43 protein-coding genes and 3 pseudogenes (1 of these 46 cut by a window edge) are annotated in these 57,507 nt (G+C 72.3%); 29 read left to right on the forward strand and 17 right to left on the reverse strand.

Features of this window, described 5'->3' with window-relative positions; genetic code table 11:
• Positions 1–179, forward strand: a pseudogene (locus MOTC310_RS01590) (FkbM family methyltransferase); its annotated part reaches 121 nt to the left of the window's first position; the annotation flags it as partial.
• Here MOTC310_RS01590 and MOTC310_RS01595 read toward each other — a convergent pair.
• Both MOTC310_RS01595 and MOTC310_RS01600 read right to left on the reverse strand, forming a co-directional pair.
• Positions 176–3,676: a PAS domain S-box protein gene (locus tag MOTC310_RS01595; RefSeq protein ID WP_331300563.1), complete on the reverse strand. Its 3,501-nt coding sequence runs from the start codon at positions 3,674–3,676 to the stop codon at positions 176–178. The pseudogene MOTC310_RS01590 and the gene MOTC310_RS01595 overlap by 4 nt on opposite strands.
• Positions 3,677–3,930: 254 nt before the next feature.
• Positions 3,931–4,476 (reverse strand): TetR/AcrR family transcriptional regulator, encoded by a 546-nt coding sequence (locus tag MOTC310_RS01600; protein WP_331300564.1) that lies wholly within the window; start codon positions 4,474–4,476, stop codon positions 3,931–3,933.
• A gap of 157 nt (positions 4,477–4,633) precedes the next feature.
• Here MOTC310_RS01600 and MOTC310_RS01605 point away from each other — a divergent pair, with 157 nt between their 5' ends.
• Entirely contained in the window at positions 4,634–5,197 is a 564-nt protein-coding gene (locus MOTC310_RS01605; protein ID WP_331294268.1) for a sugar O-acetyltransferase, read from the forward strand.
• Between the two features lie 215 nt (positions 5,198–5,412).
• Here the strand turns inward: MOTC310_RS01605 and MOTC310_RS01610 are convergent, their stop codons facing one another.
• Complete coding sequence (locus MOTC310_RS01610; protein ID WP_331300565.1) at positions 5,413–7,152, reverse strand: outer membrane beta-barrel protein; 1,740 nt, start codon at positions 7,150–7,152, stop codon at positions 5,413–5,415.
• Positions 7,153–7,725: 573 nt separating this feature from the next.
• On the opposite strand from MOTC310_RS01610, the gene MOTC310_RS01615 reads away from it, so the two are divergent.
• Positions 7,726–7,992 carry a hypothetical protein gene (locus MOTC310_RS01615; protein ID WP_331294266.1) on the forward strand — a complete coding sequence of 89 codons (267 nt, stop codon included), beginning with the start codon at positions 7,726–7,728 and terminating at the stop codon, positions 7,990–7,992.
• A 170-nt stretch (positions 7,993–8,162) separates the two neighbouring features.
• Positions 8,163–8,480, forward strand: coding sequence for a hypothetical protein (locus MOTC310_RS01620; RefSeq protein ID WP_331294265.1), 318 nt, complete (start codon positions 8,163–8,165; stop codon positions 8,478–8,480).
• A gap of 34 nt (positions 8,481–8,514) precedes the next feature.
• On the opposite strand, the gene MOTC310_RS01625 is transcribed toward MOTC310_RS01620, so the two are convergent.
• Positions 8,515–11,220: an MGH1-like glycoside hydrolase domain-containing protein gene (locus MOTC310_RS01625; protein ID WP_331300566.1), complete on the reverse strand. Its 2,706-nt coding sequence runs from the start codon at positions 11,218–11,220 to the stop codon at positions 8,515–8,517.
• A gap of 311 nt (positions 11,221–11,531) precedes the next feature.
• Between MOTC310_RS01625 and MOTC310_RS01630 the strand changes: the two genes are divergently transcribed.
• The 6 genes from MOTC310_RS01630 to MOTC310_RS01655 all read left to right on the forward strand — a co-directional run bounded on the left by MOTC310_RS01630 (position 11,532) and on the right by MOTC310_RS01655 (position 18,406).
• Positions 11,532–12,665 carry a branched-chain amino acid ABC transporter substrate-binding protein gene (locus MOTC310_RS01630; protein WP_331300567.1) on the forward strand — a complete coding sequence of 378 codons (1,134 nt, stop codon included), beginning with the start codon at positions 11,532–11,534 and terminating at the stop codon, positions 12,663–12,665.
• Positions 12,666–12,786: 121 nt separating this feature from the next.
• Complete coding sequence (locus tag MOTC310_RS01635) at positions 12,787–13,695, forward strand: LysR family transcriptional regulator (RefSeq protein WP_331300568.1); 909 nt, start codon at positions 12,787–12,789, stop codon at positions 13,693–13,695.
• A gap of 110 nt (positions 13,696–13,805) precedes the next feature.
• Positions 13,806–14,570 carry an HpcH/HpaI aldolase family protein gene (locus tag MOTC310_RS01640; protein ID WP_331300569.1) on the forward strand — a complete coding sequence of 255 codons (765 nt, stop codon included), beginning with the start codon at positions 13,806–13,808 and terminating at the stop codon, positions 14,568–14,570.
• A 22-nt stretch (positions 14,571–14,592) separates the two neighbouring features.
• Positions 14,593–15,480, forward strand: coding sequence for a 2-hydroxy-3-oxopropionate reductase (locus MOTC310_RS01645; protein WP_331294260.1), 888 nt, complete (start codon positions 14,593–14,595; stop codon positions 15,478–15,480).
• A gap of 44 nt (positions 15,481–15,524) precedes the next feature.
• Positions 15,525–17,114 (forward strand): galactarate dehydratase, encoded by a 1,590-nt coding sequence (garD, locus tag MOTC310_RS01650; RefSeq protein WP_331300570.1) that lies wholly within the window; start codon positions 15,525–15,527, stop codon positions 17,112–17,114.
• An 89-nt stretch (positions 17,115–17,203) separates the two neighbouring features.
• Entirely contained in the window at positions 17,204–18,406 is a 1,203-nt protein-coding gene (locus tag MOTC310_RS01655; protein WP_331300571.1) for a PepSY-associated TM helix domain-containing protein, read from the forward strand.
• A 195-nt stretch (positions 18,407–18,601) separates the two neighbouring features.
• Here MOTC310_RS01655 and MOTC310_RS01660 read toward each other — a convergent pair whose 3' ends face one another.
• The 6 genes from MOTC310_RS01660 to MOTC310_RS01685 all read right to left on the reverse strand — a co-directional run bounded on the left by MOTC310_RS01660 (position 18,602) and on the right by MOTC310_RS01685 (position 27,029).
• Positions 18,602–20,782, reverse strand: coding sequence for a TonB-dependent siderophore receptor (locus MOTC310_RS01660; RefSeq protein WP_331300572.1), 2,181 nt, complete (start codon positions 20,780–20,782; stop codon positions 18,602–18,604).
• 425 nt (positions 20,783–21,207) lie between these two features.
• Positions 21,208–21,846 carry a TetR/AcrR family transcriptional regulator gene (locus MOTC310_RS01665; protein ID WP_331300573.1) on the reverse strand — a complete coding sequence of 213 codons (639 nt, stop codon included), beginning with the start codon at positions 21,844–21,846 and terminating at the stop codon, positions 21,208–21,210.
• The gene (locus tag MOTC310_RS01670) at positions 21,843–22,142 is read right to left on the reverse strand and encodes a hypothetical protein (RefSeq protein WP_331300574.1); all 300 of its coding nucleotides are present in this window, start codon (positions 22,140–22,142) and stop codon (positions 21,843–21,845) included. The genes MOTC310_RS01665 and MOTC310_RS01670 overlap by 4 nt, the downstream gene beginning before the upstream one ends.
• A gap of 389 nt (positions 22,143–22,531) precedes the next feature.
• Complete coding sequence (locus MOTC310_RS01675) at positions 22,532–24,370, reverse strand: NADPH-dependent assimilatory sulfite reductase hemoprotein subunit (protein WP_331300575.1); 1,839 nt, start codon at positions 24,368–24,370, stop codon at positions 22,532–22,534.
• A gap of 262 nt (positions 24,371–24,632) precedes the next feature.
• Positions 24,633–26,402: a diflavin oxidoreductase gene (locus tag MOTC310_RS01680; protein ID WP_331300576.1), complete on the reverse strand. Its 1,770-nt coding sequence runs from the start codon at positions 26,400–26,402 to the stop codon at positions 24,633–24,635.
• 111 nt (positions 26,403–26,513) lie between these two features.
• On the reverse strand, positions 26,514–27,029 hold the full coding sequence (locus tag MOTC310_RS01685; protein ID WP_010686224.1) for an Lrp/AsnC family transcriptional regulator: 516 nt from the start codon (positions 27,027–27,029) through the stop codon (positions 26,514–26,516).
• Between the two features lie 265 nt (positions 27,030–27,294).
• Between MOTC310_RS01685 and MOTC310_RS01690 the strand changes: the two genes are divergently transcribed.
• Genes MOTC310_RS01690 through cysN form a run of 3 tightly spaced genes read left to right on the forward strand, consistent with a single transcriptional unit; the run spans position 27,295 to position 30,499 of the window.
• Entirely contained in the window at positions 27,295–28,134 is an 840-nt protein-coding gene (locus MOTC310_RS01690; RefSeq protein ID WP_331300577.1) for a phosphoadenylyl-sulfate reductase, read from the forward strand.
• Entirely contained in the window at positions 28,131–29,093 is a 963-nt protein-coding gene (gene cysD, locus MOTC310_RS01695; RefSeq protein WP_331294252.1) for a sulfate adenylyltransferase subunit CysD, read from the forward strand. The genes MOTC310_RS01690 and cysD overlap by 4 nt, the downstream gene beginning before the upstream one ends.
• Positions 29,093–30,499: a sulfate adenylyltransferase subunit CysN gene (cysN, locus tag MOTC310_RS01700; RefSeq protein WP_331300578.1), complete on the forward strand. Its 1,407-nt coding sequence runs from the start codon at positions 29,093–29,095 to the stop codon at positions 30,497–30,499. Before cysD ends, cysN begins: the two co-directional genes overlap by 1 nt.
• Before the next feature lie 168 nt (positions 30,500–30,667).
• On the opposite strand, the gene MOTC310_RS01705 is transcribed toward cysN, so the two are convergent.
• Complete coding sequence (locus tag MOTC310_RS01705; RefSeq protein WP_331300579.1) at positions 30,668–31,609, reverse strand: fumarylacetoacetate hydrolase family protein; 942 nt, start codon at positions 31,607–31,609, stop codon at positions 30,668–30,670.
• Positions 31,610–31,721: 112 nt separating this feature from the next.
• Positions 31,722–32,747 carry an LLM class flavin-dependent oxidoreductase gene (locus MOTC310_RS01710; RefSeq protein WP_331300580.1) on the reverse strand — a complete coding sequence of 342 codons (1,026 nt, stop codon included), beginning with the start codon at positions 32,745–32,747 and terminating at the stop codon, positions 31,722–31,724.
• Positions 32,748–32,936: 189 nt separating this feature from the next.
• Between MOTC310_RS01710 and MOTC310_RS01715 the strand changes: the two genes are divergently transcribed.
• Positions 32,937–34,139: a pyridoxal phosphate-dependent aminotransferase gene (locus tag MOTC310_RS01715; protein WP_331300581.1), complete on the forward strand. Its 1,203-nt coding sequence runs from the start codon at positions 32,937–32,939 to the stop codon at positions 34,137–34,139.
• Between the two features lie 945 nt (positions 34,140–35,084).
• Here MOTC310_RS01715 and MOTC310_RS01725 read toward each other — a convergent pair.
• Positions 35,085–35,237, reverse strand: a pseudogene (locus tag MOTC310_RS01725) (helix-turn-helix domain-containing protein); the annotation flags it as partial.
• Here MOTC310_RS01725 and MOTC310_RS01730 point away from each other — a divergent pair.
• Together MOTC310_RS01730 and MOTC310_RS01735 are read left to right on the forward strand one after the other, a co-directional pair.
• Positions 35,222–35,350 (forward strand): hypothetical protein, encoded by a 129-nt coding sequence (locus MOTC310_RS01730; protein ID WP_331300582.1) that lies wholly within the window; start codon positions 35,222–35,224, stop codon positions 35,348–35,350. The pseudogene MOTC310_RS01725 and the gene MOTC310_RS01730 overlap by 16 nt on opposite strands.
• Positions 35,351–35,464: 114 nt before the next feature.
• Positions 35,465–36,418: a DMT family transporter gene (locus tag MOTC310_RS01735; protein WP_331300583.1), complete on the forward strand. Its 954-nt coding sequence runs from the start codon at positions 35,465–35,467 to the stop codon at positions 36,416–36,418.
• Between the two features lie 19 nt (positions 36,419–36,437).
• Here MOTC310_RS01735 and MOTC310_RS01740 read toward each other — a convergent pair whose 3' ends face one another.
• Together MOTC310_RS01740 and MOTC310_RS01745 are read right to left on the reverse strand one after the other, a co-directional pair.
• The gene (locus tag MOTC310_RS01740; protein ID WP_331301488.1) at positions 36,438–36,581 is read right to left on the reverse strand and encodes a hypothetical protein; all 144 of its coding nucleotides are present in this window, start codon (positions 36,579–36,581) and stop codon (positions 36,438–36,440) included.
• 98 nt (positions 36,582–36,679) lie between these two features.
• Positions 36,680–36,847, reverse strand: a complete 168-nt coding sequence (locus MOTC310_RS01745) for a hypothetical protein (RefSeq protein WP_331300584.1) — start codon at positions 36,845–36,847, stop codon at positions 36,680–36,682.
• A 333-nt stretch (positions 36,848–37,180) separates the two neighbouring features.
• Here MOTC310_RS01745 and ileS point away from each other — a divergent pair, with 333 nt between their 5' ends.
• The 7 genes from ileS (at position 37,181) to MOTC310_RS01780 (ending at position 47,019) form a co-directional block, all read left to right on the forward strand.
• On the forward strand, positions 37,181–40,147 hold the full coding sequence (ileS, locus tag MOTC310_RS01750; protein WP_331300585.1) for an isoleucine--tRNA ligase: 2,967 nt from the start codon (positions 37,181–37,183) through the stop codon (positions 40,145–40,147).
• Between the two features lie 85 nt (positions 40,148–40,232).
• Positions 40,233–40,748, forward strand: coding sequence for a signal peptidase II (gene lspA / locus MOTC310_RS01755; protein WP_331300586.1), 516 nt, complete (start codon positions 40,233–40,235; stop codon positions 40,746–40,748).
• A gap of 160 nt (positions 40,749–40,908) precedes the next feature.
• A complete protein-coding gene (locus MOTC310_RS01760; RefSeq protein ID WP_331300587.1) occupies positions 40,909–41,571 on the forward strand; it encodes a hypothetical protein in 663 nt (220 codons plus the stop codon).
• A 159-nt stretch (positions 41,572–41,730) separates the two neighbouring features.
• A complete protein-coding gene (locus MOTC310_RS01765; protein WP_331300588.1) occupies positions 41,731–43,140 on the forward strand; it encodes a M16 family metallopeptidase in 1,410 nt (469 codons plus the stop codon).
• A gap of 105 nt (positions 43,141–43,245) precedes the next feature.
• Positions 43,246–44,541 (forward strand): M16 family metallopeptidase, encoded by a 1,296-nt coding sequence (locus MOTC310_RS01770; RefSeq protein WP_331300589.1) that lies wholly within the window; start codon positions 43,246–43,248, stop codon positions 44,539–44,541.
• A 441-nt stretch (positions 44,542–44,982) separates the two neighbouring features.
• Positions 44,983–45,933, forward strand: a complete 951-nt coding sequence (locus tag MOTC310_RS01775; RefSeq protein ID WP_331300590.1) for a ring-cleaving dioxygenase — start codon at positions 44,983–44,985, stop codon at positions 45,931–45,933.
• A gap of 312 nt (positions 45,934–46,245) precedes the next feature.
• Positions 46,246–47,019 carry a ferredoxin--NADP reductase gene (locus MOTC310_RS01780; protein ID WP_331294240.1) on the forward strand — a complete coding sequence of 258 codons (774 nt, stop codon included), beginning with the start codon at positions 46,246–46,248 and terminating at the stop codon, positions 47,017–47,019.
• A 383-nt stretch (positions 47,020–47,402) separates the two neighbouring features.
• Here MOTC310_RS01780 and MOTC310_RS01785 read toward each other — a convergent pair whose 3' ends face one another.
• A complete protein-coding gene (locus MOTC310_RS01785; RefSeq protein WP_419539841.1) occupies positions 47,403–50,852 on the reverse strand; it encodes a hypothetical protein in 3,450 nt (1,149 codons plus the stop codon).
• 183 nt (positions 50,853–51,035) lie between these two features.
• Between MOTC310_RS01785 and MOTC310_RS01790 the strand changes: the two genes are divergently transcribed.
• From MOTC310_RS01790 to MOTC310_RS01815, 6 genes and pseudogenes are all read left to right on the forward strand, one after another.
• On the forward strand, positions 51,036–51,503 hold the full coding sequence (locus tag MOTC310_RS01790; RefSeq protein WP_331300592.1) for a peroxiredoxin: 468 nt from the start codon (positions 51,036–51,038) through the stop codon (positions 51,501–51,503).
• Positions 51,504–51,939: 436 nt separating this feature from the next.
• Positions 51,940–52,491, forward strand: a complete 552-nt coding sequence (locus tag MOTC310_RS01795) for a M23 family metallopeptidase (protein ID WP_331300593.1) — start codon at positions 51,940–51,942, stop codon at positions 52,489–52,491.
• A gap of 191 nt (positions 52,492–52,682) precedes the next feature.
• A complete protein-coding gene (locus tag MOTC310_RS01800; protein WP_331300594.1) occupies positions 52,683–53,063 on the forward strand; it encodes a Uma2 family endonuclease in 381 nt (126 codons plus the stop codon).
• Between the two features lie 48 nt (positions 53,064–53,111).
• Positions 53,112–53,453 carry a hypothetical protein gene (locus tag MOTC310_RS01805; RefSeq protein WP_012318792.1) on the forward strand — a complete coding sequence of 114 codons (342 nt, stop codon included), beginning with the start codon at positions 53,112–53,114 and terminating at the stop codon, positions 53,451–53,453.
• Between the two features lie 132 nt (positions 53,454–53,585).
• Complete coding sequence (locus MOTC310_RS01810; RefSeq protein ID WP_331294045.1) at positions 53,586–54,437, forward strand: DUF1206 domain-containing protein; 852 nt, start codon at positions 53,586–53,588, stop codon at positions 54,435–54,437.
• A gap of 91 nt (positions 54,438–54,528) precedes the next feature.
• Positions 54,529–56,346 (forward strand): annotated as a pseudogene (locus MOTC310_RS01815) (SDR family NAD(P)-dependent oxidoreductase); the annotation flags it as partial.
• Positions 56,347–56,376: 30 nt separating this feature from the next.
• On the opposite strand, the gene MOTC310_RS01820 reads toward MOTC310_RS01815, so the two are convergent.
• The gene (locus MOTC310_RS01820) at positions 56,377–57,471 is read right to left on the reverse strand and encodes a cyclase family protein (protein ID WP_331301446.1); all 1,095 of its coding nucleotides are present in this window, start codon (positions 57,469–57,471) and stop codon (positions 56,377–56,379) included.
• Between the last annotated feature and the right edge of the window lie 36 nt (positions 57,472–57,507).

A 57,507-nucleotide genomic window follows, 5' to 3' on the forward strand; every position in this document is an offset into this window, starting at 1 on the left:
CCGGAATGGATGAATTCGCAGCAGGCGATTTTCATTCTCAGTTCCGCCAAGATAAACGACAATACCCAGTCCAAACGATCTCGCTCGACCGTTTTCTCTCCGAGGCACGGGCGCCGAAGCGGATCGACTATATGAGTATCGATGTGGAGGGCGGCGAATTCGACGTCCTGAAGAGCTAGGCCGCCCGCAGCACCGCGATCTCGGCGATCGTGGCGGCCGCCTGGGCCCGGAGCGTCGACAGCAGCGCGGCGACGTCCTCGCCCGCGCGGCAGGCCGTCTCGAAGGCCCGGCAGGTCGCGGCCAGATCCACGAAGCCGATCATGCTGGCCGCCGACACCATGGCGTGCGCGTCCCCCATCAGCCGCGCCCGGTCGCCGTCGGGCGCCGCCGGACCGAACCGCTCGGCGAGTTCCTTCGCCAGCATCGCCAGGAGATCGCCCATCCGCGCGTGGCCGACCATCGCGGTCATCTCGTCCAGGGTGGCGCGGTCGATCGTGCCGGCGCGGCGCGGCGGCTCCGCGCCGGGGGCCGCCCAGCGGTCGATCGCGGCGAGCAGCGCGTCCGCGCGGAACGGCTTGCCGATATGGTCGTCGAGCCCGGCGGCGCGCAGCTCGGCCACCTGCTGCGGCAGGACGTTCGCCGTCATCGCGAGGATCGGCAGGCGGCCGGCGCCGCCCAGGGCGCGGATCCGCCGGGTCGCCGCGATGCCGTCCATCACGGGCATCTGCACGTCCATCAGCACGAGGTCGTAGGATCGCGCCTGGACGGCCGCGACCGCCGCGACCCCGTCGGCCACCACGTCCACGGCGTGCCCGGCGCGCTCCAGGATCATCCGGGCGAGGTCCTGGTTGAGCGGCACGTCCTCGGCCAGGAGGAGGCGGCGGCCGGTCGCGCGGGCGGTCGCCGAGGCCGGCGCGGCCTCTCGGGCGGGCGGGCGGGCGTCGGGCAGGTCTGCCTCGAACCAGAAGGTCGAGCCGTGTCCGACCGTGCTCGCGACGCCGATCGTGCCGCCCATGAGCGTGATCAGGGACTTCGAGATGGCGAGCCCCAGCCCGGTGCCGCCGTACTCGCGGCTGATCGAGCCGTCGACCTGCGAGAAGCGCCGGAACAGCCGGCCGCACTTGTCGGCCGGGATGCCGATGCCGGTGTCGCGGACCGCGAAGCGCAGCCGCGTCCCGCCCGCCGCGCGGCCGGCATCCGGGCTGGCGGCATCTGTGCCGGCGGCATCGGGGCCGGCTCGGACCGACAGGTCGATGCCGCCCGACGCGGTGAACTTCACCGCGTTGTTGAGCAGGTTGAGCAGGATCTGCCGGAGCCGGTCCTCGTCGCCCTCGACCCAGTCGGGCAGCCCCGGGCCGCGGGCGACCGTGAGGGCGAGTCCCTTGCGCTCCGCGGAGGGGCGCACGATCGACACCGCGTTGTCGATCAGCGCCTCCAGGGCGAAGGGCCGCGGCACGATCTCGACCTGGCCGGCCTCGACCTTCGAGAAGTCGAGGACGTCGTCGACCACCGTCAGGAGCGCGGCCCCGGCGGTGCGGATGCGGTCGGCGTTCCGGCGCGCCGCTGGGCCGAGATCCGTCCCGTCGAGGAGCAGGTCGGCGTAGCCGATCACCCCGTTGAGCGGCGTGCGGATCTCGTGGCTCATGGCGGCGAGGAACTCGCTCTTGGCCGCGCTCGCCCGCTCCGCCGCCAGGCACGCGGCATCCGCCGCGGCCTTGGCGGCGAGCAGCGCCGACTCGGCGGCCTTGCGGGCGGTGACGTCGATGTTGAGGCCGATCATCCGCCGCGCCTGCCCGGGCGCGCCGCGGCCGACGCCGTTGATCCAGCGCACGCCCCCGTCCGGGGTGGGGACCCGGAACTCGATCGAGAAGGTCTCCCCCGCGGCCGCGGCCGCCGCGGCGATCTGCATCGCCCGCTCCCCGTCCCCGCGATCGATCAGGGCGAGCCAGTCCTGGGTGTCGAGGGCGTGGTTCCGGTCGGTCTCGATGCCGTGGAGCCGCGCGCTCTCGGGGGACCACTCGATCCGGCCGCTGTCGAGGTCGAGGTGCCAGGTCCCGGCATGGGCGGCCTGCTGGGCGAGGTGCAGCAGGCTGCTGGCAGCCTCCACCTCGCGCCGCGCGGTCACGATCTCGTCGATGTCGAGGGCGGTGCCGAGCATGCCCACCATGGTCTCGCCCTGCCAGATCGGCAGCAGCACGATCTTGTGCCAGCGGTAGTGGCCGTCGTGCCGCTGCAGGCGGCCCTCGACCTCGTAGGGCGCGCGGCGGGTGGGGGCCTCCGACCACAGCCGCTCCATCCGCTCCGCGTCGTCGGGATGGGTCCGGGCGATCCGCGCGGCGCGCGTCGGGCCGATCGGGCCGTAGTAATCCTCGAAGCGCCGGTTGACGTAGGAGGCGTCGCCGGTCTCGATGCTGGCGATCCAGACGAGCTGCGGCAGCGCGTCCGCCAGGGCACGGTAGCGGGCCTCGCTCAGGCGCAGGGCGTCCTCCGCGGCCTTGCGGGCGCTCACGTCGCGCAGGGTCGCGACGTAGCCGTCCGGGACGCCGGTCGCCCGGTCTTGGGTCAGGCTGAACGAGATCTCCAGCCAGACCCAGTGACCGTCCCGGTGCCGGTAGCGCTGGGAGGTCAGGGCGCGGGACGCGCGGCCGCCGGTGAGGTCGTCGAGGACGCGGCGGTACGCGTCGACCTCGTCGGGGTGGGCGAAGTCGAGGGGGTGGGTGCCGATCAGGTCCTGCGGGTCGTAGCCCAGGACGGCGCGCACCGCCGGCGAGACGTAGCGGCGGCGGGCGGTCAGGTCGGACCAGATGATGATGTCGGTGGCGTTCTCGGCCAGCAGCCGGTAGCGGCGCTCGCTCTCCTCCAGGGCCCGCTCGGCGATCCGGTTCTGCGTCACGTCGCCGAAGGTCAGGACCGTGCCGCCGTCCGGCAGGGCCGAGCACCGGACCTCCAGGATCGGGCCGCCGGGCAGGCGCCAGTCGAACAGCGGCGGCAGCGGGCCCCGCGCGCGCCCGGCGGTTCCGAAGCCCGGATCGGACCCGGCCTCCGCGAAGTCGCCGCGGGCGCGCTGGTAGGCGTGGATGTCCGGCAGGGCGACGCCCGCCCGAAGGATGTCGGCCGGCAGGTCGAGGAGGTCCGCGGCGCTGCGGTTGAACGCGCGCACCCGCTGGTCTGCATCGAGGACGACGAGGCCCTGGTCCATGCTGTCCAGCGTGCCGCGCAGGATCATGTCGGTCTCGCGCGCGCGCCGCTCCGACTGGACGAGGTCGGTCACGTCGAGGATGAGGCCGTGCAGGGCGACGAGCGCGCCGTCGGGACCGAACTCGGGCAGCCCCTGGATGATCGCGTCGAGCGCGGTCCCGTCCGGGCGGACGATGCGGGCCCGCGCCTGATAGGGGACCGCCGGCCGGCTTCCCTCCAGGATCCCGTCGATCCGCGCGATCAGGGCCGCGCGGTCGTCCGGGTGGTAGCAGGCGAGGTGCTCGGCGACCGGCAGGTCGCACGCGCCCGGCAATCCGAGCAACCGCGCGAGATTCGCCGACCGGGTTACCCGGCGGGTGCGCGGATCGAGACGCCACTGCCCGAAGCCGGGGGGCCCGTCCCAGGGTGCGGGCGCGCCAGCGGCCTGGGGCGCAACGGGATCCGGCGGCGCGGCCGGGCGGGTCGCGTCAGTCTGCATCGGCGCTTGCGGATCCCTGCCACCGGCGCGGACCGCGCCCAGGCGCGCCGTTGGCGCGCATTGGGTCCAACCTGCTCGCGCGATGGTTGCGGATTCCTTGCCGGCACCGTGCGGCATTCGGCGCCTGTCATCCCCGCGACGACGACCGCTCGCGGGGCCGGCGCGACGGCCGCTCCCGAATACGGTGGACGGGCACCCTGCCGCCGCCAGCCCCGGCGCGCCGGGAGCGTCTCGCGACGCGGACGGGAGCAGCCCTACCGCACCAGCCGCGCGACGATCGCCCGCACCTCCGCCCGGCCCGCCGGATGCGGGTCGACCGAGCGGTGGATCGTCAGGCCCTCGATCATCGCGTCGAGGGCCCTGGCGGTCTCCGGCGCGAAGTGCTGCCCCAGGGCGGCGCGGCTCTTGGCCATCCAGCCCTGCATGACCCGGCGCAGCGGCGGGTTCCGGGCCGCGAAGGCGTAGAGTTCGTAGCTCAGCAGCATCGTGCGCGGACTCGCCCAGATGTCGCTCACGATCAGGTCGACCACGGCCTCGCAGGCCGCGTCGACGGTCGCGGCCGCGGCGAGCCGGTCGGCGAACCGCGCCGAGACCGTGTCGGCGAGCCCGGTGAACGCCTCCGTCAGCAGCGCGTCGAGGCTGTCGAAATGGTAGGTCATGGAGCCGAGCGGCACGTCGGCCGCCGCCGCGACCCGGCGGTGGGTGGTGCCGGCGACGCCGTGCTCGGCGACGACGTCGAGGGTCGCCTGGATGATGCGCGCCCGGCGATCCGGGTCGAAACGGCGCTGAGCGGCGGGCAAGGGGTCCTCCTCGGATCCGGTTCAGGGCAGCCGGGCCGTGGCGCGCCCTTGATATGTACATATGTACGCATAGTTAGGGCGCGCGGTGCCGGTACTGACCGCCCGCGCGGCGGGGCCGGGCCGGGTCGGAGGCGGCCCGGCGCGAGAGGGCCTCACCATGAAGACAGAGATCATGAAGACCCAGAAGCAGAAGATGCTGGCCGGCGAGCTGTACTGCGCCGACGACCCGGAACTGGCCGCCGACAACCGGCGCATCTCGGAATGGATGGACCGGTATAACGCCACGCAGACACGGAGCCAGCCCGAGCGGCAGGCTCTGCTGGAGGAGGCCTTCGCCCGCGTCGGCGCGGGCTGCAACATCCGTCCGCCCTTCCACTGCGATTACGGCTACAACATCCGCCTGGGCAGCGGCGTGTTCCTGAATTTCGGGTGCAGCATCCTCGACGTGGTGTCGGTCACGATCGGCGACATGACGCAGATCGGCACGGCCGTGCAGATCCTGACCCCCGATCATCCGCGCGACCCGGCTCAGCGCCGGCAGATGCTGGAATTCGGCCGGCCGGTGGTGATCGGCGCCAATGTCTGGATCGGGAGCGGCGCCGTCATCCTCCCCGGGGTGACGATCGGCGACGACGCGATCGTCGGGGCCGGCAGCGTGGTGACGCGCGACGTCCCGGCCGGCGCGACCGTGGTGGGGAACCCGGCCCGGCCGCGGCCGTGAGCGGATGAGCGCGCGGGGGTCGGGTGCCGCGCGAGGAGCGGTCCGGCGCGGCCGCCCCAACGGGCAGGCCGGTCTCCCGTCCGGGTCGGATCTGCCAGGGGCGGCCGACGACCCNGATGCCGGGATCGAGGCCCGGGGATCGACCGGTCGGCGCGGCCCGGCGCTTGGCCCGCCGCGCCGGAACGGCCGCGTTCGGGCGCGGGGCGGAGGCCGGGTCAGTCCTTGCGGACCAGGGCCGCCGGAGCGCCTGTCTCGCCGAAGCCGAAATCCGCGAGCCGGTAGGAGAGCTGCGCGAAGCCGCCGTAGCGACCGGTCTCGAACTTCATCGGGCTGGGCGACGAGAACGGGAAGGCCGTCGTGTGCGCCTTGTCGGCCTGGAGCTGCCAGTAGCGGCCGCCGACGCCGACGCTGACGGACGGCGTCAGGTCGTACGCGATGATCCCCTCCAGGAAGTAGCCGTCGCCGTGGCCGCCCTCCGGCCCCGGATTGATGTCGGGCCGCAGCCAGTGCCGGTCGACGCCGCTCAGGCTCACGACCGGCAGGTAGGCGCCTTCCAGGCTCAGCCGGACCCGGTCGAACCGCGCCTCGCCGATCACGCCGACGCGCAGCGCGTTCCACTGCATGCTCTCGCCCAGCGTCTTCATGCCGGTCGGATACGGCCTGGCGCAGGGAGCCCCGCCCGCCACCTGACGGCAGCCGTAGCCGTTATACAGTTCGGACGCGAACTGGTATCCCAAGAAGCCGCCGAGCTTGTACCCGTCCCGGCGCAGCACGTCGTAGCCGAAATCGATCACGCCGTAGCCGATGTCGCCGTCCTTGATCGGCGACAGCGTCTTCGAATAGCGCCGCAGGGCGGGCGGGAAGTCCTCGTCGGCGAGGCGGCCGCCCGTGACGCCGCCCGTCCCGAGGAAGCCCTTGGCGAACAGGCCCGTGGGATTGTGCTCGAGCCGGGCGAAGCTCTCGCCGGCATGCGCCTGGGCGTTGGTGTAGGTCAGGCGGGAATTGAGCTGGCCGGGCGCGTCGGGGTCACCGAGCTTCTCGCGCGGGGTCCCGGCGCTGACGAAGTAGCGGAGGCCGCCCTCGAAATCCCAGGTCGCCGCGCCGCCCGCCGCGCCGCCCGCCGCACCGGCCACCGCGACCGGCGGCAGGACGGGCAGCCCGGCTCCGAACCGATAGTTGAGGCCGACACGGGCCAGGAAGCCGTCCGTCGCGACGCGCGAGCCGGCGTGGTAGCCGGTCAGCACGGGATAGGACGGGGCCGGGAGAACCGCCCGGGAGCCGAGATCATAGTAGAGACCCTCGACCTTGGCGGAGAGGTGCTCGCTGAACGCGTGCTCGACGCCGGCGCCGGCCACGTAGCCCAGGCGTGCCCCGCCCTGACGCCCGTCGAACAGCGGGAGGCCCGACAGCGACAGGTTGTTGTCGGTTCGGATATTGCCCACCGCGAGGCCGCCCGTGGCGTAGACGAGGGTGCGGTCGATGGCGAAGCCGAGCCGGCCGCGGACGGTGGTGAGGTCGTCCAGCCTCTGGCCGGAATGGGCGACGCCGCGGCGATAGAAACCGCCGCCCGCGGCCGGGAAGGCGCCCTCCCGGCGATCGTAGCCCCACAGCCGGGTGAACTGGTGATCCGCCGCGGCGCCGGCGACGAAGCCGGAGTTCAGCTGCCAATCGTAGCCGATCTCGGCGCCGCCGACGAAGCTGGCGTCCGAGGCCCGCTTCGCGGGAACGACCGGGCAGTTCCGCGCGCCGGGCTGTCCGCCCGGACCCGTGCACACGAACTGCGTGGCGCGATCCAGGGCGCCGTAGCCGGCGAACAGGCCGGCATGCGCGCCGGTCCAGGAGAAGACCGGCGGCGCGGCCGGCGCAGCCGGAAGGGGCCGTCGCGGAAGGTCCGCCGCCATCGCGGTCTGCGACAGGAGGCAGAGGAGAAGTCCGGAACTCGAGATCCGATACATGAAATTCCCCGTCGTGCGTAATCGATGGCGCCGACGTTAGTTTCTCTTTGTCGCCGATGGTGCGATTTCTGAAATGAAACGCCAGTCGAGTGCGCGCAGTCATTGCGACGCACTGCTTTTGCTAAGCCACATCTGACTGATTCTGAAGATCGAGAACTTTCTGTCCCGCTTCATGGCTGCGTCAATAAATCGAAAAGATTTAAGCACGGAATGATTGTCGATCAATGATCCGTCGTTTATCGCAATCATTCGGATTAATAATGGATTGTTGCGCGCTTCAATATTGTTTCGGTTGTGACCTAACGTTCGCGTGGATCACTCCGATTTTTCCGGCGGATGATGCGTTGATGCATCACCGGGGCCGGCTCACCGGCCGCCGACGCGGCTCGGTGGCGCTCCGGCGGCGCGGCAGGGCCCGCGACAGGGCCCGCGACCGGGGGCCGCGACCGGGGCCTCATTCGGGAACCATCCGGGAGGCCCGTGCCTTCCTGGGCGGGACTGCGGGCGGATCGGATCCGGCCGCCAGCCCTTCGGAAACGCCCGTCTCCCGGGCGGCGAGAGAGGAAATATCCCGTGCGTTCAACGATCATCACCGCCGCCCTGCTGGCGGTCCTCGGCTCCGCCGTCGCGATCCCGGCCTCGGCCGCGCCGATCGGTCCCGGCACCGGCGTGTCGGCGCCCGCCGACATGGTTTCGACGGTCCAGATGGATCCGATGGAGCGCCACATGATGCGCCGTCGCATGGAGCGCCGGATGATGCGCCACCGGATGGAGCGCCACATGATGCGCCGCGAGATGCGCCACCGCATGATGCGCCGCGAGATGATGCGCCGCATGTGACGATCATCCGCGCCGGGGCGATCGCCCCGGCGCGGACCGTGAAGGATCCGCGCTGCGGGCGGCCCGCGACGCGGGACGGAGCGCGGGCTGGCCGACGCTGCCACGTTCGAGGTGGTCGAACCATCCGCGCCCCGACGCGTTTGATGCCACCGAAAGGGAGGATTGGTACGATGAAGGCGATTCTGGCAGCGGCCGCGGTGAGCCTCGGCATCCTGGGCGTGGTCGGCCCGGTCTCCGCGCAGCCGCGCCCCGACTACGACGATTACGGCGGCCGCGGCTACCGCGATCGCGGCGACTACGAGTACCGGGACCGCGGCTACCGCGACCGGGACGATTACCGGGGCCGCGCCAATTACGGGTTCGACGAGCGTGAGTACCTGCGCTGCAACCCGGATGTCCGCCGCGCCGTGGCCAACGGCCAGATGGAATCGGGCGCCGCCCATTACCGGGTGTTCGGGCGCCGCGAGGGCCGGCGGCTGAGCTGCTGACCGGACCGGCCTGGTCCCGACCGGCCGGGCCCGCCTATCGGCCTCGCGCCCGGTCGCGCAGCAGGTTGATGATCAGGGCCGTCCAGCCGGTCTGGTGCGCGGCGCCGAGCCCGCGGCCGGTATCGCCGTCGAAGAACTCGTGGAACAGCAGAGGCTCCTCGGCGCCGGGCGCCGGGGCGATCGGCGGGCGGGTCCCGAAGGCCGGCCGGCGGCCGGTCCCGTCCTTGGCGAACAGGGCGATCAGGCGGTCCTCGAGGGCGTCCGCGACGGCGCTGAGCGTCAGCATCGCGCCCGAGCCCGTCGGATACTCCACCCGGAAATCGTCGCCGTAATAGGTGTGGAAGCGCCGCAGCGCCTCGACGATGAGGAAGTTCATCGGCATCCAGACCGGGCCGCGCCAGTTCGAGTTGCCGCCGAACATGTTCGACGTGGAATCGGCCGGGTCGTACTGGACCGTGAAGGAGGCGCCGAGCTCGTTGAGCAGGTAGGGTGCGTCGCGGTGCACCTTCGACAGGGAGCGCACGCCGTAGGGCGAGAGGAACTCGGCCTCGTCGAGCATGCGGCGCAGCAGGGCCTTCATCCGGTGGCCGCGCAGCAGCGACAGCAGCTTGCGGTCCTTCACGCCGCCCTCGGTCCAGCGGGATACCAGCCGGGCGAGGTGAGGCCGGTTCTCCAGAACCCAGTTGAGGCGCCGGGCGAAGTCCGGAAGCCGGTGGAGCACGGAGGGCTCGATCACCTCGACGGCGAAGAGCGGGACCAGCCCGACCATCGAGCGGACCCGCAGCGGCAGCATCCCGCCGCCGGGGATGTCGACCTCGTCATAGTAGAACTCGTCGATCTCGTCCCACAGGCCGAAGCCCTGCCCGTCCCCGCCTGACCCGCCCATGTCGGTCATCGCCTCGGCGATGAGCAGGAAGTGCTCGAAGAACTTCGAGGCCGTGCTCTCGTAGACGTCGTTGTGGAGGGCGAGCTCCAGGGCGATGCGCATCATGTTGAGCGCGTACATCGCCATCCAGGCGGTGGCGTCGGCCTGATGCACCACCCCGAAGCCCGGGGGCGGGCGCGAGCGGTCGAACACGCCGACATTGTCGAGCCCCAGGAAGCCCCCCTGGAACACGTTGCGCCCCTGCGCGTCCTTGCGGTTCACCCACCAGGAGAAATTGATCAGGAGCTTGTGGAACACGCCTTCCAGGAAGGCGAGGTCGCCGCGCCCGCCGCGCCGGTCCCGGTCGATCTCGAACACCCGGTAGGTGGCCCAGGCATGGACCGGCGGGTTGGCGTCGCCGAACTCCCACTCGTAGGCCGGGAGCTGGCCGTTCGGGTGCATGTACCATTCGCGGGTCAGCAGCAGGAGCTGCTTCTTGGCGAAGTCCGGGTCCAGCAGGGCCAGCGGCAGGCAGTGGAAGGCGAGGTCCCAGGCGGCGAACCAGGGATATTCCCAGGTGTCGGGCATCGACAGCACGTCGGCCGCCGCGAAGTGGCGCCACTGGCCGTTGCGGCCGCCCGCGCGCTCCCGGGGCGGTGCGGGCTGGAGCGGGTCCCCTTCCAGCCAGCGCCGCACGTCGTAGCGGTAGAGCTGCTTCGACCAGATCAGGCCGGCGGCGGCCTGCCGGAAGATGGCGCGGGCGTCCGGGCCCGCGATGCCGTCCTGCAATTCCTCGTAGAACGCGTCCGCCTCGGCCACCCGGCGGCGGACCAGGGACCCGTCGTCGACGGCCCGGGCGCGCATCCCCGCCGACAGCCGTAGGCGGATCCGGGCGGTCTCTCCGGGCGCCAGCCGCAGCGCGTAGTGCAGGCCGAGCTTGGTGCCCGCGTCCCGCCGCACCGCCGAACGGTCGCGGCCGACGATCGCCGCGTGGAGCCCGTCCTTGAACGGCCCGGGAGCGTCCGGCTGGCCGCCGTGCAGCCGCAGATTGGTGTCGTTCTCGCAGAACAGGAGGTCGGGATCGCCGTCGAAGGCGAGCCGGTACGGCCCGAGCCGGTCGTCCGTGCAGACCGCGCCCCCGTCGGGCGCGCGGGCGATCCGCGGACGTGCCTGCCCGGCCTCCCAGGACCACGTGTTGCGGAACCAGAGCTGCGGGACGACGTGCAGGTCGGCGGGCTCGGGCCCCCGGTTCAGCGCGGTGATCACCGCGTGGACGTCGTCGGCGTCGGCCTTGGCGTATTCCACCGTGACGTCGAAGAACCGGTCCCCGTCGAAGAGGCCCGTCTCCTCGATCTCGTACTCGGGCTGCTCCCGCCCGCGCCGCATGTTCTCGTCGACGAGGTCCGCGTAGGGAAAGGCCGCCTGCGGATAGCGGTACAGCATCTTCAGGTAGGCGTGGCTCGGGACCGCGTCGAGGTAGTGGTAGACCTCCTTCACGTCCTCGCCGTGGTTGCCCTCCTGGTTGGTCAGGCCGAACAGCCGCTCCTTGAGGATGCGGTCGCGCCCGTTCCAGAGGGCGAGGGCCAGGCAGAGGCCGCCGCGCTCGTCGCAGATCCCCGCCAGCCCGTCCTCGCCCCAGCGATAGGCGCGCGAGCGGGCCTCCTCGTGCGTCAGGGCGGCCCAGGCGTTGCCGCAGGGGCTGTAATCCTCCCGCACGGTCCCCCATTGCCGCTCGCTGAGATAGGGCCCCCAGAGCGACCACGCCCGGTCGCCCCGGCCCTGCTCGGCGATCCGGCGGCGCTCGGCCCAGTCCACCGACGCGTCCCGCACCCCGTCACGATCCGCGTCACGATCCTCGTTCCCGCGCGGACCCATCAGCCGCGACCCGGACGCGGGCTCGGACGGCGGGCAGAGGGGGCGCGGCGGGGACAGGAGGCGGCCATCGGTCACGGCGGGTTGCTGCGGATGCGCCGGCCCGATGCATCATTGACGCCAGCCCGCCGGCCGGGCGGCGCACCCGTGCCCAGGCCCGGGCCCATCCGGGCCCGCCGCGGAAACCTTGACCCAGGTGAAGGTGAGCGACAGGATCCCCGGGCTGATCTGTGACTCGGCGCGCGGCGATGCGCGTTGATCTGTCCGAACTCAGCGTTCGTCGGCGATCTGACCGGCCGCATCTTGGGGGAAAGATGACGCGATTACTGATGGCCGGCCTGGCCGGGCTGCTGTTCATGACCGCGGCGCAAGGTCAGGAGGGCGGCGCGCCGGTGAAGATCGGCGTCGCCGCGCCCATGACCGGGCCGAACGCGGCCTTCGGCGCCCAGATCCGGAACGGCGTGAGCCAGGCGGTCGAGGACCTGAACAAGGCCGGGACGCTGAAGGGCAGGACGCTGACCGTCACGGTCGGCGACGACGCCTCCGACCCGAAGCAGGGCGTCTCGGTCGCCAACAAGTTCGCCAGCGACGGCGTCAAGATGGTCGTCGGCGACTACAATTCCGGCGTCACGATCCCGGCCTCCGACGTCTACCTCGACGCCGGCATCATCCAGGTCACGCCGGCCTCCACGAGCGTGAAGTTCACCGAGCGCGGCATGTGGAACACGTTCCGCACCTGCAGCCGGGACGACCAGCAGGGCGCGGTGGCGGGCAGCTACCTGGCCGATCACTTCCCGGGCAAGAAGATCGCCTTCGTCCACGACAAGACCCCCTACGGCAAGGGTCTGGCCGACGAGACCCTGAAGGCGTTCAGGGCCAAGGGCGGCAAGGAGGTGCTGTTCGAGGGCATCAACCCGGGCGAGAAGGACTACGTGGCCCTCGTCTCCAAGATGAAGTCGGCCAACGTCGACCTCGTCTATTTCGGCGGCGTGCACACCGAGGCCGGGCTGATCATCCGGCAGATGCGCGATCAGGGCCTGGCCGCCCGCATGATGAGCGGCGACGCCATCCCCGACAAGGAATTCGTCCAGATCGCCGGCCCGGGCGCGGCGGGGACCCTGATGACCTTCGCGCCCGACGCCCGCAAGAACCCGAGCGCCAAGGGCGTGGTGGCGGCGTTCAACGCCCGGGGCATCGATCCCGAGGCCTACACGCTCTACGCCTACGCGGCCGTGCAGGTCCTGGCGAAGGCGATGGCCGAGACCGGCTCCAGCGACGGCAGGAAACTCGCGGACTGGCTGCACCAGGGCAGGCCGGTGGACACGGTGGTCGGGCCGATCGCCTACGACAGGAAGGGCGACCTCACCCGGCCCGACTACGTCATCTACGAGTGGACCAAGGGGCCGGACGGCCGGATCGACTATGCCGGGCACGAGGTAACCCCGTAGGCCGGCCGGGCCCGGAGGCCGCCGCCTCAGCTAATTGGATGAGGGCGGCTGCCTGAACGTGGCGGCCGCGAAGGCCTTATGCTTCCTCCCGACTGCGTCGCCATCCGCAGAGGGAGCCGTCATGTTCGATTTCAGCCAGCTCCGGTGCTTCGCCGCCGTGGCGGAGGAGCTGCATTTCGGGCGTGCGGCCGCCCGGCTGAACATGACGCAGCCGCCCCTGTCGCGGCAGATCCAGGTCCTGGAGCGCGTCCTCGACGTGCAGCTCCTGGAGCGCACCAGCCGCACCGTCCGGCTGACCGCCGCCGGCCGCAGCTTCCTGCCCGAGGCCCAGCGCATCCTGCGGCTCGCCGAGACCGCGACCCACGTCACCCGGCAGGTCGCGGCGGGCCGCGCGGGCGTCCTCAAGTGCGGCTTCACGGCGGCCTCGGCCTACGACTTCCTGCCGCGGCTCGTCACGGCGTTCCGGCGGGCGCTGCCGGACGTGACGCTCGCGCTGCGCGAGATGGTCAGCAAGGACCAGATCGAGGAGCTGCTCGCCGGCCGGATCGACGCCGCGCTGGTCCGCCCGCCGGTGACGCATCCGGACCTGATCGCCGTCCGGGCGCTGGCTGAACCCCTCGTCGTGGCCCTGCCGGCCGGCAACCCCCTGGCCCTGCGCGACGCGCTCACCCTCGCCGATCTGGGGCGCGAGCCGTTCGTCGGCTACGCGCCGAACGAGGCGCGCTACTTCCACGACCTCGTCCTCGGCCTGATCGCCGAGGCCGAGATCCGGCCGGCGATGGTCCAGCAGCTCACGCAGATCCACTCGATCCTGGCCCTCGTCCGGGCGGCGCTCGGCATCGCCCTGGTGCCGGCCGCCGCCGAGCGCCTGCGCTTCGAGGGCGTGGTGTTCCGGCCCCTCGCCCTGCCCGCGCCGCGGCCGGTGGAACTGCTCCTCGCCTGGCGCCGCGACGCGGACGACCCGCTGATCGCCCAGCTGGTCTCGATCCTCGCCGAGATGCCGCCCGCCCGAGCGTATGCGGTCGATTGATGCTCGATCCGCATCGATTGATCCAGTGTTTGGCTTTGACCTCGCGGCGGAAGGCTGCGCGTGATGGGGCGGACGGCGCGCAGACGCCGCGACGCCCAGGGAGGATCGTGATGGACAGCCTCACCAACCGCTTCAAGGCGGCCCTCGCCGAGGGGCGCCAGCAGATCGGCCTGTGGTGCAGCCTCGCGAGCCCCATCTCCACCGAGGTGGTCGCCGGGGCCGGGTTCGACTGGCTGCTCCTCGACATGGAGCACTCGGCCAACGACCTCCGGGACATCTACGCCCAGCTCCAGGCGATGATGGAGGGCGACACGCACCCGATGGTGCGGGTGCCGAGCGACGATCCCATCACCATCAAGCGCATCCTCGACGCCGGCGCGCAGTCGCTGATGATCCCCAACATCGACGATGCCGAGCAGGCCGCCCGCGTGGTCGCGGCGACGCGCTACGCGCCCCGCGGCATCCGCGGCTTCTCGCAGGCGCCCCGCGCCGCCCGGTTTGGCCGGATCAAGGACTACCACACCCGCTGCGAGGCCGAGATCTTCGTGGCGGTGCAGGTCGAGTCCCGCCGCGCCCTCGACAATCTGGACGCGATCGCCGCCGTGGAGGGCGTGGACGGCGTGTTCATCGGGCCCGGCGACCTCTCCACCAGCCTCGGCTATCTCGGCCAGCAGGGCCACCCGGAGGTGGTCGCCACCATCGAGGCGGCGGTCGCCCGGATCGTCCGGGCCGGCAAGCAGGCCGGCATCCTCACGCCGAGCGAGGAGCTGGCCCGCCGCTACATCGCGGCCGGCACCCGCTTCACCGCGGTGGGCTCCGACATGGGGCTGCTCGCCCGCAACGCCGAGGCGCTGGCCGCCCGCTTCCGCGCCTGACCCGCAACCGGGATCGATCCCCATGAACATCGGATTCATCGGCCTCGGTATCATGGGCGCGCCCATGGCGGGTCACCTGATCGCGGCGGGCCACAGCCTGTTCCTCAAGAGCCGGCGCAGCGTCCCAAACGCGCTGCTGGCCGCGGGCGGCACCGCCTGCGCCACCGCCGCCGAGGTCGCGAAGCGGTCCGACACGATCGTCCTGATGCTGCCCGACACGCCGGACGTCGAGCAGGTCCTGTTCGGTCCCGGGGGCGTCGCCGAGGGCCTGTCGCCGGGCAAGACCGTGATCGACATGAGCTCGATCGCGCCGCTCGCCACCAAGGATTTCGCCGTCCGGGTCGCCGCGCGGGGTGGCGCCTATCTCGACGCGCCGGTCTCGGGCGGCGAGGTCGGGGCCAAGAACGCCGCGCTGTCGATCATGGTCGGCGGTGAGCCGGAGGTTTTCGAGCGCGCCAAGCCCCTGTTCGAGGCGATGGGCAAGACGGTCACGCATGTCGGCCCGGTCGGGTCCGGACAGGTGGCCAAGGTCGCCAACCAGATCATCGTCGCCCTGACCATCGAGGCGGTGGCCGAGGGGCTGCTCTTCGCCTCGAAGGCCGGCGCCGACCCCGCCAAGGTGCGGCAGGCGATCACCGGAGGCCTCGCCACCTCGCGGATCCTGGAGCTGCACGGCGCGCGGATGATCGAGCGGACCTTCGACCCGGGCTTCCGCATCGGCCTGCACCAGAAGGACCTGAACCTCGCCCTGGACAACGCCCGGACGCTGGGCCTCAGCCTGCCCGCCACGGCGCTGGCGCAGCAGCTGTTCTCGGCCTGCGTGGCCCAGGGCGGCGCGGCCTGGGACCACTCCGCCATGGTGAAGGCCCTGGAGGCCCTGGCGAACCACGCGGTCGGCGACGCCGCCTGATCCCGACGGAAGCCCGGACGGGCGCGTCACGGAAGGAGCACCCGATGCAGGCCGAGATCGAAGCCCCGACCCGCCCGCGCCCGGCCGCCGCGGGAGCCGGAGGGGGCGGAGACGTGCCGCGCACGATCCGCCTGAGCGACAGCGACAACGTCGCGATCGTGGTCAACGCCTTCGGGCTGCCGGCCGGCACGGTGTTCCCGGACGGGCTGGAACTCGTCGAGTTCGTGCCGCAGGGCCACAAGGTGGCGCTCACCGACATCCCGGAGGGCGGGGAGGTCCGCCGCTACGGCGAGGTGGTGGGCATCGCCACGCAACCGATCCCGCGGGGCGCCTGGGTGGAGGAATCCCGCGTCGCGACGCCGGTCGCCCCCGCCCTCGACGCGCTGGACATGGCCACCCGCGTGCCGGCTCCCCTGCCCCCGCTCGCGGGCTACACCTTCGCGGGCTACCGCAACCCGGACGGGTCGGTGGGCACCAAGAACATCCTGGCGATCTCGATCAGCGTGCAGTGCGTCGCCGGCACCCTCGACGTGGCGATCCGGCGGATCAAGCAGGAGCTGCTGCCGCGCTTCCCCAACGTCGACGACGTGGTCGGCCTGACCCACGCCTACGGCTGCGGCGTCGCCATCAACGCCCCTGAGGCGGTGGTGCCGATCCGGACCCTCCAGAGCCTCGCGCAGAACCCGAATTTCGGCGGCGAGGTCATGGTCGTCGGCCTCGGCTGCGAGAAGCTCGTCTCGGAGCGGCTCCTGCCCGACAACGGCGCGGCCGGCGACGGGGTGGTGCGGCTCCAGGACGAGCGCCATCACGGCTTCTCGGCGATGATCGAGAGCATCCTGACGATGGCGGAGGCCCGCCTGGAGGTGCTGAACCGCCGGACCCGCGAGACCTGCCCGGCCTCGGACCTCGTGGTCGGCCTGCAATGCGGCGGCAGCGACGCCTTCTCGGGGGTGACCGCCAACCCGGCGCTCGGCTTCGCCGCCGACCTGCTGGTCCGCTGCGGCGCCACCGTGATGTTCTCGGAGGTGACCGAGGTGCGCGACGCGATCCACCTCCTGACCCCGCGCGCCAAGACTCCGGAGGTCGCCGAGGCGCTGGTCCGCGAGATGGCGTGGTACGACGCCTACCTCGCCAAGGGCGAGGCCGACCGACGGGCCAACCCGTCGCCGGGCAACAAGAAGGGCGGCCTCAACAACATCGTCGAGAAGGCTCTGGGCTCGGTCGCCAAGTCGGGCACGAGCGCGATCTCCGGGGTCCTGGCGCCGGGCGAGCGCGTCCGCGAGAAGGGCCTGATCTTCGCCGCGACCCCGGCGAGCGACTTCGTCTGCGGCACGCTGCAGCTCGCCTCGGGCATCACCCTGCAGGTGTTCTCCACCGGCCGCGGCACGCCGTACGGTCTCGCACAGGCGCCGGTGATCAAGGTCGCGACCCGCACGGAGCTGGCCGAGCGCTGGTCCGACCTGATCGACCTGGATGCCGGCCGCATCGCCACCGGCGCGGCCACGATCGAGGAGGTCGGCTGGGAGCTGTTCCACCTGATCCTCGACGTGGCGAGCGGGCGCAAGCGCCCCTGGTCCGACCGGTGGGGGCTGTTCAACGACCTGACCCTGTTCAACCCCGCGCCGATCACCTGAGGCCGGCGGGACGGCCGGACAGGCGGGCGGGGCATGCGTCCCGCCGCGTCGTCAGCGTGGCCGGACTCTGCTAGGCAGCCGGCACTGCCATGACGCTGCCGATTCCCGCCCTCCGGACCCTGCTCTTCCGCCTGCACTGGGCGCTGGGCCTCACCGCCGGCCTCGTCCTCGCCCTGATGGGCCTGACCGGGGCGCTGATGAGCTACGAGGAGGCGGTGACCGCCTTCGCCAACCGCGACCGGCTCGAGGTCGCGCCCGCCGGGCGGACGGCGCTGCCCCCCGCGGCGCTGGCGGCGCGGATCGACGCGCAGGCGGGCGGCCGCGTCGCCAACGTGCTGACCCTGTCGGACGATCCGCGCGCGAGCGTCCATGTCCGCTTCGCCCGCGATCCCGAGACCCGCGCGCGGCCGCCCGCCGCCTACGCCGACCCCTACGACGGCAGCCTGCTCGGCCCCGTGCGGCTGGAGGGGGCCTTCACCACGGTGCGGGACCTGCACCGCTGGCTGCTGCTCCCCGGCGGGTCCAAGGGCTGGGGCCGCACGATCACGGGCGCCTGCACCCTGGCGCTGCTGGCTTTCCTGGCGACGGGTCTCTACCTGCGCTGGCCGCGGATCCATCGCTGGCGGATCTGGCTGAAGCCGGCCCTGTCGCGCCCCGGCCGGCCGCGCTGGTGGTCGCTGCACGCCGTGGTCGGGACGTGGCTGCTGCCGGTCTACCTAGTGATCGCGCTCAGCGGCCTGACATGGTCCTACCCGTCGTTCAAGGACGGCGCCACGCGGCTGCTCGCGAGCGCTCCGGACGCGGGGAAGCCTGCGCGCCCGGCCGGGGGCAAGGCTGCCGGACGCCCGGTCGATGCCGGGGCCGATGGCGGCGCGGCCATCGACCGCGCCTGGGCGGATTTCCGCGCGCGGACCGGTGACGCCGCTGGCACCGCGGTCCTGACCTTGCCGGGGGCCGACACGAAGGCGATCCGGATCCGCTGGCTGCACAAGGGCGTCGATGCGCCGAGCGCCCGCAACGAGGAGCGCTACGATGCCCTCACGGGCGCCCTGCTGGCCTCCGAGCGCGCCACCGATGCGCCGCTGGGCCGGCGTCTCTTGGACAACATCCTGGAGGTGCATCGCGGCCGCTTCTTCGGCGATCTCGTCGCTCTGCTGTTCTGTCTCGCGGCCCTGGCCATGCCGGGTTTCGCGGCCACCGGCCTGACCCTCTACGTCCTGCGACGCCGCGCCGGTGCCCGGCGCAGGGCCGTCGAGCCGAAAGCGTCGGCAGGGGTCGTCCGCGCGGTGTGAGACCCCGCGCCCGTGTGGCCTCCGACCGCTCCAGCCCGCTCGCCGTCGCGAGCGCCGCGAAGGCGCTTGGGGCGTCATGACGCCGGTCCGTGGAGCGCCGCCCGGGCGTGCATCGCTCCGTGCGGGGCCGGCAGCGCTGCGCGCGCCCGGTGACGCGACGAGACGAGGCCGCCTCCGCGAGGCCGCCCGCCCGGTTCAGAGCCGGGCGGTGATCGTCGCCAGCACCGTGAACGGCGCGCCGGGGGTGTTGTTGGTCGCGCTGGTCGGCGCCTCGATGTAGCGCACGTTCGTCAGGTTGCGCATGTTCACCGACAGGCGCCAGTGGGCGTCGAAATCGTAGTACACGAGCGCGTCGAGACGGTTGTAGGCGCCCACGGTGAAGCTGTTGTCGAGGTCGCCGTAGCGCCGGCCGACATGGGTGACGCCGAAGCCGAGCCCGAGCCCGCGCAGCGGGCCCTGCTGGACATCGTAGGTCGTCCACAGGCTGCCGCTGAACACCGGCACGCCGGTGAGCCGGTTGCCGACCGCGAAGGTCGTGTCCTTGGTGATCCGGGCGTCGATCAGGCCGACGCTGCCGATGATGTTCCAGCCGGGCAGGATCTCGCCGGCCAGATCGGCCTCGACACCCCGCGACCGCTGCTGGCCGGTGATGACCGAGAAGGTGGGATTGCGCGGGTCGGTGGCCGCGACGTTGTCCCGGACGATCTGGAAGGCGGCCGCGCTCAGGGTCAGGCCGGGCGTGAGATCGAGCCGGGTGCCGGCCTCGACCTGCTCGCCCGTGCTGGGCGGGGGGCTCGCCACGTTCAGCACGCTGGCGGTCTGCGGCAGGAACGACGTGGCGTAGCTCGCGTAGAAGGTCAGCGGCTCGAACGGCCGGTAGATCAGCCCGACCCGCGGCGAGGCGCCGAACAGGGTCTGCTCGGGCGGCTGGGTCCGCGAGGCCGGCTGGCGGTTGAAATAGTACTGGCTGCCGAGATCGAACCGTGCCCCGACGACGAGCTGCAAGCCCGGCGCCAGCACGATCTGGTCCTGGGCGTAGAGCCCGAACACCTCCAGCTTCTGCTTCAGGTCGGCCTGGAACTGGAGCGGCTGGAAAGCCGCGCCGAACATCGGGTTGAGGAAGCTGACCGGGGCGAGGTTGCCCTGCTGGGAGAAGGCGTGGCGGAAGCCGTTCGAGTACTCGAATCCGAGGAGCGCCGTATGGGCGAAGCCGAAGGTGTCGAACTTCATCACGGCCTCGGTCTGGCTGTCGACCGCGGCGAAGCGCGAGTTGACCGTGGCTTCGCGCCGGGTCAGCAGCGTGCCGGCATTGTTGACCGATAGGGCACGGGCGGCGAACACGTCGAACGTGCCCCATTGCCCGGCGATGACCTGCCGGAGCGTCAGGTTCTCGTTGACGTCGTGCTCGGCCCGCAGGGTGATCGTGTTGAACGCGCCGAAGTAGCGCGAGGACGGCTCACCGTAGAACCGGCCGATGTTGTCGAGCGGGACGCGGCCGCGAAAGGCCACCAGCCCCTCGTCGTACTGGGTGTGCTGGTTGGTGAATTCCGAGTTCACGTAGACCCGGGTGTCGGCGCTCGGCGTCCAGCTGAAGGCCGGCGCCACGAAGACGCGCCGGTTGGTGTCGCCACCGTAGTTGCGGAAGGTCGGATCCTCCTGGGCGGCGAAGCTGAGACGCGCCGCGAGGCCCTCGACGGCGGGCAGGGCGCTCGACACGGAACCCTGGAAGCGCCGGAAGCCGAAGCTCCCGCCCTGGACGCTCGCGTCGGCCGTGGGCTCGAATGTCGGCCGGCGGGTGACGATGTTGATGACGCCGCCGGGATCGCCCCGGCCGAACAGCACGGAGGCCGGCCCCTTGATCACCTCGACGCGCTCGGCATCCACGAGGTCGCGCGTCACCGGGTAGAAGTTGATGGCCGGATCGACCAGCATGCCGTCGACGGCGAAGACCTGGGTGGAGAAGCCGCGGATCAGGTAGTTCTGCGACCGTCCCTGCACCGTGCTGCCGAGGACCACGTTGCTGACGTTGGTCACGGCATCGGTCAGCCGCAGGTCCTGCTGATCGGTGATCACCGAACGGGGCACGACGTTGATCGATTGCGGCGAGTCGCGCACCGGCGTGTCGGTGCGCGTGGCGGTCGCCGAGCGCGTCGCCCGGTAGCCGACGACGGGACCGTCGGCCCGCTCGCTGGCCGGGCCCGTGCCCGCAACACTGAGTTCGGAGAGAACGACCTCGTCGGCGGCCGGCTCGGATTGCGCGCGGATCTCTGTCGGCGCGAGCAGAAGGAGCGACGTCGCGAGTCCGGTGCTGCAGAAATTCAGGCGCGACCGGCAGTATTTGATTTGATCGAAGGTGTCGATCTGGACAAAAGGCATGATTTAAAATCGTTCTTAAGAGCGGCGTATCCGCGCGGTGCGGTATTTCTAGAGTGCAAACACCGCCTGCTCTCAATGCCGATCGGAAAAGAAGCGGGTCACGCGCGCGTCCTCTGCCGGGATGTGGCGCGGAAAGCACGCTTTGAGGAGCAATACTTTGAAGTCATTCAAAGATGTCAACTTGAGCGTGTGATTTGTCGCGATTATGCAACCCGACGCATCCGGGGCCGGGGCAGGAGTGGCCCGACTCACGGCCTCGGGCTCCGCGATGGCGCGCAGCATTGCCCGGAACGGCCAGCCGGCCCGCGTGAGGGGGGATCGTGGACCGGCCAGCCCACCGCGCGCCGGAACCGGCGCGCGATCGCGGATGGCGGCCGTGCGGGCTCGTCGCCGGTGCGGCCCGGAGAAGCGCCGCGTCGCCGGGATCAGCGGGCCGCGGGCCGATCCGGGGGCACCGAGGACGGCAGGCGGCCGTCGAGCCCGGCGTCGAGCAGCGCGTGGAGCTGGGCGATCGCCGCGGCGACGTCGTAATCGGGCAGCGCGGCGCGGCCCACGACGATCCCCTTCATCAACGGCGCCAGCAGCGCGTAGAGCCCTGCCGGGTCGCAGTCGGGCGCGGTGGCGAGTTCGGACAGGGTCGTCACGAACCAGTCGCGGCTCTCGGCCTCGGTTCGCGCCGTCATGGCGGCGATATCGGGGTTGCGGGTCGATTCCGACCAGATCTCCACCCGCAGGGTCGCGGCCTCGCGGGTGATCGACGCGAAATAGCGGGCAATGATGCCCAGCAACGTCCCGCGCGGGTCGCCGCTGCCCTCCATCTCGGCGACCAGGAGCGTTCCGCGCTCGCGCTCGCGCTCCACCAGTCCGAGGACCAAGGCCTCCTTGGATTCGAAGTAGCGGTAGAAGTTGCCCGGACTCATCGCGGCCTCGCGGGCGAGGTCCTGCATGGTGGTGCGATGGAAGCCGTTGCGGGCGAAACAGGCTTCGGCGGCGTCGAGGATATGCGCGCGCCGGGCGGACGGGCCGCCGCGGGCCTCCGCGGCCCTGTCCGCTGCGCCGGTCACTGTCCGGGCTGCGCGGTGACCGCGACCGGCGCGACGCGGCTCTGGTCCTTGCCCAGGCTGGCGATGGCGCAGGATTGCGGTCCCTGATGCAGGTCGGCGCAGATCCGGGCCTGCCAGCCGTCCGGTCCGGCCCCGGTCCAGCCGATGAGCGCCAGCCAGGCGAGGGCCAGGACGGCGCCGAAGGTCAGGTTGGCGGGCGTGCAGACGGTCCGGACGAGGGCGAGGACGCCCGAGCCGCGGGCGCCGAAGCGCTCCGTATCGAGATCGGACCAGCGGCCTTCAAGGGTGAGAGCCATCGCGCGCTCCTGTGTGCCCCAATGTTGTAATGAACGTTCATTCTCATGTCAATGAACGTTCATTCTCATCGCGGCCGGAGAGGCCCACGGGGGCGGACGGCCGGTCGAGTTCGGCCTCAGGACCAGGTGTGCGCCGAGCAGGCCGACGAAGCCGGCGCGGGGCGCCGCCGTTGTCGTCCGCGGGGGGCAGGCAGATGAGACGGCGTTCTCGAGCTCCCCTCAGGCCCTTCCTCCCGAGCGGGCAGCCGCCTCGGAGGCGATGCCCAGGGACCGCCCGGCCGGCAGGCGGCCTCCGAGACCATCGCGGCGTTCGGCCTCTCGGGATGAGGCGGGATGGGCGGACCGGGTTGGGCTCGGCCCGCGTCCGGCCCCGACGCCGCGATCCTGCTTCAGCCGAGGGTGGCCGGCTTGAGGGCGCCGGTCCGCTCGTGGAAGTCCGGGCCGTTGGTGGTCCGGGCCACGTGGCCGGCGCGGACCAGGTAGTCGCCGAAATGCTCGCCCGGCTGCCGGCCCTTCGCGTAGTCTGCGAAGAGCGGGTCGAGGGTGTCGCGGATCTCGGAGGCCGCCACGTCCTCCCGGTAGAGCTTGCTCAGCCGCGAGCCGTCATGGGCGGCGCCCAGATAGAGGTGGTAGCGCTCGGGGCCGCGGCCCACGAGGCCGATCTCGGAGATGAACGGCCGGGCGCAGCCGTTCGGGCAGCCGGTGGAGCGGATCGTGATCTCCTCCTCGGCAAGCCCGTGGGACGCGAGGCTCTCCTCCAGCTCGGTCATCAGGTCCGGCAGGTAGCGCTCGCTCTCGGCCAGTGCGAGCCCGCAGGTCGGCAGGGCGACGCAGGCCAGCGAGCTGCGCCGCAGCGCGCTCGCGCCCCGGGTCAGGCCGTACTCGTCGACGAGCGCGTCGATCTCGGCGCGCTTCTCCGCCGGGACGTTGGCGATGATGACGTTCTGGTTGCCGGTGAGGCGGAAATCGCCCTCGTGCACCTCGGCGATGCGCCGCAGGCCCGACAGGAATTGCGCGCCGCCCGCGATGTCCTTGATCCGGCCCGAGGGCACGTAGAGCGTCAGGTGGTGACGGCCGTCGTCGCCCTCCACCCAGCCGTAGCGGTCGCCGTTGCCCGTGAAGGTGAAGGGTTTGGGCGCGCCGAGCTTCTTGCCGATCCGCTTCTCCACCTCGGCCCGGAAGGCGTCGAGCCCGTAGCGCTCGATCGTGTACTTGAGCCGGGCGTTCTTGCGGTTCTTGCGGTTGCCCCAGTCGCGCTGGACGGTCATCACCGCCTCGGCGACCTTGATGGCGTCCGCGGGCTCCACGAAGCCCATCACGTCGGCGGTGCGCGGGAAGGTGTCGGGCTCGCCGTGGGTCATGCCCATGCCGCCGCCCACCGTGACGTTCCAGCCGGTGACCTGGTTCTTCTCGTCGAGGATCGCGATGAAGCCGAGGTCGTGGGCGAAGATGTCGACCTCGTTGGAGGGCGGCACCGCCACGACGGTCTTGAACTTCCGCGGCAGGTAGGTCCGGCCGTAGACCGGCTCGACCTCGGCCGCGTCCTCGCCGCCGACCACGCGCTCGCCGTCGAGCCAGATCTCGCGCCACGCGCTGGTCTTGGGCAGCAGCGAGTCGGAGATGTCCTTGGCGAGCTGGTAGGCGGCCTTGTGGGCGCCGACCTGGGCCGGGTTCGTCGCCGCCATGACGTTGCGGTTGACGTCGCCGCAGGCCGCGATCGTGTCGAGCAGCGCGCCGTCGATCGCCGCCATCGTGCGCTTCAGGTTCGACTTGATCACGCCGTGGTACTGGAAGGTCTGGCGCGTGGTCGCGCGCAGCGCTCCGCCCGCGTAGGTCCGGGCGATGTCGTCGAGGATCAGCCACTGCTTCGGGGTGATGACGCCGCCGGCGATGCGCAGGCGGATCATGAAGCTGTAGGCCTTGTCGAGCTTCTTCTTGGTCCGCTCGGGGCGCAGGTCGCGGTCGTCCTGCAGGTACATCCCGTGGAACTTCACGAGCTGTCCGTCATCCTCCGAGATCGCCCCGGTGGCGTGCTTGAGGAGGCCGTCCGCCAGGGTGCCGCGCAGGTAGCCGCTGGCGATCTTGATGTGCTCGTTCGCGGCGAGTTTCTCCGCGCGCGCGGCCTCGGCGTCCGTGATCGGGCGCGCGGTCGGCGGGGTCTCGTAGACGCGCTTGGCCGGGGCGGAGGTCGGGGTCTCGGCGGCGTCGCGGGGGCTGTGGTCGTCCATGGGGTGAATCCGTCTGTCTGAACGCGTCTTCCTCCCCGATAGGGAGGTGGCGAGCGGGGCGAAGCCGGTGCAGGACTGGAACCGGATCCGCGACCGGCCCCCTCTCCCGGGCGGGAGAGGGTTGGGGTGAGGGGCGCGCCCTCTCCGGAAAGACCTGATCCCTCACCCTGTCCCTCTCCCGCCCGGGAGAGGGGACCTGCGTCCCGCCTGTCTCTGCCGCATCTCGTCGAAGGCCCCCCGCGGTGCGGGGAGCGGTGTGTCCTTAGTAAACGTCCTGCTGGTAGCGGTGGCTGCGCTCCAAAGCCGCGACCTGCGCCTCGGCGTCGGCGGCGCTGAGGCCCTTGGCGGTCTCGTAGGCCTTCACCACCGCGGCGCGCACGTCCTTGGCCATGTTCTTGGCATCGCCGCAGACGTAGAAGTGGGCACCCCCGTCGAGCCAGGAGACCAGCTCCTGCGCGTGCTGGGTGATCCGGTCCTGCACGTAGACCTTCTCCGGCTGGTCCCGCGAGAAGGCCACGTCGATCTTCGTGAGCGACCCGTCCTCCAGGGCGTCCTGCCACTCGAGCTGGTACAGGAAGTCGTGGGTGAACTGCCGGTCGCCGAAGAACAGCCACGACCGACCGGGGGCCTCGATCGCCCGGCGCTCCTGCACGAAGGCGCGGAACGGCGCGACGCCGGTGCCCGGCCCGACCATGATGATGTCGGTGGCCGGATCCTGCGGCAGGCGGAAATGGCGGTTCGGCTTGAGCCGCACCCGCAGCTTGGCGCCGTCGCGGATCCGGTCGGCGACCTGGACCGAGGCGACGCCCGAGCGGGCGCGGCCGTGGGTCTCGTAGCGCACCGCCGCGATGGCGAGGTGGACCTCGTCGCCCACCTCCTTGCGGGAGGAGGCGATCGAGTAGGCCCGCGGCGGCAGCGGCCGGGTGATGGTGCCGAGATGCTCGGCCGTGAGCTTGGCCGGGTAGGTCTCCAGCAGGTCGATCAGGTGCCGGCCCTCGATCCAGGCCTTGGCCTCGCCGCTGTCGATGAGTTTCTGCGCGTCCGTGTGGCCGGTGGCCTTCACGAACCGCTCGATCGTGGCGGCCGAGAGCGTGGTGATGTCCCGTTCGGCCAGCAAAGCCGTGCGCAGGGCCTCGTCGCCCGAGAGCCCGGCGGCGCTGAGGATCTCGTCCACCAGCTGCGGGTCGTTCTCGGGGAAGATCTCCAGCGAATCGCCCGGCTCGTAGGCCGGGGCGCCGTCCTCGAAGGCCAGCGCGAGGTGGATCGTCTCCTTGTCGGAGCGCGAGGAGTTGAGGTTCACGTGCTCGACGACCTCGACCACCGCGGGCTCGCGGCTCGGCTCGGCCTCGTCGTCCTCGCCGGCGCCGGCGCGGGCGAAGTCCACCGCCACGACGTTGTCGGGCTGCTCCGCCGGGGCGAGGGCCTTCAGCGCGCCCTTGATCCAGTCTGCGGCGGGCTTCTCGAAGTCGAGGTCGAGGTCGGCCCGCTCGGCGGCGCGCTTGGCGCCCAGCGCCTCGAAGCGCGCGTCGAGCGCCTTACCGATGGCGCAGAACTCCGCGTAGGACGTGTCGCCGAGCGACAGGACCGCGAACTCGACGCCGTCGAGGCGCGGGGCGCCCTCCCCCATCAGCTCGCCGTAGGCCCGCACGGCCCGGGCCGGCGGCTCGCCCTCGCCCCAGGTCGCCGCGATGGCGATCAGCTTGCCGGCCTTGGGCAGAGTCGCGACGTCGAGGTCGGCGAAATCCACGACCTTCGGCTTGAAGCCCTGCTTGCGCGCGAGCTTCGCGACGTTGCCGGCGAGCGCCTCGGAGTTCCCCGACTCGCTGGCGTAGATCACCGTCAGCGGCGCGGCGGCCTTGGGCGGGGCCGCCGGCACGGCGGCCTGCTGGCCGCCCGCGGCGTCGAGGCCCGCCAGGAAGCCGGCGAGCCACGCGCGCTGCGTGGGACTCGCGGCGCCGAGCACCGCGTCGAGGCTGGCGCGCTCGCCGTCCCCGAACGGGGCGGTGCGCGGGAGGAGATTCTGGCGGGACATTACGGGACCATGTCGTGGCCGGCGCGGCCGGTGTCAATCAGGAAACGTTCGTTTTGCAGAACGGGCGGAGTTTAGGACATCGCATTCGCTGCGCTGCGAAAAAAGAGAAGATCATTCTCCGACCACGGCGAGGACGGGCGCCGTTCCCGGCAGGTGCCGCCCGTTCTTGGGCGGCGCCGGCAGCGGCAGGGCCGTGGTGGATTTCACCTTCTCCATGGCGAAGCGGGAGGTGACGTTCTTGAGCGGCAGCACCGCGATGAGGTGTTTGTAGAAGCTGTCATAGGCCTGCATGTCGGCGACCACGACGCGCAGCATGTAGTCCACGTCGCCGGCCATCCGGTAGAACTCCAGCACCTCCGGCATGGCCGAGACGGTTGCGGCGAAGCGCTGCAGCCACTCCTGCGAGTGGTCGGCCGTCTCGATGGAGACGAACACGGTCAGGCCGAGGCCGAGCTTCACCGGGTCGAGCACCGCCACCCGGCGGTCGATGACCCCGTCGGCCTCCAGCTTCTGGATGCGCTTCCAGCACGGGGTCTGCGACAGGCCCACGCGCTCGCCGATCGCCGCGATGGAGAGCGTGGCGTCCGTCTGCAGCAGGGCGAGAATCTTCAGATCGATCGCGTCCAAAGCTGTCTCCGTGGGCTTCCGCCGCGCGAGAGGCGCGGGCGCATATACGTGTCTACCGGTGCCGGTGAGAAGAATCTTTTACCTCGGACCCATGCTGCCCGTGCCGGAAGCTGTGCGCAACCGCACGCCGAACCGCCGGTCCGACCCCGCCAAGCGCGCCGGGGCGCCTTGACTTCGTTCGGTATAGCGAACATTTCGACCGTCCGACAACAGGCACGGCGCTGGCCGTGGCCTTTCCACCACGCGAACCCCGGGACATGGCGCGATGACCCGTCCGGACCGACAGGCGGCCGAAACCCTCGCGGAGCGGCTGTCCGGGCTCGACCTTCCAGGCCGCCTCCACCTGATCGCCGCCGAGATCCCCGGGCGCCTCGTCTTCACGACGAGCCTCGGGGTCGAGGACCAGGCGCTCACCCACGCCCTGGCCATGGCCAAGCTCGCCAAGGGGCTCACCGACGGGCGCGTCGAGATCGTCACCCTCGATACCGGCCGCCTCTTCGCCGAGACCTACGACACCTGGACCGAGACCGAATCGGCCTACGGCATCCGGATCGCCGCCTACACGCCCGAGCGCGCGGCCGCGGAGGATTTCGTTCGGACCGAGGGCATCAACGGCTTCCGGCGGTCGGTCGCGGCGCGCCAGGCCTGCTGCGGCTTCCGCAAGGTCGAGCCGCTGGGCCGCGCCCTCGCGGGTGCGAGCGGCTGGCTCACCGGGCTGCGGGCCGGCCAGTCGGCCAACCGCGCCGCGACGCCGCTCGCCGCGTTCGACGCGGAGCGCGGCCTGATCAAGCTGAACCCGCTGGCCGACTGGTCGCGCGACCAGGTCGACCGCTTCGTGCGCGACAATTTCGTGCCCTACAACGTCCTGCACGATCGCGGCTTCCCGTCGATCGGCTGCGCCCCCTGCACCCGGGCCGTGAAGCTCGGCGAGCCCGAGCGGGCCGGGCGCTGGTGGTGGGAGCAGGAAGACAAGAAGGAGTGCGGCCTGCACGTCGGACGCCCCGGTGCGGCCGTGCAGCCGGGCCAAGAGCCCGCGATCCTCGAGCCCGCCGCCTTCGAGACCACCCCGACTCAGACAGCCCGCCAGCCGGAGTTCGCCCGATGAGCGCCGCCCTCGCCGCCGCCGTGCAGCCGAGCGCCACGATGCACGCGCAGACCGCCGCCGACCGCCTCAGCCACCTCAAGCGGCTGGAGGCCGAGAGCATCCACATCTTCCGGGAGACGGTCGCCGAGACCGAGAACCCGGTGATGCTCTACTCGATCGGCAAGGATTCCTCGGTGCTGCTGCACCTCGCCCTCAAGGCCTTCGCGCCCGGGCGGCTGCCGTTCCCGCTGCTCCACGTCGACACGACGTGGAAGTTCCGCGAGATGATCGCCTTCCGCGACGCCCGCGCGAAGGAGCTCGGCCTCGACCTCCTGGTCCACACCAACCCGGACGGGCTCGCCCGCGGTGTCGGGCCGGTGAGCCACGGCTCCGAGGTCCACACCGACGTGATGAAGACGCAGGCCCTGCGGCAGGCGCTCGACAAGCACAAGTTCGACGCCGCCTTCGGGGGCGCCCGCCGCGACGAGGAGGCGAGCCGCGCCAAGGAGCGGATCATCTCGCTCCGTACCGCGCAGCACCGCTGGGACCCGAAGCGCCAGCGCGCCGAGCCCTGGCACCTCTACAATCTCAAGAAGAAGCGCGGCGAGTCCCTGCGGGTCTTCCCGCTGTCGAACTGGACCGAGCTCGACATCTGGCTCTACATCGAGCAGGAAAACATTCCGATCGTGCCGCTCTACTTCGCCAAGGAGCGGCCGGTGGTGGAGCGCGAGGGCCAGCTCATCATGGTCGACGACGAGCGCCTGCCGCTCGCGCCCGGCGAGACCCCGCAGCAGCGCCTCGTCCGCTTCCGCACCCTCGGCTGCTACCCGCTCACCGGCGCGGTGGAGAGCGACGCCGCGACGCTCCCCGAGATCATCGGCGAGACGCTCGCCGCTCGCACCTCGGAGCGCCAGGGCCGGGTGATCGACAAGGACGGGGCCGGCGCCATGGAGCGCAAGAAGCAGGAGGGCTATTTCTGATGACGCTCCACCAGGCTCCCACGGCCTTCACCGACCGGGCCTCCGGCTACGCGGCGTTCCTGACTGCCCACCGCAACAAGGCGGTGCTGCGCTTCATCGCCTGCGGCTCGGTGGATGACGGCAAGTCGACCCTGATCGGGCGGCTCCTGCACGACACCAAGCAGATCTTCGACGACCAGATCTCGGCGCTCCAGCGCGATTCCCGCAAGCACGGGACGCAGGGGCAGGAGATGGACCTCGCGCTGCTCGTCGACGGCCTGCAGGCCGAGCGCGAGCAGGGCATCACCATCGACGTCGCCTACCGGTTCTTCTCCACCGACAAGCGCTCCTTCATCGTGGCCGACACCCCCGGCCACGAGCAGTACACCCGCAACATGGCCACCGGCGCCTCGACGGCCGACGTGGCGGTGATCCTGGTCGATGCCCGCCAGGGCCTGACCCGCCAGACGCGGCGCCACGCGCTGCTCGTCTCGAATCTCGGGATCCGCCGCGTCGTGCTGGCGGTCAACAAGATGGACCTCGCCGGCTGGGCGCAGGGCACCTTCGACGGCATCGTGGCGGGGTTCTCGGACTTCGCCCGCGGGCTGAATTTTTCCGAGGTCAAGGCGATCCCGCTCTCGGCCAAGAACGGCGACAACGTCGTGGACGCGGGCGTCGCGGCGCCCTGGTACACGGGCGGCACCCTGCTCCACTACCTCGAGACCGTGCCGGTCCGCGCGGAGGCGTTGAACGCGCCGTTCCGCATGGCGGTGCAGTGGGTCAACCGGCCCAATTCCGAGTTCCGCGGCTACAGCGGCCGGATCGCCAGCGGCCGGGTGCGGCCGGGCGATTCGGTGACGGTCCAGCCCTCCGGCCGGACCTCAACGGTGGCGCGGATCTACACCGCCGACGGCGACCTGCCCGAGGCCGGCGAGGACGAGTCGGTGACGCTGGTGCTCGCCGACCAGATCGACGCCTCCCGCGGTCAGGTGATCGTGGCCGCCGACGCGCCGATGCGGGTCACCGAGACCCTCGACGCGCGCCTGTTCTGGGCAGCCGAGACCGATCTCAACCCGGGCGCGAGCCTGTTCGCCAAGATCGGCACCGCCACGGTCACCGCGACCGTGGAGCGGATCGTCTCGCGCATCGATCCCGAGACCGGCAAGCCCGGCCCGGCCGAGCGCCTGTCGGCGAACGACATCGCCGACGTGGCCCTGCGCCTCGACCGGGCGGTGGCGGTCGACGCCTACGCGCAGAACCGCGAGACCGGCAGCCTGATCCTGATCGACCGCGAGACCACCGACACGGCGGCCCTCGGGCTGGTCCTGGCGCCGAGGGCGGAGGCCGCGCAGGCGGCGACGCCCGGCGCGAGGCCCGCGGACGGGGGCGGCTTCCTCGCCCGTCTCGGTCGCCTGTTCGGGCGCTGAGGACGGTCCCAGCACCCGGGCCGTTCACGGGTGATGGCTGCGACAGTGCCGTCCTCGCGAGCGGAGCGAAGCGATCCGGCCGGCCCGACGACACCTGCCGTCGCGCTGCCTTGGGTCACGTCGCTGCGCCCGTGATGACGGTGCGGGTCGCACCGCTCGGACGACGGATCAGACCAGCCTGAAGCGCAGCTCACCGAGCCCTTCCAGCTCGGACACGACCTCGTCGCCGGGCTTCAGCCACGCCCGGTCCTTGCGCGGGATCTTCTCGCCGAAGATCACCTCCTGCGGGGTCCCGGTGTAGAAGATGTCCCCCGGCTTCAGGGTCATCACCTTCGACGCGAAGCTGATCAGCTGGCGGCAGTTGAAGATCATGTCGTCGGTGCTCCAGTCCTGGCGCACCTGGCCGTTCACCAGCGTCTTCAGCTTGAGATTGTTCGGGTCCTTCACCCGGTCGGCGGTCACCAGGTAGGGGCCGAGCGGCGCGAGCCCGTCCGAGGTCTTGCCGATCATGAACTGCGAGGTCAGGGTCTGGAGGTCCCGGGCGCTGAAATCGTTGCCCGTGCAGTAGCCGGCGAGGTAATCGAGGGCGTCCGCCTCGGACACGTTCCGGCACTCGCGGCCGAACACCATCACCAGCTCGGTCTCGTGGTCGAATTCCCGCGCCGCCTGGGTCGGCAGCGCGATCGTGCCGCCGTGGTGGTTCAGGGCGTTGTTGTACTTGTTGAACAGCGGTGGGGCCTTGGGGATCGGCGTGCCGGTCTCCTCCGCGTGGTGGCGGTAGTTGAACCCCATCATGATGATCTTCTCGGGCCGCGTGACCACCGGCGCGTAGGCGATGCCGGATTCCGCCAGCATGAAGCGCCCGTCGGGGGCGGCCTCGACCGCGTCGCTCAGCGCCCGCAGAGCCGGGCCGCGCCCGTTCTGGAGGAGGTCGTCCATGTCGGCGGGACCGGCATCCCCGAGCGCCCGGCCGGCGGCTTCGACGTCGAGGACGCCGTCCTTCGTCTTCACGCCCAGGGCGTAGCCGTCGCCGCGGCGCATGTTGAGGAGGACCATGTCGCGGGGCATGCCGGAGGGCGGCGCCCCCGCCGGCGTGGTCTCGGGCGCCACCGTGCGCTCCTCGGCGGCCCGATCGGCCCGTCCGGTCGCGGGCGTGACCGGGAGGAGCCTGCACGGCCGGCGGCGCCGCCGCCAGGACCCGCGGCGGGCGCCGGGTGACGGCTCAGGCCGCCTGTGAGGCGGCGCCGAGGCCCCAGGCCCGCGCCAGCAGCGCGTAGGATTCGTGCCGCGCCGCCTGGTCGGGGATCGCCGAGACGATCATCAGCTCGTCGGCCCGCGTGCGCTGGACCATCTCGGCGAGCCGGGCCCGCAGGGTCTCCGGGCCGCCCACGTGCAGGCGGTCGCGGCCCCGCTCGATCTGCATCCGCTCGCCGTCGGAATACGGGTAGTCCAGCGCCTCGGCGAGGCTCGGCAGCGGCCGGTACTCGCCGCGCTCCCGCCGCAGCGTCGCCAGCCGCGCGCTGGCGGCCAGCCGCTCGGCCTCCGCGTCCGTGGCGGCGCAGATCGCCGCCACCGCCAGGATCGCGTGGGGCTTCGCGCCGAGGCGCGTCGGCCGGAACCGGTTCCGGTAATCCAGCATCGGCGGCTCCGCGGGCATCCCGGAGAAGTGCTGCGCGAAGCCGAAGCCGCAGCCGATCTCGCCGGCGAGCCGGGCGCTGTAGTCGGACGAGCCGAGGAGGAAGATCGGCGGCAGCGGCACCCCCGCGGGGCTCGCCTCGATCCGCGCGAAGGGGTGACCTTCCGGGAAGCCGCCGTCCCAGAACAGCAATTCCTGCAGGCGGTCGAGGAAGTCGTCGCCCCCGCCCTCCCCCGGCGCTTCCCGGCGGCGCAGCGCCCGCGCGGTGAGGCCGTCCGTGCCGGGCGCGCGCCCGAGACCCAGGTCGATCCGGCCCGGGAACAGGGCCTCCAGCACCCGGAAGCGCTCGGCCACCATCAGCGGCGCGTGGTTCGGCAGCATGATCCCGCCCGAGCCGACCCGCAGGGTGCGGGTCGCGGCGGCGATCTGGCCGATCATGATCTCGGGGGCGGGGCTCGCCACGTTGGGGAGCGCGTGGTGCTCGGCGAGCCAGTAGCGCCGGTAGCCGAGGCCGTCGACGTGGCGGGCGAGCGCCAGGGTGTCGTGCAGCGCCCGCGCCGGGGTCGAATCGGCGCCGACGAAGGAGAGGTCGAGGACGGAGAGCGGGGTCATGGGCAGGATCTGGTAACGACGATCCCGCAAAGCGAGGGCGGCCGCGCGGGAGAGACCTGCGCGCCGCGCCGGGCGCGAGCTTCGGCTTCGTGCCGCGCACCGCCTTGCCGGCTCAGCGTCCCGGGAATAGGGTCCGCCGCGCCGCGAAGAGGCGGCGCCCAACCTCGAAAATCCGGAGCACCGCACGCCATGGCTCTCCTCGCCGACGTCCTCTCGCGGGTGAAGCCGTCCGCGACCATCGTGATGACCCAGAAGGCCCGGGACCTGAAGGCCTCCGGCGTCGACGTCATCAGCCTGTCGGTGGGCGAGCCGGATTTCGACACGCCCGAGCACATCAAGCAGGCCGCGATCGACGCGATCCACCGCAACGAGACCCGCTACCCGCCGGTCTCGGGCATCGTGCCCCTGCGCGAGGCGATCGTGCGCAAGTTCAAGCGCGAGAACGGGCTCGACTTCAAGGTCTCGCAGACCATCGTGGGCACCGGCGGCAAGCAGGTGCTGTACAACGCGTTCCTGGCCACCCTGAACCCGGGCGACGAGGTGGTGATCCCCCGCCCCTACTGGGTGTCCTACCCGGAGATGGTCGGGCTGTGCGGCGGCACCCCGGTCTTCGCCGACACCGACATGGCGCATGGCTTCAAGCTCCAGCCGGAGGAGCTCGACCGGGTGCTCACCCCGAAGACCAAGTGGATCGTCCTCAACTCGCCCTCGAACCCGTCCGGGGCCGCCTATTCCCGCGACGAGATGAAGGCGCTGACCGACGTGCTGCTCCGCTATCCGGACGTGCACATCCTCACCGACGACATCTACGAGCACCTGACCTACGGCGATTTCGAGTTCGTCACCCCGGCGCAGGTCGAGCCGCAGCTCCTCGAGCGGACGCTGACCATGAACGGCGTCTCGAAGGGCTACGCCATGACCGGCTGGCGCATCGGCTACGCGGCCGGGCCGGAGCAGCTCATCAAGGCGATGGACTTCGTGCAGGGCCAGCAGACCTCCGGCGCCAGCACGATCGCGCAATGGGCCGCGGTCGCCGCCCTCGACGGGCCGCAGGATCACCTCGCCACGTTCCGGGCGGCCTTCCAGGGCCGGCGCGACCTCGTCGTGTCGATGCTCAACCAGACCAACGGGCTGACCTGCCCGACGCCCGAGGGCGCCTTCTACGTCTACCCGTCCTGCGCGGCGCTGATCGGCAAGAGGACGGAAGGCGGCAAGACCATCGAGACCGACGAGGACTTCGTCATGGAGCTGCTCCAGGCGGAGGGCGTGGCCGCGGTCCACGGCTCGGCCTTCGGGCTCGGCCCGAACCTGCGCATCTCCTACGCCACGTCCAACGCGGTGCTGGAGGAGGCCTGCCGGCGCATCCAGCGCTTCTGCGGCTCGCTGCGGTAGCGCCGCGGAGGCCCGCCCGAGGATCCCGTCCCGCGAGCGCTGTCAGGGCCCGCGGGTCGAGGGCGGCGAACGGGGTCGCGCTCCCGGTCCGTCAGGCCGGGATGCACCCGGGAACACCGCGCGACATTCCGCGACCGCAAACCATGCATCAGGGATCGCCGGAGGCGGTCCCGGAATGCGGGCTCGCCTGGAGCCTCCCGGGATGACGGCGGGGACGTCCGGCTTCCATCCCGGCCCGGACGCGGTGCGCGCCCTCGACCGGGATCCCGTGCCCGCGCCGCGCAGGCCGGGCGGCGCAGACCGTCACCCTGATACGCTTCGCCGCGGACGCCCCGGGGCGCTGATCGCCGCGGCCCTTGCCGAAACCGCCGCGCCTCTGTTGCCGGCTCGGCTGTCACCCTCTACACGGGCTGTCCCCAGCGGCCGATGCGCCTGAAGGTTTCGCGAGCCCGCTCGGGCCTGCATGGCGGCGGGGTCGGTAGTGACGGGGCGGTCCGGACCAGTTCTCTGGGCCGTTCCTGTGAGGCTCAGTGGGCCGAGTCGCTGCAGGAGTGTCGGGAGCGCGGGGAACAGGAACCGCGGATCCGGCGCATGGCCCACATGATTTCCACCGGCCCCGCGCTGCGGTGCGGACCAGCCCCTGCCCCGTTCCGGGACAGGGTCGTCCAGGGCCGTTGCGGCTTCGTTCACGCTCCCGCGCGATGATGCGTCCGGGCCGGGGATCCGGTTCCGCGTAACCGCGTTCTCTCGGGCCTGACGACCATGCGAGCCCTGCTCACCAGCGGCATCAAGGCGATTCTCGGCATCGCCGCGCTCTCCACCGCCGCGCACTGGACCTTGCGCGTCCAGCGCGAGTCCGCCGCGCCGGCCGTCGCGACGGCGAGCCTCGCCGAGCCGGCCGCGACCGGATCCATCGAGCCGCGCCGGGTCGAGCGGGCCGCCGGCACTCTGGCTCATGCCCGTACGGCGCGCCATCGTGCGGGTGCTCCAGTGCGTGGCGTTGGCCGGTGCCTCTTCCAGAGTGAGGGCGACCAGGCGCTCGACGGCCTCATCGTCGATGCTGCGGGGCGCTCCGGAGCGTGGTGCATCGACCAGCCCCCGCCCTGATCGCCGGCACGACGCCGCCCAAGCCGAAGCTCGCCAAGACCGCCACCAAGACGGCCTCCGCCGAGAAGACCGCCTCCGCCGACAAGGCCGCGGCGAGGCGCTGAACCCCCGCCGGCGCGGGCGACCGTGCCGTCTGCATGGTTCCCCTGCGCGCCGACGGATACCGGCGCGGTGCCGGGCGTGGCAGGGACATCGGCCTCTACCGAGACTGGTCAGGCATGAGCACGCAGGTCGCGACCTCCGCCCCCGACGACATCGCCGCGCCGCGCGCCGATCCGGAGGCCGACCGCGCCGGCCGCCGACGGATCGTCGGCATCGCCCTGATGTGCGGGGCCGTCGCGTTCTTCGCGAGCCTCGATGCCTGCGGCAAGACGCTGGCGCGGGCCGGCGTCGATCCCCTGGTCACGACCTTCATGCGCTACGCGGCGAGCGTCGCCATGATCTCGCTGTTCATCAACCCGGTGCGCACGCCGGGCGTCGTGAAGAGCCGGCGCCTGCCGCTGCAGATCGCGCGCTCCCTGCTGCTCTTCGCCTCCACGGCCCTCAATTTCCTGGCGCTGCGCTACCTGCAGCTCGCCGAGACGATCTCGATCCAGTTCGCCGCGCCGCTCACCGTGGCGCTGCTCGCCGGGCCGCTGCTCGGCGAGTGGTCCTCGCGGGCGCGGCTCATGGCGATCGGGGTCGGCTTCCTGGGCGTGCTGGTGATCGTGCGGCCGGGCGTCGGCGGGATGCATCCGGCCGCGCTGCTCTGCGTGGCCAACGTTGGGGTCTACGCCTTCTACGCGATCATCACGCGCAAGCTCGCGGCCTACGATTCGACCGCGACGACCATGTTCTACACGGGGCTCGCGGGGCTCGCGCTGATGGCGCCGCTCCTGCCCTGGATCTGGACGAGCCCGGCGAGCCTGACCCACTGGGCGCTGCTGTTCGGGGTCGCGCTGTTCGGCACGCTGGGCCACTGGCTGCTGGTGATGGCCCATGCCCGGGCCCCCGCCAACGTGCTGGCGCCGTTCATCTACACGCAGCTGCTGTGGTCGGTGACGCTGGGCTTCCTGCTGTTCGGCGACGTTCCGAGCCGCTGGACCGTGGCGGGCGCCATGATCGTGGTCGGCTCGGGCCTCTATCTCCTCGCGCAGGAGACGATCCGCCGGGAGGCGCGGCCGGCCGCCTGAGGCGACTGGCCGGAGCCGGTCAGCGGCCGAGACGCTCCTGGCGCTCCATCCGCTCCTCGCGGCGGTTCTCGCGGGCGCGCCGGGCCGGATCCGGATCGGTGCCGAGAACGCCGCCGACCGTGCCGGTCGCCGCGCCCACCGCGCCACCGACGACCCCGCCCACCGGGCCGNTGGTCGGGACGTGCCGGGATCGCCCTTCGGCAGGCAGCGGCCGCCCGCGACGCCGACCGCTGCGCCCGCCGCCGACCGCGATCGGGGACGTCACGTTTCCCCTCTCGTGTCGCGCGGCTGACATTGCATTTCGCCGTGAAGGTGTGCCGAGCCGTCCTCGACGCCGCGCTGGGCGCCGCGGGCCGTGCCCTGGGCCTGCGCGGCACCCGCGAAGGCGAGGGGCGCGAGGGCGAGGGTCGCGATCAGAAGCTTCTTCATGGGGCTACTCCGGGATGTCGGTCTGGGTCGGCTCCGCGCCGCCGCGGCGGGCGGAGGGTGTGTCGGTCAACGGTTCAGAGGCCGATTGGTCCCATCCGCCGTCACGGGCGCGTGATCCGCGCGGCCGCTGGCCTCGGGCCGGGGCGGCTGGTAGAGAACGCGTCATGCACGCTTCGCGCGCCCTGCGCGGCCCCGGCCGCCCGATCCGAATTACCGGCCCGGCCTCCGCCTGAGGGCCCGCTTCGGCGCGGCCGCGCGGAGGTCCGGGATCCTCCTGCCGCCTGACCCGAATCCGCCGGCCTGCCGCCGGCCCGACCGCCGATGCGAGACCCGATGACCGCCCCCGAGACCGCGCCCGCCCGCGACTATTCCAAGACCCTGTTCCTGCCGCAGACCGAGTTCCCGATGCGCGCCGGCCTGCCGGTGCGCGAGCCGCTCTTCATCGAGCGCTGGAAGCGGATGGACCTGTACGGGACGCTGCGCGCCCGCGGACAGGGCCGGCCGAAATTCGTGCTCCACGACGGCCCGCCCTACGCCAACGGCAACATCCATATCGGCACGGCGCTCAACAAGATCCTCAAGGACGTGGTGGTCCGCTCGCAGACCGCCCTCGGCTTCGACGCCAACTACGTCCCGGGCTGGGACTGCCACGGCCTGCCGATCGAGTGGAAGATCGAGGAGCAGTACCGCGCCAAGGGCCGCAACAAGGACGACGTGCCGGTGATCGAGTTCCGGCAGGAATGCCGGACCTTCGCGGCGCAGTGGCTCGACGTGCAGCGCGAGGAGTTCAAGCGCCTCGGCGTCACCGGCGACTGGGACCACCCCTACGCCACCATGGCGTTCCCGGCCGAGGCCGTGATCGCCGACGAGCTGATGAAGTTCTCGATGAGCGGCCAGCTCTACCGCGGCTCCAAGCCGGTGATGTGGTCGGTGGTCGAGAAGACCGCTTTGGCCGAGGCGGAGGTCGAGTACGAGGAGCACGTCAGCGACACGGTGTTCGTCGCCTTCCCGATCCGCTCCGGAGCCGAGGGCGACCTCGCCCAGGCCCGGGTGGTGATCTGGACGACCACGCCCTGGACGATCCCGGGCAACCGTGCGGTCGCCTACTCCAAAAAAATCGCCTACGGCCTGTACCGGGTCACGGAGGCGCCGGCCGACAACTGGGCGACCCCCGGCCAGACCTACCTGCTCGCCGACAGCCTGGCCGCGACCGTGTTCAAGGCCGCCCGGGTCGAGGCGTTCGAGCGCGTCGCCGACGTGAGCCCGGCGCAGCTCGCCGGCCTGACCCTGGACCACCCGCTGGCGGCGCTCGGCTACGGCTTCGCCGTGCCGATGCTCGACGGCGACCACGTCACCGACGAATCCGGCACGGGCTTCGTCCACACGGCGCCGAGCCACGGCCGCGAGGATTTCGAGCTCTGGATGGCCAGCGGCCGGCTGCTGCGCGAGCGCGGCATCGACGCGACCATTCCGTACACGGTCGACGCCGACAGCGTGCTCACGGAGGCCGCTCCCGGCTTCACCGGAACCCGCGTGCTCACCGCCAAGGGCGAGAAGGGCGACGCCAACAAGGCGGTCATCGCCGCGCTGACGGAGGCCGGGGCGCTGATCGCCCGCGGGGTGCTGCGCCACCAGTACCCGCATTCCTGGCGATCCAAGAAGCCGGTGATCTTCCGCAACACGCCGCAATGGTTCATCGCCATGGACCGGCCGGTGGACTCGCTCGGCAACCGGACGCTCCGCGAGGTGGCGCTCCAGGGCATCGACGACACCCAGTGGGTGCCGACGCAGGGCAAGAACCGCATCACCGGCATGGTCGCCAACCGGCCGGACTGGGTGGTCTCGCGCCAGCGCGCCTGGGGCGTGCCGATCACCGTCTTCGTCCATCGGGAGACGGCCGAGATCCTCAAGGACGAGCGCGTCAACGCCCGCATCCGCGACGCCTTCGCGGCCGAGGGCGCCGACGCGTGGTTCCGCGACGACGCCGCGCAGCGCTTCCTGGCGCCCGACCACGACCCGGCCGCCTACGAGAAGGTCACCGACGTCCTCGACGTCTGGTTCGATTCCGGCTCGACCCACGCCTTCGTGCTCGATGATCCGGAGGCCTTCCCGGGGCTGGCCGGGGTCACGCGCGTCCGCGACGGCGGGCAGGACCGGGTCATGTACCTGGAGGGCTCCGACCAGCACCGCGGCTGGTTCCAGTCCTCGCTCCTCGAATCCGCCGGCACCCGCGGCCGGGCGCCCTACGACATCGTCCTGACCCACGGCTTCGTGCTCGACGGCAAGGGCCTGAAGATGTCGAAGTCGAAGGGCAACGTCGTCGCGCCGCAGAGCGTCATCAAGGATTCGGGCGCCGACATCCTGCGCCTCTGGGTCGCCGCCTCCGACTATACCGACGACCTGCGGATCGGTCCGGAGATCATCAAGACCTTCGCGGAGACCTACCGGAAGCTGCGCAACTCCCTGCGCTGGATGCTGGGCTCGCTGGCCCACCGGGTCCCGGGCGACGACGTGGCCTACGCCGACATGCCGGAGCTGGAGCGGCTGATCCTGCACCGGCTCGCCGAGCTCGACGGCGAGATCCGCGAGGCCTACGCGGCCTTCGACACCAAGCGGGTGGTGGCGCTGCTCAACGGCTTCATGACCGGCGACCTGTCGTCCTTCTACTTCGACGTGCGCAAGGACGCCCTGTACTGCGATCCGATCTCCTCGGTCCGCCGCCGGGCGTCGCTGCAGGTGATCGACGAGGCCTTCCGCCGGGTGGCGATCTGGCTCGCCCCGGTGCTGGCCTTCACGGCCGAGGAGGCGTGGCTCGACCGCTACCCGTCCGAGGACGGCTCGGTGCATCTCCAGACCCTGCCGGAGACCCCGGCGGACTGGCTCGACGCCGCCCTCGCGGAGCGCTGGTACAGGATCCGGCGGGTCCGGCGCGTCGTCACCGGCGCCCTGGAGATCGAGCGCGCGGCCAAGCGCATCGGCGCGAGCCTGGAGGCGGCGCCGACGGTCTACGTGGCGGATCCGGAGCTGCTCGCGGCGCTGGAGGGCTGCGACTTCGCCGATACCTGCATCACCTCCGCCATCACCGTGACGGCGGGCGAGGGCCCGGCCGAGGCCTTCCGGCTCGACGAGGTGCGCGGCGTCGCGGTGGTTCCGGGCCCGGCCGAGGGACGCAAATGCGCCCGCTCCTGGCGGGTCAGCCCGGAGGTGGGCAGCGACCCGGACTACCCGGAGGTGACGCTCCGCGACGCCCAGGCCCTGCGCGAGTGGGACGCGGCGCGTCCGGAGGCGAGCGCGGCGTGAGGGCTTTTCACGTCGGCTCCGCCGCTGCCGCCTCTCCCCGCCCGCGGGGAGAGGGGGGCACCGCCCCGGGCCGGGCGCGTCGCCCATGACGCCCTTCCGCGCCGGCCTCCTGGCCCTCGTCCTCACCCTGGTCCTCGACCAGGCCACCAAGCTCGGGCTCTATTTCGGCACCGACTTGGTGCTGACGCAGCCCTGGCGGCTGGCGCCCTTCGCCGACTTCGTGGTGGTCTGGAACCGGGGCGTCTCCTACGGGCTGTTCCAGCAGGAGGGCGGCCTCGGCCGCTGGCTCCTCGTGGTCCTGTCGCTCGCCGCCGCGCTCGGCCTCGGGATCTGGATGCGCCGGGCCTCCTCGCTGCTCCTCGGCATCGCCCTCGGGTTGATCGTCGGGGGCGCGCTCGGCAACGCCATCGACCGGGCCGCCTACGGCGCCGTCTTCGACTTCGTCCACCTGCATGCCGGCGGCTGGTCCTGGTACGTGTTCAACGTCGCCGACGCGGCGATCGTGGCGGGCGTGATCGGCCTGATCCTCGACAGCCTGTCCCCGGACGGCCGCAAGGCGCGGGCCTCCCAGCCGCAGGGCGACCCGGCGCGCCCCCTGTGATCCCTGCAACACACAGGTCCGGCCGCGTCCCCCTCCTGGCGCGACGCAGTCAAGGCGCCATACGATCGCCGGAAACCGGTCTCAGGCCGGGACCCGTCGGATCAGGCCGCGCCGCGGCCATCCCAGAGCCGGACGCCCCGTCCGGAACCCGTGAGGCAGCATGACCGGGCATCGCAGGCTTCGTCCCCTCCTCTCCGCCGCGGTGGCCCTGGCTCCGCTCTGCATCGGCCCCGCGCACGCCCAGGAGCGCGGCGAGTTCATGCGCGACGCCCTGTCGGGCATCGGCCTCCTGGAGAAGCGCCAGGACCCGATCGACTATCACGAGCGGCCGCCGCTGGTGATGCCGCCCAAGATCGACGGCAAGGCCCTGCCCCAGCCGCGGGCCCGCTCCACCAGCACGGCCTGGCCGAAGGATCCCGAGATCGTGGAGCGCGAGCGCGCCGCCGTGGAGCGCCGCAATCCCAAGGGCGCCCAGGCCCAGGGCCGCTACGACGACAACAACGCGACGCTCTCGGTGGAGGAGATGCGCGGCGGCCGCCGCGCCGGGGCGGGCCTGACGACCACCGCCGAGCGCAAGCCCGGCGACAACAACCGCGACGACAGCCTGCTCAGCCCCTTCGAACTCCTGAAGGGCAAGAGCGCCAACGCCGAGCCCTCCGACATCGAGCCGAGCCGCGACACGCTCACGGATCCGCCGACCGGGTACCGGCAGTCGCCCAAGAAACTGGCCCGGCCGCCGTCGAGCGACCCGATCAACAATGCCAGCCGCGAGCACGACGAGGCGGATCCCCGCGCCTATCTCCGTCAGCGCGCGCAGCAGTGACGGGGGCGCCGTGTCGCCGTTGCAACGACGACACGGCATGGCAACATGAGATGATCGTCCCGGTGCGGTTCTTGCGCGCCGGCGACCAGGACGGCCCCGATCCTCGTGCGCATCCCGACGCGGGACGCTTCGATCCGGGGCCGGCAGAAGGAAAGCGGAATGCACCTGTTCAGGAAGGCGACGCCCACCCTCTTCCCGCTGCGTCCGGGCTCGTCCTACGGCGGCAGCGCCGGCCGGGGCGAGGCCGCGCCGTTCGGGCGTTCCGAGGCGGGCGGGCCGGAGGTGACGGCCTTCACCCTCGACAACGGCCTCGACGTGGTGGTCGTCCCCGACCACCGGGCCCCCGTCGCCACCCACATGATCTGGTACCGCAACGGCTCGGCCGATGATCCGCTCGGCCAGTCGGGCATCGCCCACTTCCTCGAGCACCTGATGTTCAAGGGCACCGAGAAGCACCCGGTCGGGGCCTTCTCCAAGGCGGTGTCGGGCCTGGGCGGCCAGGAGAACGCCTTCACCAGCTACGACTACACCGCGTATTTCCAGCGGGTCGCCCGCGACCATCTCGGCACCATGATGGCGTTCGAGGCCGACCGCATGAGCGGCCTCGTCCTCGACGACGCCGTCGTCGCCCCCGAGCGCGACGTCGTGCTGGAGGAGCGGCGCATGCGGGTCGAGACCGACCCCTCCGCCCAGCTCTCCGAGGCGATGGCGGCCGGCCTGTTCGTGCACCACCCCTACGGCATCCCGATCATCGGCTGGATGCACGAGATCGAGGGCCTGAACCGCGAGCACGCGCTGGCCTACTACAAGCGCTTCTACACCCCCGAGAACGCCATCCTGGTGGTGGCCGGCGACGTCACCCCCGACGAGGTCCGGCGCCTCGCCGAGACCACCTACGGCCGCGTCGCGCCCCAGGGCGCCCGGCCCGAGCGCCTCCGGGCGCGGGAGCCCGAGCCGAAGGCCCTGCGCCGCGTCGCCGTCGCCGACCCGAAGGTCGAGCAGCCGACCCTGCAGCGGCTCTACCTGACCCCGTCCTGCATCACCGCCCGCGACGGCGGCTGCCACGATCTCGAGCTGCTGGCCGAGGTGCTGGGCGGCGGCTCGACCTCGTACCTCTACCGCAAGCTGGTCATGGAGAGCGGCCTCGCGGTGAATGCCGGCGCCTGGTACATGGGCTCGGCGATCGACGACACCCGCTTCTCCGTCTACGCGGTGCCCGCCGAGGGCGTGCCCCTGGAGAAGCTGGAGGAGGCCGTCGACAAGGTGCTGCGCCGCGCGCCCGCGGAGGCGCTGGACGCCGAGGCGATCGACCGGGCCAAGACCCGGCTCGTGGCCGAGACCGTCTACTCCTCCGACAGCCAGTCGTCGCTGGCCCGGATCTACGGTTCGGCGCTGGCGATCGGCGAGACCATCGAGGAGGTCCGCCGCTGGCCGACCGATATCGAGGCGGTGACCCAGGAGCGCCTCAAGGGCGCCGCCGAGCGCTGGCTGACGCCGGCCCGCTCGGTCACCGGCTACCTGACCAAGGCGCAGGATCCCGACGCCCCGGTCGCGATGGCCGCCGAGTAACCCCGGCCGCGTCCCGGCGGGCCCGTGGAGGCCCGCTCCCGGGACGTGCCGAAGGGAGCCCTGGCACGCTCCGCCGTCGCCCGAGATTGAAGACACGAGGTTCCCATGAGCTTGACCGAGACTCTGGTCGAGACCACCGCCCAGACCATCAGCTCGCCCACCACGGCGCTGCCGGTGACGACCGCCCCCGGGATCGAGGCGTGGCACGTGGAGTCGCCGGTGGTGCCGATGATCGCCCTGGCCTTCACCTTCGAGGGCGGCGCCGCCCAGGACCCGGCCGGCAAGGCCGGCTGCGCGCAGATGCTGGCGCGGCTCCTCGACGAGGGCGCCGGCGACCTCACCTCCGACCTGTTCCAGGAGCGGCTGGCCGCCCGGGCGATCGAGCTGTCGTTCCACGCGGGCGCCGACGCGGTCGGCGGCTCGCTGAAGATGCTGGTCAAGCACGCCGACGAGGGCATCGCGCTCCTCGCCCTGGCGCTGGCCAAGCCCCGCCTCGACCCCGACGCGATCGAGCGCGTCCGCGCCCAGATCATCGCCGGCCTGCGCTACCAGCAGAACGATCCGGGCGTGCTCGCCTCCCGCCGCTTCTTCAATGAGGCCTTCGCCGGTCATCCCTACGCGCGCCCGTCCTCCGGCACCGTGGAGAGCGTGACGGCGATCACCCGGGACGACCTGCTCGCCATGCACGCCCGGATCATCGGCCGCGGCCGGGTGAAGGTGGCGGCGGTCGGCGCCATCGGCGCGGAGCAGCTCGCCGAGGGCCTGAACCGCGCCTTCGGGGCCCTGCCGGAGGCCGGCGAACTGAAGGCGGTGCCGCGCACCGAGGTGCACGAACTCGGCAAGCGCGTCGTCGTCGACCTCGACGTGCCCCAGTCGGTGATCCGGTTCGGCATGGCCGGCGTGCCCTGGCGCGACCCGGACTTCATCCCGGCCTACGTGCTGAACCACATCCTCGGCGGCGGCGCCTTCACGTCCCGCCTGTTCCAGGAGGTGCGCGAGAAGCGCGGGCTGGCCTACTCGGTGGGGACCTCGCTCGTCAGCCACCGGTCGGCCGCGATGACCTGGGGCTACACCGCCACCAAGAACGAGCGCGTCGGCGAGGCGCTCTCGGTGATCGGCGACGAGATCGGCCGGCTGATCGCCGACGGGCCGGACGACGACGAGCTCCAGAAGGCCAAGGACTACCTCACCGGCTCCTACGCGCTCGGCTTCGACACCTCGACCAAGATCGCCCACCAGCTGGTGCAGATCGCCTTCGAGGAGCTGGGCATGGACTACATCGCCCGGCGCAACGCGATGGTGTCGGCCGTGACCCAGGCGGATATCCGTCGCGCCGCCGCCCGGACCTTCGCGGACGGCAAGATGCTGGTGGTGGCGGCCGGCCGGCCGGTCGGGCTCTGAGGGGCAGGGCCGGGAGGGCGGGTCAACGGACCCCGCCGCTTCCGGGCTTCGATCGCCCCCGGTCGACCGCGGCGTCAATCCGGTGCGCCGCAGGCGAGCCCGGGATCCAGAGCCGCGCCGGCTGACGGGCGAGGCGCGGTCGGCGGTTCTCGCGTCCCGCATCCCGGGGCGTGTGCCGCGGTCGCCGAGGGACGGGTTCGCGCTCGTAGGCTTGGCGGACGAGGACGCCCGCTCTCCTGGGCGGCGGCGTGCTCACCGGCGGCAGGGCCAGCGCTGCTGGACGGAATCTCGGCCGCTGCGCCACCGCGTGGTTGCGAGACATCCTCGATCGGCGAACCCTCCGGATCCGTCGCGGGACGCCGGCCCCCCGAGCTGCCGGTCGCGCGCAGCGCCGCCGCCACTCCCTACCTGAGGCGCAGCAGCGCCAAACCCCGGACCGACATGCAGCTCACCGGCATCCACCACCTGACCGCGGTGACCGCCCGCGCCGCGGAGAACGTCGCCTTCTACACGGGCACGCTCGGCCTGCGCCTCGTCAAGAAGACGGTGAACCAGGACGACGTCTCGGCCTATCACCTGTTCTACGCGGACGGCCTGGCGAGCCCCGGCACCGACATCACCTTCTTCGACTGGCCGGCGCCGCGGGAACGTCGGGGCTCGAACAGCATCACCCGCACGCATCTGCGCGTGCCGGGCGAGGGGGCGATGGCGTGGTGGCACGCGCGCCTGCGCGAGGCCGGGATCGTCGGGGCCGGGCCCACCGCGCGCGACGGGCGCCTCACCCTCGACTTCGAGGATCCGGAGGGTCAGCGCCTCGCCCTGGTGGACGATGGCGGGACCGGGCCGGGGCATCCCTGGGACGGGTCGCCGGTGCCGGCCGCCTACCAGATCCGCGGCCTCGGCCCGATCCGGCTCTCGGTGCCGGACCCGGCCCGCACCGCCGCCGTGCTGACCGAGGTGCTCGGCATGCGCCGGGACCGCGCCTTCGAGACCAGCGACGGCCCGGTGGAGGTCTACGCCATGGGGCCCGGCGGCCCGGCCGCGGAACTTCAGCTCCTGGCCGACCGGTCCGCGCCGGCCCACCAGGGCGCGGGCGCGGTCCACCACGTCGCCTTCCGCATCCCGGACGCGGATTACGGCGGCTGGGCGAACAGGCTCAGGGCGGCGCGGGTCCCCAGCAGCGGGCCGGTGGACCGCTACTACTTCCGCAGCCTCTACTTCCGCGAGCCCAACGGCATCCTGTTCGAGATCGCCACCGACGGGCCGGGCTTCACGGCGGACGAGCCCCTGGAGACCCTGGGCGAGCGCCTCGCCCTGCCGCCGTTCCTGGAGCCGCGCCGGGCCGAGATCGAGGCGGGGCTGACGCCGCTCCGGCCCGCGGGGGCCGTCTGACAGGTTCGCGCAGCCGACCGGCGGCAACCCTCCCATGTCCGGAGCGGTGCTGCGGACCGTGCGCGAAGACGCTAAATATTCGAACGATTCCAGGCCGTTCACTTCTTTCGCGGGTGTGATCCCGGCGCGCCTTGACGGGCGTGCTGCAACTGCGAAAGAAGCAGCGCGCGTGTGTTTGCATCCGGATCCGGGCGGGTTCCCTGCCGAGGATCCACCCCCGCCCGAGCGGGGCGGCGGGGATCCCCCGCACCACGGGCCCCGATCGTCGGGGCCGTGAGCCGAGCGTCAGAGGATTCGAGGACTGATCCGTCGATGAGCAAGTTCTACGAGGAGCGCGTTCTGTCGGTGCACCACTGGACCGACAACCTGTTCTCGTTCCGCACCACGCGGGACCCGGCGTTCCGGTTCCGCAACGGCGAGTTCACCATGATCGGCCTGGAGGTCGAGGGCCGGCCGCTGCTGCGCGCCTACTCGGTGGTCTCGGCCAACTACGAGGAGGAGCTGGAGTTCTTCTCGATCAAGGTCCAGGACGGCCCGCTGACCTCGAAGCTGCAGCACCTGAAGGTCGGCGACCCGATCATCGTCGGCAAGAAGCCCACCGGCACGCTGGTGCTCGACAACCTGCTGCCGGGCCGGAACCTCTACCTGCTGGGCACCGGCACCGGGCTGGCGCCGTTCCTGTCGATCATCAAGGATCCGGAGGCCTACGACCGGTTCGAGAAGGTCGTGCTGGTCCACGGCTGCCGTCAGGTTCAGGAGCTGGCCTACGGCGAGACCATCACCGAGACGCTGCCGAAGCACGAGTTCCTGGGCGAGATGATCTCGAACCAGCTGATCTACTACCCGACCGTGACCCGCGAGCCGTTCCGCAACCGCGGCCGGATCACCGACCTGATGGTCTCGGGCAAGCTGTTCGAGGATATCGGCCTGCCGCCGATGTCGATCGAGAACGACCGCTTCATGCTCTGCGGCAGCCCCGACATGATCCGCGACACCCGCGAGCTCCTGTCCTCCCGCGGCTACGAGGAGGGCAACCACGGCGAGGCCGCCCACTACGTCATCGAGAAGGCCTTCGTGGAGAAGTAGTTCTCCCCGGACGCGGCTTTCAGCCCGGCGCGGTCCGCTGCGCCGGGCTTTTCTGTGGGGCGACCGGTCGCGCGCCGGGCGCCCGCTCCGCGCCGAAGCTTCCCGGCGGCCGGGCGCGAGCGAACACCGTCCCCGTCCCGGTCGTCGCCGAGGAACCGGACCCCTCCCCTTCGACGACGCGCGGATCGCCGCGCGGGCCCCGGTGCCGGGCTGGACCTGCTCGCCCTCGATCGTGTTCAGGGTGACGGCGCAGTCCGCGGCCCGGATCGCCGGACCCCGCGCGCGTCCTCTCGCGACGTCCGCGGCCGGCGCGGCTCCGGCCGCCGTCGCGGATCTCATCCGCGCGCGGGACGGGGCCGGGCGGCTCTTCCGGGCCGCCGGCCCTATTGCTGCGGCACCCCCGGCATCCCGTCCGCGAAGGGGCCGCCGCCGGCGCTGAACAGCTTGCGCAGGAAGCCCGGGGCGATCGCCGAGAGCGGGTTCACGCTCACGTCCGGGGAGGCGAGCTTTCCGGAGACGCGGAAATTGACCGCGAACAGGCCCTCGTTGTGGCCGCCGCCGAGCAGTGGCCCGAGCAGCGGCAGCTGCGAGGCGACGTTGTTCAGGCCGTAGAGCGGCACGAAGGTGCCGGTCATGTCGGTGCGCTCGCGGCCGGTATCGAGCCAGCCCGACAGGGTGAAGCCCATGGCGGCGTTCGAGATCGCCGCGTCGCTGAAATCGACGCGGGTGCCGGTGCGGACGAAATTGGCGCGCATGCGGTCGAAGCTGACGTCTCCGGCGCCCCGGCCCGGGGCGACCCGGCGCCCGCGCGCCGTCTCGGTGTCGGCCGGCTCCGGGCCCTGCGCCATGATGCTCGACAGGGCCGGCTCGTTGCGCAGGATGAAGTCGCGGATCTGCACGACGCCGGATTGCGGCCCGTCGTTGAGCCCGATCCCGGCCGTGAGCCGGCCGCCATACATCCGCCGGTACACGTCGACGAACCGCAGGGTCGCGCCGGCATCGGCCGATTCCACCGACAGGGTCGGCACGCCGCGGTCGCCGCGGGTGACCGTGGCGGCGAAGGGCGCCGCGCGGAAGCGGCCGGTGATGTTGGCGGCCCGCAGGATCTTCCCGTGCAGCGAGAGCTTCAGGTTGGCGCCGGTCAGGGCCTCCTCGTTGAAGCCGGTGACGATCGGCACCTGGATGTCGGCGTCGACATCCTTCGGACTCGCGTCCTTCGCCTCCCGGCCGCCCTTGGACTCGGGGGCGCCGAGCGATTTCAGGAAGGGGCGGGCATCGACCACCGCGCCCCGGACCACGACCTTGTAGCCGCTGCCGGTCCGGTCGAGGCTCACGCGCAGGTCGTCGCCGGGGGAGAGCTTGACGCTGGACAGGTCCGCCCGCTCCAGGCCGCCCTCGGGCGTGATCGAGACGGTGCCGCGCGCGCTGGCGGGCGCCGCGTCAAGGGCGAAGTCGCGCAGGTCGAGGGTCTGGCCGCTGTCGACGAGGGTGAAGCTGAGCCGCCCCGGCTTGCCCACGGGCTTGGTCAGCCCCGGGACCAGCCCGTCGATCCCGGCCTTGGCCAGATCCGCCTCGACCCGGATCGGCGGCTTGCCGGATCCCGGCCGGCCGATCTGCACCACCGCGCGGACCGGGATCGTCCCGGTGAGCTGCGGCGCGGTCGGCAGGCCCTTGCGGCCGCGGACCGCCTCGTCGAGGGACAGGTTGACCACCGCCTCGCCGGGCTGCCCGACCTTGGGCTGGCGCAGGTCGACCGACATGGGCGCGCCCGCGACCCGGCCGTCGCCCTTCAGCGTGAAGGCGCCCCGGTCGTAGACGAGGTTGAAGCGGCCCGCCTCCAGCCGGTCCCGGCCCATCACCTTGTCGACCGCGAGGTCGGCCAGCGAGCCGGTCAGCGTCACCGGCAGGTCCGGCAGGTCGGGGATGTGCTTGAGGTCGAGCGGGAAATCGACGCGCAGGTCGGCGCTGCCCTTGATCGTGGCGGGGTCGAGGTCGACGCTCATCACGCTCTTGAACAGCTTGGCCTGGAGCACGGAGGCCATGCCGTCGGCGCCGCCGGAGAGCCGCATCCCGATCTGCGCCACGACCCGGTCGGGCGTGATCTGCGGGATGACGAAGCTGCCGTCCGAGATGGCGAGCCCGCGCCCGTCCGGCCCGTGGACCTCGGCGGTCACGTTGCGCACCGTGGTCGAGCGCCCGGTGATGACGCCAACGACGTTGCCCTTGGTCACCGGCGGTGCGTCCGCGGTGACGTCGATGGCGGCGTCCGAGACGTGGAAATCGATATGGACCGCGTCGTCCGGGGCGGGGTCGCCCCGGGTGGCGGCCGCCAGGACCGCCCCGGACATCTTCACCTTGATGTCGACGGAATCGATCCGGCCGCGCCGGAGCTGGTCCACCAGGTAGGTGCGGGCCGGCGGCGCGATGTGCTCGGGCCAGAGCCGCAGGCCGGTGCGGACCTCGCCGTCATGGCCGGCGAGGTGCAGGGTCAGGCCGCCATCGTCGGCACCGGTGCCGATCGTGCCGGTGATCGCGCCCTTCACGCCGGGGCCCGACAGCGTCAGCCCGTCGATAACGATCCCGCCGTCGCGGCCGGAGAGCTGCGCGTCGAGGGCGTCGATCTTCACCGGCGCGTCCTGCGGGGTCGCCCCGCGCAGGGTGGCGTCGCGGCCCGCGACGGTCGCGGTCCAGGCCGTGCTGGCATCCGCCGGGCTGCCCTTCCACGTCCCCGTGAGGTGCACGGCGTTGCCGGCCCCGCGATAGTCCAGGCCGGTGAGCGACATGACGCGGTTGGCCTCGTCCCAGTCCAGGGACGCGTCGAGACTCTCGACCGTGACGGGGTTGAAGTCCTTCTCCTCGATCAGGAACGTGCCGTCGCCGGTGTGGAGCTTGGCATTCATGGTCCGGATGCGGCCGGCCGTCAGGCTCACGTCGGCGCGGGCCGAGAGCTTCAGGTCCGTGGTCAGCGGCAGGCCGGAATGGCCGGAGAGCAGCAGGAGATCGGTGACAGGCAGGTCGTCGAGGGTGATGACGCCCGCGCGCTCCTGCCCGTCCGCGCCGTCGCGCAGCGTGCCGCCGAAGCGCCACTCGCCGTGCGGCCCGTCGAGCCGCAATTCGAAGTTCCGGGTCCCGTTGACTGGATCGCGCCCGAACAGGCCGTTGACCCGCGCGAAGACCGCGCGCTCGCGGCCGTCCTCGTCGATCAGCCGCAGCCGCGCGTCGGTGACGCGGGCGCGGTCGAGGGCGCCGACCACGCCGCTCGGATCCAGGACGACCCCGAAGATCGACGCGATCGCGGCCGAGAGCGGCGAGACGGTGCCCCGCACCCCGTCCACGCTCGGCGGCGTGTGCGGCGCGACGTCGACCGGGTGGTTGGCCTCCGAGGCCGCGAAGGCGATGGAGCCGTCCCGGTGCAGCAGCGCGGTGGTCTGCGTCTCGCGGAACTCGATCGAGCGCGGCTGGAGGTTGAGCCGAAGGAGCCCCCAGGGGTCGAGGCTGACGAGCGCCAGGGGGGCGCGCACCACGAGGTCGCCCTGCGGGTTGCGGATGTCGAGGCCCGAGAAGCGCAGGCTCAGCGCGTTCTCGCGGTCGAGCTCCAGGCTGCTGCCGCGCAGCCCGATGCTCCAGCCGGGCCCGATCCGCTCGGCCACCGCGGCGGCGACCCGGCGCGACAGGCCGTCGATCTGCAGCGGCCCGCTCGACAGGCGCAGGGCGACGAGGCCGACGCCGGCGCCGAGGAGCAGCACCAGCGCGAGGGCGCTCACGAGGCAGACGCCGCCGACGCGTCGCGCCTTCCCCCGAGGCCTGCATGCCGGCGTTGTCTCGTCCGCCATCGGGACCTTTGTTCCGGGGTCTCTGCGCGCGGCGCCCTCGGGCTCCGCGGCCGGTGGATCGAAGCGCGACCGCGCTTTACAGCGGCCGCGACTCCGGGCTTGGCTCGGACGTGCGCGGTGCCATCGCTCGAGCCCGCGCACGAGATCGGTTGCACATCATCAATCGGCCGAAAGGAAGGCACGATGCCGCTGTCCGAGGGGGATCCCGCCCCCGATTTCGACCTTCCCGCCTCGGGCGGAGGGCGCGTCGGACTGTCCGCGCTCCGCGGTCACAAAGTCGTGCTCTACTTCTACCCGAAGGACGACACGAGCGGATGCACGCTGGAGGCGCAGGACTTCAACAATCTGCTGCCGGCCTTCGCGGAGGCGGACGCCAAGGTCGTCGGCCTGTCGCCGGACCCGGTGAAGAGCCACGACAAGTTCTGCGGCAAGTACGGGCTGACCTTCCCGCTCGCCGCCGACGAGGACAAGACCGTGCTCGAGGCCTACGGCGTCTGGGTCGAGAAGAGCATGTACGGGCGCAAGTACATGGGCGTGGAGCGCACCACCGTGCTGGTCGACCGGGAGGGGCGCGTCGCCCGGATCTGGCCGAAGGTGAAGGTGCCCGGCCACGCCGAGGCCGTCCTGGCGGCCGCCCGCGCCCTGCCCTGACCGGCCGGGCGACCCGGCGCGCGACGGATCCTTAACCCTACTGCGGTCTGAATGGCGGCACCCCCCGGTGCCGTCCCGATGCAGCCTCCGAAGTTCCTCGCGCGTCTCAGGCCGCACCGGCCGGCCCCCTGGCTCGCCGCCGGCCTCGCCCTGGCGCTGGCCTGGGCGCTCGGGGCCTCCTACCTGATCGTGTTCCACGACGACGTGCTCGCCGGCTTCGTGGCCCGGCAGGCCGCCCTGCGCGACGCCTACGAGGCGCGCATCGGCGAGCTCCAGGACCGGCTCGACCGCGACCGGAGCGACCGGGCCGGGAGCGAGGCGGGGCTGGCCGACCGGATCGCGGCCGCCCTGGAGCGTCAGGCCGAGCTGGAGCGGCGCAGCGCCGCCCTCGCCGACCTCGCGCGGCAGGCCCTGCCCGAGCCGCGGCGGGCCGCTCGTGCCCCTGGACGGCCGCGCCCTGGATGGCCGTGCCCTGGACGGGACCGGCTTCGCGGAGGGCCTCGCCCTGGCCCGGCGGACGCTCGACGACGGCGAGCGCCTGCGCCGGCTCGCCGCCACCCTGCCCCTGGCCCGCCCGATCCGGGGGGCCTCTACCGTGTCCAGCCCGTTCGGCACGCGCCTCGACCCCTTCACCCGCGGCCTCGCCCTGCATACCGGGCTGGACCTGAAGGCGGAGTACGGCGAGCCGGCCCGCGCCACCGCGCCGGGCCGGGTGATCGCCGCCGAGGCCGCGGGCGGCTACGGCAACATGGTCGAGATCGACCACGGCCACGGCGTCATCACCCGGTTCGGCCACCTCGCCCGCATCGCGGTCCGGCCCGGGCAGCGCGTGGCCGCGGGCGACGTGGTCGGCGCCGTCGGCTCGACGGGGCGCTCCACCGGGGCGCATCTCCACTACGAGACCCGCATCGACGGCGAGCCGGTGGATCCGCAGCGCTTCCTGGAGGCCGGCGCAACCGTCGCGGCGGCCGGGCTCGGCGCCGACTGAGTCCGTCACCGCGCCGGTCGCCGGGTGTCGGCTTCCGGGTCGCCAACGGAGGCCAGCCCGGCATAGGCCGTGACCCGCGCGCTCGGAGGGCGCTGCCGGTGCGCGACGCCCGCGCGGGGATGGCCTTCCGAGCCGGAACTGTTGCGGGCGGCCAGCCCGGTGCTACGATCCGGCCGAGGTGGGGATCGGCGATGGCTCTGGCCGCGAAGCGCGACGCGCGGATGGATGGGTCCGAGTTCAGGCTCTGGATCGAGGGCCGGCCCGCGCACGAGCGCTGGGAGCTGCTCGACGGCGAGCCGGTGCTCCTGGCGCCGCCGCGGGAGCGGCATCAGCGAATCGTCATGAACCTGGCGGGACGCCTCGACGCCCTGGCGGAGCCGCGGGGCTGCCGCGCCATGCCGGGCCTCGCGGTGCTGCCGATCGTCTATTCCGACGGGGCGCGGGTCGAGGTCTGGCGGCGCGCGGGCGATGACTGGAGCGTCGCGGCCCTCGGGCCCGGCGGCACCGTGTCGCTGCCGGAACTCGACGGCGCCGTGCCGGTGCGCGACCTCTATCGCGGGCTCGCCTTCTGAGCGGCCGCACCCCACCTGATCGAACGGCGAAGCATCAAGGCACCCGACTTGCCCCATTTCGAAGATTTCTACGCGGCCAAGCTGCGCGGCTCCCTCGGCGTGACCGACGCCGAGTCGGTGCTCGACCTGCGCGGCACCAACCGGGCGACCGCCGAGGCCTCGCTCAAGGACATGCTGGAGCGCAGCCGCTTCGCCAAGGGCAAGACCGTGGCGATCCGGCTCGATCCGCCCCCGGAGGGCGGCGGCGAGACCCTGTTCCAGCCGGCCGGGCGCCTGCTCCTCGACGCGAAGCGCCGCGGCCTGATCGAGCGCCTGCAGACCCTGCCGGCCCAGGACGGGCTCGGCTTCTACGTGGCGCTCACCGGCCGGGCCGAGCGGACGCCGATGTAGGACGGCCGCGGAGGTTGTGCCGGCAACGGATCGGGTGCGCGCTGCCGGGCGTTGAACGGTCCCGCCCGACAGCCCGCCCGACAGGATCCCGCCCGTGCCCGACGCCCGATCCCCCGAAGCCCGGTCCCGCCGATGAGGACCCTTCCCGGCGGCCGCAACACGATCGAGCGCATCGCCCGTTTCGGCTACGGCGCCCGCGGCGTCGTCTACATCGTGGTCGGCGGCCTCGCCCTGCTGGCGGCCCTGGGGCATGGCGGGCGGGCGGGCGACAGCAAGGACGCGCTCCGCGCCGTCATGGCCGGGCCGTTCGGCGCGGCCGTCGTCGGCCTGATCGCCCTCGGCCTCGCCGGCTTCGCCCTCTGGCGCCTCGTCGAGGGGATCACCGATGCCGACCGGCGGGGCAGCTCCGCCAAGGGCCTCGCGGTGCGCGGCGCCCACCTGATCAGCGCCGGGCTCTATATCGGTCTCGCCGCCAGCGCGGCCTCGCTCAGCCTCGGCCTGGGCATGAGCGGTGGCGACGGCGTGCATGACGGCACCGCGTGGCTCCTGAGCAAGCCCTTCGGCCGCTGGCTCGTGGCCCTCGTCGGCCTCGCGGTCGTCGGGGGCGGCTTCGGCTTCCTCGGCAAGGCCTGGCGCGGGGACGTCACCGACCGGCTCGCCCTCGACGCGCGGGCCCGTGACCGCTGGGCCGGCCCGATCGGCCGGTTCGGCTACGCGGCGCGGGGCCTCGCCTTCCTGATCATCGGCGGGTTCCTGGTCGCCGCGGCGTGGCACCAGCGCTCCTCGGATGCCAAGGGCCTGTCCGAGGCCTTCGCGCTGCTGCGCGCCCAGCCCTACGGCTGGATCCTCCTCGGGCTCGTGGCGGCCGGCCACGCCGCCTTCGGGACCTTCGGGCTCATCCAGGCCCGCTACCGGCACATCGACGCCCCCGATATCGACCGGGTGGACGACGCGGCCGGTGCGGCGGCCCGGGCGCTGGGCTGAGGACCCCGCGCGCGGCCTCCGGCCCCGAATAGGCCGCGTTGACAGGGCCGGTGCCGCGGCGGATACCCCGCGGCATCCCATCCGGCACACGATGCAGCAGCGCCTCTACAAGACCGCGGTGATGGTGACCCACGACCTCGCGGCGACCGCTGCCGCCGTGGTGCTCACCTTCCTGTTCCGCTTCCAGGGCGGCATGCTGGCCGAGCGCCTGCACGCCCTGCCCCTGCTGCTGCCGCCGTTCCTGGTCTTCGCCGGCCTCGTCTACGGCCGCTTCCGGCTCTACCGGACCAAGTGGCGCTTCGCCTCGCTGCAGGACCTCGCCGGCATCGTCCGGGCGGCCAGCGTCCTGGCGCTGGCGCTGCTGGTCGTCGACTGGGTGCTGGTCTCGTCCGACCTCTACGGCTTCTACTTCTTCGGCAAGATCGCGATCCTGCTCTACTGGGTGCTGCAGATCTTCTTCCTGGGCGGCACCCGGCTGGCGTTCCGCTACCTCAAGGACACCCGCTCCCGGCAGTCGAGCGCGCGGGCCGCCACCGTCCCGACCCTGCTCCTCGGGCGCGGCGCCGACATGGACGTGCTGATCCGCGCCATCGAGGCGGGCTCGGTGCGGAAGCTCGCGCCGCGGGGCATCCTGTCGCCCCGGGCGGACGAGCGCGGCCAGTTCATGCGCGGCGTGCCGGTGCTCGGCGGCTTCCCGGATCTCGAGCGGGTGGTCGCCGACCTCGCCGCGCGCGGCGAGCCGGTGCGGCGGCTCGTGGCCGCTCCGAGCGCCCTGGTGCCGGAGGCGGCGCCCGACGACCTGATCGCCCGCGCCCGGCGCCTCGGCCTGCCCCTCGCCCGCGTGGTCGGCCTCGGCGAGGGCGTGCAGGGGCCGGAACTGGCGCCGCTGGAGATCGAGGACCTGCTGCTGCGGCCGACCGTCGCCATCGACCGGCCGCGCCTGGAGGCGTTCCTCGCCGGCCGCCGGGTCGTGGTGACCGGCGGCGGCGGGTCGATCGGCTCGGAGATCTGCCTGCGGGCCGTGGCCTTCGGGGCCGCGGCCGTGCTGGTGCTCGAATCCTCCGAGCCGGCGCTCCACGGCATCCTAAGCCACCCCGCGATCCTGGCCGCCGAGGCCGCCGTGACCGGCGTGCTGGCCGATATCCGTGACCGGGAGCGGACGCGCGCGGTGATCGCGGCGTTCCGGCCCGACTACGTGCTCCACGCCGCCGCGCTGAAGCAGGTGCCCTACCTGGAGCGGGACTGGCAGGAGGGCATCAAGACCAACGTGTTCGGCTCGATCAACGTCGCCGAGGCGGCGGTGGCGGCCGGCGCCCGCGCCCTGGTGATGATCTCCACCGACAAGGCGATCGAGCCGGTCTCGCAGCTCGGCGTCACCAAGCGCTTCGCCGAGATGGTGGCCCAGGCGCTCGACGCCGAGCAATCCGCGCGGCCGGACCACCCGACCCGGCTGATCGCCGTGCGGTTCGGCAACGTGCTGGGCTCCGTCGGCTCCGTGGTGCCGGTGTTCAAGGCGCAGATCGCCCGGGGCGGCCCGGTCACCGTCACCCACCCCGACATGGTCCGCTACTTCATGACCGTGCGCGAGGCCTGCGACCTCGTGCTGACCGCGGCCTCGCACGCCGACGGCGAGGCCCGGGCGGGCGCGGAGCGCGCCGCCGTCTACGTGCTCAAGATGGGGCAGCCGGTGCGGATCGCCGACCTCGCCGAGCGGATGATCCGCCTCGCCGGCTTCGAGCCCGGCGCGGAGATCGAGATCGCCTATACCGGCGCCCGGCCCGGCGAGCGGCTCAACGAGATCCTGTTCGCCCGCGAGGAGCCCCGGATCGCCCTGCCGGGCATCGACGGGGTGATGGCGGCGCGGCCGGTCTTCGCCGACCGGGGCCGGCTCGACGCCTGGGTGGCGCGGCTNGCGACCTGTGGGCATTCCATGCCGTATTTATGCGCAACGGGCTCGCGTCCTGTAAATGGAACGCGCGTCCAATTTTCCCGAAGGTGTTGGAAGGAGAGCGCTCTCGAAGCGTCTAGGAGCAGTACAAACTGGTTTTTCTTTGAGCAGGCGCGCGTGTTCGCGGCTTCCTCGGCGATGCCGGCCCCGGGCGCGCAGCCAGTCGGCGAGCGGCGTCAGGTGCCACAGCTCGCCGAGATTGACCCCGAGCTTGAACAGGCAGTGCTCGTGGAGCGGCAGCGTCGCGCAGCAGGCGGGGCCGGGCCCCGCCGGATAGGTCTCCACCGCGTAATTGTCGGCGATCAGCGCGCACAGGCCGGTGCGGGTGATCCAGTCGAGGAGGCGTGGATCGCGCCCGTCGAGCCCGGCGCAGAGGGTGTGGACCAGCTTCGGGTCCGGTGCGCCACCCATGGCGATCAGCCGCTCGGCGAAGCCGGTGTGCAGGCAGACCATGTCGCCCGGCTCCACCACGACGCCGTCGGCCTCCAGGATCCGGGCGAGCTGGTCGTAGCCCACACGGGTCCTGGCGTCGCCGAGATGGGCGCGCAGGTCGATCATCACGGCCCGGCCCTGCATGCCGGTCTCGGCGAGGCGCTCGATCCCGAGGCGCTTGGCCCGGGACGGCTGGTCGGCCGCCTCCGGCGCGCTCGGCCCGACGATGTCGCGGCCGCCGCGGAAGCCGTTGTAGAAGGTCGGCGCCGCGCCCGCGCCGTCCGCGTCGAACAGCGAGCCGACATGGGCGAGCGAGTCCCACTGCGTCGAGTATTGCAGGTGGATCAGGGCGCGGTCGTCGCAGATCACGTCGGTGGCGCCGTCGACCTCCTCGCAGACCGGGAAGTTCATGTTCGGCCGGCCGTTGGCGCGGCGGGTCGGGGTGATCTGCGGCGGGTGGCGGCGCGGGTTCAGGACGTTGCCGCCCGGCAGGTCCAGCGGCAGGCTGAGGCAGAAGGTGAGTCCCTCGCGCACCTCCGCGACGCCCTGCAGCACCTTCTCGGGGGTGAGAAGGTTCAGGCGGCCCAGCTCGTCGTCGGGGCCGAAATCCCCCCAGGTCGAGCCCTCGGGCCGGCGCGTCCAGCGCAGGGTCATGCCTGTGGTTCCCCTGCCCGTGCCGGCCGCGGAGCG

Source organism: Methylobacterium oryzae (genome assembly GCF_036441375.1).
Classification (GTDB): Bacteria; Pseudomonadota; Alphaproteobacteria; order Rhizobiales; family Beijerinckiaceae; genus Methylobacterium; species Methylobacterium oryzae_A.

What these genes read in the sequence shown, in the direction of transcription:
- MOTC310_RS01595 (WP_331300563.1), bottom strand. Translation starts at nt 3,676, where the DNA reads ATGCAGACTGACGCGACCCGCCCGGCCGCGCCGCCGGATCCCGTTGCG.
- MOTC310_RS01605 (WP_331294268.1), top strand. Translation starts at nt 4,634, where the DNA reads ATGAAGACAGAGATCATGAAGACCCAGAAGCAGAAGATGCTGGCCGGC.
- MOTC310_RS01610 (WP_331300565.1), bottom strand. Translation starts at nt 7,152, where the DNA reads ATGTATCGGATCTCGAGTTCCGGACTTCTCCTCTGCCTCCTGTCGCAG.
- MOTC310_RS01620 (WP_331294265.1), top strand. Translation starts at nt 8,163, where the DNA reads ATGAAGGCGATTCTGGCAGCGGCCGCGGTGAGCCTCGGCATCCTGGGC.
- MOTC310_RS01625 (WP_331300566.1), bottom strand. Translation starts at nt 11,220, where the DNA reads ATGGGTCCGCGCGGGAACGAGGATCGTGACGCGGATCGTGACGGGGTG.
- MOTC310_RS01630 (WP_331300567.1), top strand. Translation starts at nt 11,532, where the DNA reads ATGACGCGATTACTGATGGCCGGCCTGGCCGGGCTGCTGTTCATGACC.
- MOTC310_RS01635 (WP_331300568.1), top strand. Translation starts at nt 12,787, where the DNA reads ATGTTCGATTTCAGCCAGCTCCGGTGCTTCGCCGCCGTGGCGGAGGAG.
- MOTC310_RS01640 (WP_331300569.1), top strand. Translation starts at nt 13,806, where the DNA reads ATGGACAGCCTCACCAACCGCTTCAAGGCGGCCCTCGCCGAGGGGCGC.
- MOTC310_RS01645 (WP_331294260.1), top strand. Translation starts at nt 14,593, where the DNA reads ATGAACATCGGATTCATCGGCCTCGGTATCATGGGCGCGCCCATGGCG.
- garD (WP_331300570.1), top strand. Translation starts at nt 15,525, where the DNA reads ATGCAGGCCGAGATCGAAGCCCCGACCCGCCCGCGCCCGGCCGCCGCG.
- MOTC310_RS01655 (WP_331300571.1), top strand. Translation starts at nt 17,204, where the DNA reads ATGACGCTGCCGATTCCCGCCCTCCGGACCCTGCTCTTCCGCCTGCAC.
- MOTC310_RS01660 (WP_331300572.1), bottom strand. Translation starts at nt 20,782, where the DNA reads ATGCCTTTTGTCCAGATCGACACCTTCGATCAAATCAAATACTGCCGG.
- MOTC310_RS01670 (WP_331300574.1), bottom strand. Translation starts at nt 22,142, where the DNA reads ATGGCTCTCACCCTTGAAGGCCGCTGGTCCGATCTCGATACGGAGCGC.
- MOTC310_RS01675 (WP_331300575.1), bottom strand. Translation starts at nt 24,370, where the DNA reads ATGGACGACCACAGCCCCCGCGACGCCGCCGAGACCCCGACCTCCGCC.
- MOTC310_RS01680 (WP_331300576.1), bottom strand. Translation starts at nt 26,402, where the DNA reads ATGTCCCGCCAGAATCTCCTCCCGCGCACCGCCCCGTTCGGGGACGGC.
- MOTC310_RS01690 (WP_331300577.1), top strand. Translation starts at nt 27,295, where the DNA reads ATGACCCGTCCGGACCGACAGGCGGCCGAAACCCTCGCGGAGCGGCTG.
- cysD (WP_331294252.1), top strand. Translation starts at nt 28,131, where the DNA reads ATGAGCGCCGCCCTCGCCGCCGCCGTGCAGCCGAGCGCCACGATGCAC.
- cysN (WP_331300578.1), top strand. Translation starts at nt 29,093, where the DNA reads ATGACGCTCCACCAGGCTCCCACGGCCTTCACCGACCGGGCCTCCGGC.
- MOTC310_RS01710 (WP_331300580.1), bottom strand. Translation starts at nt 32,747, where the DNA reads ATGACCCCGCTCTCCGTCCTCGACCTCTCCTTCGTCGGCGCCGATTCG.
- MOTC310_RS01715 (WP_331300581.1), top strand. Translation starts at nt 32,937, where the DNA reads ATGGCTCTCCTCGCCGACGTCCTCTCGCGGGTGAAGCCGTCCGCGACC.
- MOTC310_RS01735 (WP_331300583.1), top strand. Translation starts at nt 35,465, where the DNA reads ATGAGCACGCAGGTCGCGACCTCCGCCCCCGACGACATCGCCGCGCCG.
- MOTC310_RS01745 (WP_331300584.1), bottom strand. Translation starts at nt 36,847, where the DNA reads ATGAAGAAGCTTCTGATCGCGACCCTCGCCCTCGCGCCCCTCGCCTTC.
- ileS (WP_331300585.1), top strand. Translation starts at nt 37,181, where the DNA reads ATGACCGCCCCCGAGACCGCGCCCGCCCGCGACTATTCCAAGACCCTG.
- lspA (WP_331300586.1), top strand. Translation starts at nt 40,233, where the DNA reads ATGACGCCCTTCCGCGCCGGCCTCCTGGCCCTCGTCCTCACCCTGGTC.
- MOTC310_RS01760 (WP_331300587.1), top strand. Translation starts at nt 40,909, where the DNA reads ATGACCGGGCATCGCAGGCTTCGTCCCCTCCTCTCCGCCGCGGTGGCC.
- MOTC310_RS01765 (WP_331300588.1), top strand. Translation starts at nt 41,731, where the DNA reads ATGCACCTGTTCAGGAAGGCGACGCCCACCCTCTTCCCGCTGCGTCCG.
- MOTC310_RS01770 (WP_331300589.1), top strand. Translation starts at nt 43,246, where the DNA reads ATGAGCTTGACCGAGACTCTGGTCGAGACCACCGCCCAGACCATCAGC.
- MOTC310_RS01775 (WP_331300590.1), top strand. Translation starts at nt 44,983, where the DNA reads ATGCAGCTCACCGGCATCCACCACCTGACCGCGGTGACCGCCCGCGCC.
- MOTC310_RS01780 (WP_331294240.1), top strand. Translation starts at nt 46,246, where the DNA reads ATGAGCAAGTTCTACGAGGAGCGCGTTCTGTCGGTGCACCACTGGACC.
- MOTC310_RS01785 (WP_419539841.1), bottom strand. Translation starts at nt 50,852, where the DNA reads ATGGCGGACGAGACAACGCCGGCATGCAGGCCTCGGGGGAAGGCGCGA.
- MOTC310_RS01790 (WP_331300592.1), top strand. Translation starts at nt 51,036, where the DNA reads ATGCCGCTGTCCGAGGGGGATCCCGCCCCCGATTTCGACCTTCCCGCC.
- MOTC310_RS01800 (WP_331300594.1), top strand. Translation starts at nt 52,683, where the DNA reads ATGGCTCTGGCCGCGAAGCGCGACGCGCGGATGGATGGGTCCGAGTTC.
- MOTC310_RS01810 (WP_331294045.1), top strand. Translation starts at nt 53,586, where the DNA reads ATGAGGACCCTTCCCGGCGGCCGCAACACGATCGAGCGCATCGCCCGT.
- MOTC310_RS01820 (WP_331301446.1), bottom strand. Translation starts at nt 57,471, where the DNA reads ATGACCCTGCGCTGGACGCGCCGGCCCGAGGGCTCGACCTGGGGGGAT.